Genomic DNA, 41,572 nt, shown 5'->3' with positions numbered 1-41,572 from the left:
TCACAAGCTTGGATGCTCATCTCCTCAATCAGGCGAATGACGAGGCGTATCGCAAAAATGAAATTTTGAGTCGGGCTCTAAAAAGATATCGACTCCAATAAAACCACCTGGCAACAGTTCAGGAAAGGCGTGAAAGATCACAACTGCCATCACGGCGATAGCGCGCAACCCGTCAATATCAGGACGATATTTCAGATGCACTGCCGGACTCTGATTATAATCTGTCGTAGACTTATATGATTTGCGGTTTCTATAACCAAAAACCAGTGAGTTCATAACTGATCCATTATATCATTGAAGACCAATGCGCGAGACGCTTTAGCATTTAACATATATAGCGAGAAGATGATCATTAAAAAAATACACTTTTTATCATAATTTATAATGTACAAGAAATTCACATAGTATAAAAAATCTTAAATATATAATTTATTCATCACTGCCTCAGTTGAGACCAAGCCGGCATATCCATATCTCCGCGGCAGTTGTCACCCAAGACCTCTTTCTCCGCGGCTATTCAGGCAAATCCGGCGGCAATATATTCGCAAATGACACCTATCCGCCTCCAGACACGGGCAGATCTTACGCTGGATTGCCAATCAGTACATGATGTCGACTGTCCGGATACAGGGAATGTTCTCGCAGGAACTGAAGTCCGTGGCAGCGCCTAGAACACAGTGCCGTGACTTCATCTGCTGAAACCGTTCTAATCATCCTCATGACATGAAACATGACATCTGCATCCAGACATGGGATGCCATTGAGTAGTCAATTAAATCCTTCAGCCAGATTGTTTGGTCATTGTGTTTGCTCGAATCCGCTTCCTCAAGAGACGGAACCGTGGCGCGCCGCAGTCACGACCAGACGGCATCCCCCAGACAGTCACGCAATTCATCGATGATTTTCGGCAACCAGTCTTCTGTCATCATTTCAAGCGGGGCCGTGAACGAGATTGCCGTATTGACCTCATAAGGATTGGACGCGCGCACAGGCAGGCCAAGCCCCCCTTCCCCCGGCAGATAATAGGCCATGTTGACAGCATAGCCGCGCCGCCGCGCATCCTCTATCTGCGACAGAACGACGTGTTTATCGACATATTGTACCGAAGGATGGGCAAGATAGCGCTGTGCATTGGTTTCAAGCAGCGCAAGACATTCCGCTTCCGGCATGATCGACATGAGGGCGACACTGCCCGCCGCAACCCCCATCGGAACACGCCCGCCAACGCCCATGGTAAATTGCCGATCGGGAAAGCGGGTAACCATCTCGGCGCAAACCGCATCAATCCCGGCCTGCACCATCATGTAAACTGTGTGGCCGCTGCGCCGCGCAAATTCCGTCATGCCGGGCCTGAATTTTGCAATCAGCGGCTCAAGCCGAGCCTGACCTCTGGCCAGGGTCGGAATTGCCGGGCCAAGCCGGTAATAGCCATGCCTGCCTGCTGGCTCGGCAAAACCTTTTATCAGCAGCGAGACCAGACTGCGATGCACGGCAGGCTTTGCTTCGCCAATGCGCTCGGCAATTTCTGCCAATGCAAAGCCCTCAGCACCTGCCTCGCCCAGCACAATGAGGATATCCAGCGCGCGCACTGCATTGCTTGAAGCATGACTGGTCACAGTTCACCTCAAAATTCTAATTATTGGAATGAATATCAAATTTCATTCCAATTAAAGGAATATATTGACTTTTGTCACAATTTTCGTTGTCATTCAACAAAGCGCACGATCCTGAATTGAGGGAGGAGGATTCAGGGATGACTTTGATCCGCCATGGATCATTGGAAAGCGTCTTTGCCATGCTCCCCCATCATGTGTTTGCGGCGAGGAAAAGCATGGTGTCATTTCTTGTCAAACGAATGGGCTTTGCCATCTTCACGCTCTTCAGCGTGTTGACGCTGGTTTTCGTGCTCGTTCGCGTTTTGCCGGGCGATCCGGCGCTCGTCATCCTTGGCGATCAGGCAAGCCCGGCAAGCATTGCAGCACTGAACCAGAAACTCGGCCTCGATAAGCCGATCATCGTGCAATATGCCGATTTCATGCTTGGGGTGCTGCAGGGCAATCTTGGCACATCCATGATCACCGGCCGCCCGATCACCGCCGAGATCATGAACGTCCTGCCCTACACCATGGAACTGACGATTGCCTCGCTTGCCCTTGGCGTCATTCTGGGGGTTCCCGCCGGCGTATGGGCGGCCGTGCGACGCAACAAGCCGGCGGATCTCATTCTGCGTCTGGTCTCGCTGATTGGCCTTTCGCTGCCGGCCTTTGTCGCCGCGATCATTCTGCTGATGATTTTCGCCATCAAGCTACGCTGGTTTCCGGTCATCAGCTCTGGCGGCGGCGACGGGCTCATGGACCGCCTCAGACAAATGGCGCTGCCCACCATTTCCCTTGCCCTGATCATGATGGCCTATATTACGCGCGTTACGCGCTCGGCCATGCTCGAAGTGCTCAATCAGGACTATGTCCGCACGGCCAAGGCAAAGGGCGCCTCTGCAAGCGCCGTCATCTGGCGTCATGCGCTTGGCAACTGCATGATCCCGATCACCACCGTCGTTGGACTCTATCTCGGCATTCTGATCGGCAATTCTGTGCTGACGGAAATCGTCTTCTCCCGTCCGGGCCTCGGCAAGCTCATCCTCACCGCCCTGACCCAACGTGACTACACGCTGCTGCAAGGCATGATTGTCATCTACACTTTCATGGTCGTCGTGGTGAACCTGTTGACCGACCTGACCTATGGCTTCCTCGATCCACGGGTAACATACAAATGACAGTGATCACACGTGATTCAACCACAACACCACGCACGCAAACCCGATGGAGTCTGCTGCGGCGACTGGATCTGTTCACATGGCTTGGCGTGACGATCGTGCTCGCACTCATTCTGTGCGCGATTTTTGCCCCATTGCTTGCACCCTATGATCCAAATGAACAGAACATCCTGCTCTATCTCGCCCCACCCAGTGCGGAACATCTGCTGGGCACCGACCAGTTCGGGCGCGATATCCTGTCCCGGTTGCTTTATGGCGCACGCTACTCGCTGACGATCGGCTTTCTTGCCATTGTCCTGGCGCTGGTTGTCGGCTCGTTCCTTGGCATGATCGCCGGCTATGTCGGACGCAAGACCGATATTGTCGTGATGCAGATCATGGATGTGGTGCTGGCCTTTCCATCGCTCATTCTCGGGCTGGCGCTTGTGGCACTGATGGGCGCCACGCTGACCAATATTGTCATCGCCATTGCCTTTACCGCAATTCCGGCCTTCGCGCGCATTGCTCGCGCTGGTGTCCTGACCCAGCGCAACCGCGAATATGTGCAGGCCTGCCATGCCATGGATTTTTCCAACAGACGCATCCTGTTTGGCCATATCCTGCCGGCCATCCTGCCTGAAATCATGGTCATGGCCTCGCTCTGGATGGCAACGGCCGTGCGCACCGAGGCCTCGCTGGCCTTCATAGGACTTGGCCTTGCCCCGCCCACTCCGACCTGGGGTGGCATGGTGCGCGAAGGTTTCGACAATATTCTCAATTCCTTCCATCTGGCGCTCTATCCAAGCCTGGCCATTCTCATCCTCGTGCTTGCGCTCAACCTGATCGGCGACGGACTGCGCGATGCCATTGATCCAAGACTGAAGGATGCCAGCTAATGACGGTTCAGCCTGCAATCACTGTTCAGGATCTCAGGATTTCCTTTGCGCGAAATCCGGTCGTCCACGGTATCAGCTTCCAGATCATGCCGGGCAAGACACTGGCACTGGTTGGCGAATCCGGCTCTGGCAAGAGTGTTACATCCCTTGCCATCATGCGTCTTCTGCCAGAGCGCATTGCGAAGGCAGAAGGTGTGGTCAAGCTTGGGCAACTGGATCTGCTCAGCCTGCCGGAACAGGAAATGCGCGAGGTTCGCGGCGGCAAGATCAGCATGATCTTTCAGGAGCCTATGACCTCACTCAATCCGGTGCAAACGATCGGAGCGCAGATTGGCGAAGTCCTGAAGATCCACAAGAAACTCAAGGGCAAGGAACTCCGCGAAGGCGTTCTGGAACTGTTGCGCAAGGTGCGCATTCCGGATCCCGAACAGCGCATCGATCAATATCCGCATACATTTTCAGGCGGCATGCGCCAGCGTGTGATGATTGCAATGGCACTGGCCTGCAATCCGGATCTGATCATTGCCGATGAACCCACGACCGCGCTTGATGTGACCGTGCAGGCGCAAACCCTGCAACTGCTGAAGGAATTGCAGCGGGAAACCGGCACTGCCGTTCTGTTCATCACGCATGATATGGGCGTTGTGGCCGAAGTTGCCGATGACGTGCTGGTCATGCGGCATGGACGCGTCATTGAACAGGGATCGGTCAGGGAGATCTTCAGCAACCCCAAGGATGACTATACGCGCAGCCTGATTGCAGCCGCGCCAAGTCTGGTGGGCAAACTCAAGGACAACAAGATTCCGGCGCGTCCCGTCGAGGCCCCCATCATGCCAAGCACGACGACGCCTGTGCTTGAAGTCGATGGCTGACAGTCAGGTTTCCGGTACACGGGGGCCTTTTGGGGCGCACCAAAGGCGTCATCCACGCGGTCGAGAATGTGTCCTTTACCATCGACGCGGGCGAAACGCTGGGGCTGGTGGGTGAATCCGGTTCAGGCAAATCCACCATTGGCAAGGCGATCATCAATCTTGCCCCCGTTCATGACGGCCGGATCGCCATCAATGGCGAAACCATCAATTATCACGACCGCAAAAGCCTTTCGTCGATGAAACGGCAGGTGCAGATGATCTTCCAGGACCCGTTCGGATCGCTGGATGCGCGCCAGACCATTGGCTCGGCGATCATGGAGCCCATGAAAGTGCATGGCCTGGAAACCGGCATTGCTGCGCAGCAGAAGATGGAATGGTTGATGGAGCGCGTCGGCCTTGACCCCAAACGTGCCTCCAGCCTGCCGCATGAATTTTCAGGCGGACAGCGCCAGCGTATCTGCATCGCGCGAGCGCTTGCCATGTCGCCGCGTCTCATCATTGCCGACGAGGCCGTATCGGCGCTGGATGTCGCCATCAAGGGCCAGATCATCGATCTGATGATCGACCTGCAGCAAGAATTCGGCATATCCTATCTGTTCATCAGCCATGACATGGCGGCGGTCGAGCGCATCTGCAACCGCATTGCGGTAATGTATTTTGGCGAGATCGTGGAAATCGGACCGCGTGATGACGTGATCGGCCGGCCCGGCCACGACTATACGCAGCGCCTGCTGTCTGCCATCCCCATCACCCATCCTGACCAGCGCGGTCTCAACCGGCGTCTTCCTGATGATACCGCACCACCGATCAGTCCACTCAAACCTGTTGGCTATATCCCGCAGCCTGCACGCTGGAGCATGGCGGCAGAAGGTCATTTCATTCGCATGGCGAGCTAGCTTGGAGTCATCTGGACATGCATGCCCTCACTAAACTTGCTGAATTTGTCGCCAATCATCCCGAAGGCGCGCTGACACCGGAAACGCGTGCAGCGATTGAACTGCTGTTGCTTGATCTGATGGGGGCTACCGCGGCGGGGCTGCATTCGCAGCTTGCCACGGCGGCACGGCAGGCGGCCATTGAGGCCTATGGCCCCGGCAAGGCTCAGGTCTGGCTCACCGGCACGCAATTGAGTGTTACAGGGGCTGCCATGGCCAACAGTGCGGCAGCAAGCGCGCTTGATATTGATGATGGCCATCGCGGTGCCGCAGGCCATGCTGGTGCGGGTGTCATTCCGGCAGCTCTTGCGGTTGGCCAGGCCATCAATGCAGCGGACAATGACATTCTCGATGCCATTGCGCTTGGCTATGATGTAGCCCTGCGCATTGCCTCCTCACGCCCGACCAGCACGATTGAAAGCTATTCCAGCGGACGCTGGGTGAGCTATGGCGCGGCGGCAGCTTGCGGACGCCTGCTTAAGCTGGACGCGGAAAAGATGGCGCATGCCTTGGCCATTGCCGGTTCCGAAGGCCCGATCATATTCCCGTCGGGAACATCGAAATTTCAGGGCAGCACGGTAAAGGAAGGCATCCCCCCAGCTGTCGTGGCAGGCATTACCGGCGCCTATCGCGCCAAGGCAGGTGCCACCGGGCCGATTGACTTGCTTGATAATGAACAGCGCTATGACCCGACAATTCTCTTTGCCCAGCTTGGGCAAGTGTGGGAATTACAGAAATGCTATCTCAAGCCCTATGCCTGCTGCCGCTATATGCATGCCGCCATTGACGCCATTTTGAAGCTGCGCCGTGACGGCAAGCCGATCCGGAAATTGCGTATCGAAACCTTTCCGCAAGCGCTGCGGCTTGCCAATGAGCGCAAGCCCAAAACGCTCGAAGGCGGCCAATACAGTTTCTATTTCTCCTGCGCACTTGCGGCCCTGCGCGGTGCGCATGCGCTGCAGCCAGTCGATCCGGCCAATCTTGAGGATCCGGAAATTCTTGCGCTCGCCAGCCGGATTGAACTGGAAGCCAGCCCCGATTTCGCCACCGTCTTTCCCGTGCAAACCCCTGCCCGCGTGGTGATCAATCAGGGGGACGGCGATGAAGAGCTCATCATCCATCATCCGCTCGGCGATGTGGCCAATCCCATGAGTTGGGATCAGGTTGTGCAGAAATTCAGAAACATTGCGCGTGTCAGTCTGGATGAAGCCGCAAAAGATCAGATCATCTCAGCAATCCACCGTCTGGAACAAACAGGCTTTTCCAAATTGTTTCAGGCACTTGCCAAATCTTAGGCCAACAAACTGCAATAGAGGGAACGATCATGAAACTTAAAAGCATCATGGCACCGCCACTCCTTTTCGCGCTCATGGCTTTCACCGTGCTGGGAGCGCCTCAGGCTTTTGCCGCCAAGACCGAGCTGAAGCTTGGTGCTGCGGCTGCCGATATTGGCAATCTTGATCCGCATTTTGCCTCAAGCACGTCGGATCGCACGCTTGTTGCGTGGATTTTTGGCGGGCTGGTCAGGTTCGCGCCAGGTTCAACCGATCCGGCATTGATCGAAGGCGATCTTGCCGAAAGCTGGGAGGCATCGGACGACAAGCTGGTCTGGACCTTCAAACTGCGCCCCGGCGTGCAGTGGCACCATGGCTATGGCGAAGTCACGGCCGAGGATGTCGTTTTCAGTCTGGAAAAGGCTGCAGACCCAAATCGCTCGGCTTTTGCCAGCGATTACAAAGCCATCAAGAGCGTTGAGGCACTTGATCCATATACTGTCCGCATCACCCTGCATAATCAGGTTCCAAGCCTGCTGGGCCTGCTTACCAACTATTCCGGTGGTTTCATCATCAGCAAGAAGGCCTATGAAGAGCGCGGTGAAGGCTTCACCCGCAATCCTGTCGGCTTTGGCCCCTTCCAGTTTGAGTCGGTTGAGCCGGGTGTTGCCGTCCATTTCACTGCTCATGACAAATATTTCCGCGGCAAGCCAAAGATCGAAAAGGTCACCTATCGTCTGCTCAATGCACCTGCCGGCCGTGATCTTGCTTTTACCGCCGGTGAAATTGACGTGTCCGCCGGCACGACCGACAAGCGCTGGCTTGAACGCATGAAACAGATGCCGGGCACCGTCGTTGATATTTTTGATCCGGCTGAGCTGACTGTCATCCACATCAATCGCAACCAGAAACCATTTGACGATATCCGGGTCAGGCAGGCGCTTGCCTATGCGATCAATCCAAAAGAGATCGCTGAATTCCGTAGCTCCGACTTCACCCGTGTCGCCAAATCGGTCATCCCGTCCAACAATCTGGGCTTCAATCCCGATCCGGGACTTGTCGAGACCAATATCGAAAAGGCCAAGGAACTGCTTGCTGAAGCAGGCTATCCTGATGGCCTGACCATCAAGATGATCTCCAGCCAGATGCCAAGCTATGCGACCATGGATCAGCTGTTGCAGGCCCAGCTTGCCAAGGCGGGGATCAAGCTTGAGCTTGAGCCGGTTGAGCATGCAACCTGGCATCAGATGATCCGCAAGGATCTGAACCCAATCGTGGATTATGGCGCTGCCCGTTTTCCGGTCGCCGACACCTATCTGACGCAATTCTATCACTCCAACAGCGCGATTGGAGCGCCGGGACAGGTAACGAATTTCAGTCATTGTTCGGTCGCCGACAAGCAGATTGAAGAGGCCCGCACCGAGACCGATCCGCAAAAACAGATTGCACTCTGGCAGGAGGCACAAAAGCTGATTGTTGCTGATGTATGTGCAGTTCCGGTGACGGAAACAGCACAGGTCTGGATCCGCAACGACAAGCTTGATTGGGGCTATGACCTCAAGGGCTCGATGTCGCTGGGACCGCTGCTGACAGAACAAACCCACTTCAAGGATTAACAGAAATGATCGGGATGGTGTGCACGGCGCCATCCCGAAACCATGCGGGCACAACAATGGAAAAGCTGACCTATCCCCATTACACCCATCAATGTGGCTGGAATGCAATGCTGCCAGCCCGCCAGCCGCGGCCTGCACTCAATCAGGACATTTCGGTTGACTATGCGGTTATCGGCGCTGGCTATACAGGACTGGCGATCGCGCGCCGTTTGCGTGAACTTGCCCCTGATGCGACCATTGCAGTGCTTGAGGCGACGACGGTTGGCGAAGGCTCCTCCGCCCGCAATTCCGGTTTTACCGGCGCAGATGTTCTGCCGCGCAATGCCTCGATCGAAATGGCCGACAAGGCGCGCATTCAGTCCGGCTTCTTTACCGAAGCCTTTGAATGGCTGATGCAGATCATTCGGGACAACAAAATCGACTGCGACATGCAGCAGGTTGGCTCGATCCGCGCTGCCGCAACAGAACGCGGTGAAGCATCGCTGCGCAATGTCGCGGAAGTTGCCCGCGTCAATCAGATCGCGCATACCGTCCTGTCGCGTGAAGATATTCATCGCCGTATCGGCAGCGCCTATTATCGCTTTGGCCTGTTTATGAGCGATACATGGCTGCTGCAACCTGCAGCCCTTATCCGTGGCCTTGCCGATGCCCTGCCCAAGGATATTGCACTTTATGAAAACACGCCCGTGCTGAAACTGTGCAAGCGGGATGGCTGGGTGCTTGAGACGGCCAATGGTGTCGTCAAATGCAGGAATGTCGCCTTTGCGACCAACGCCTTCATCCGCAAGTTTGGCTATCTGAAATCACGAATGGCAACCATTTATACCTATGCCGCCATAACCGGGGAGATTCCTGATGACCGGCTTGGAGAGCTCGGGGAATCCCCGGCATGGGGCCTGTTGCCATCACACCGGCTGGGCACAACATTGCGGCGCATTGGCCGCAACCGGCTGATGGTCAGAAGCCTTTATGCGCATGAGGCCGAGCTTGACGCTAAAGAAGCCCATGCCAAGCTCAAGGACAGATTTGAACGACGCTGGCCCAATCTGCGTGGCGTCCAGTTTGAATATATGTGGGCAGGCACAACCGCCTTTACCATGAATGGATCGCCATGGTGGGGCCGCGTGGAGGATGGCCTCTATGCCTCTGGCGGCTGCAATGGCAGCGGCATTACCAAAGGCACAATGCTTGGGCGCCATCTGGCCGAGCTCATGCTTGGCAAGGGCGATCATGCCAGAATGACCTCCGCCATGGGCACGGCAAACTGGATTGCACCGGAACCGTTCCGCACCATCGGCTTCAACATCATCTCAACCATTGAAAGCCGCAAGGCCGGTCTTGAAATGTAAGGCACCGGATCGTCAGGCAACAACCATCGCTTTCATGACTGAAAGCATTGCTTCAGAGCAATTCGGATCTTACGAAAACCGGATTGCTCTGACATGTTGTTTCCTGCAGTTCTGGACGAAACCGGACCTTCCTCAGCCTATAGCTTCACCGTCACCTTGCGGGCAAGCAGTCCCTGTGGCGCCATCAACAGCACAGCAATGACGATCAGGATGGCAAAGGCGTCGCGATAGCCAAGCATGGATTCCGGCAGATAGGCCTGCAGAAAGACTTCGATAAAGCCCAGCAGAAAACCACCGGCGACTGCGCCGGAAAGGCTGCCAAGGCCGCCGATAATGGCTGCGATAAAGGCTTTCAGAACCGGCAGGAAACCCATCAGGGGATCAACACTGCCACGCTGCGCCACCCACAAAATGCCGGCAATGCCGGCAAGCAGGCCCGAAATGGCAAAGGCAGTTGCGACAACGGCATTTGCCTTGATGCCCATCAGGCGGACAATGGCGAAATCTTCAGACGCGGCGCGCATCGCCCGTCCCATGACGGTCGTACGCAGGAAGATCGACAGGGCGATCAGGACAAGAAATGTCACCAGAATGGAAATGAACTGGATAAGACCGATATGCAGGCCACCAATTTCAATCATGCTGGACAGTCTCGCAGGCATGGGCACAGCCTGCGGCCGGGCGGAGACAAAATTCTGGAACAAGACACGCAGAATGGCGCTTACGGCAAAGCTGGTGAGCAGCAGGGTCGTGGCGCTTGCCCCGCGCACAGGCCGGAACGCCACCCGCTCCATCAAGAGCACCAGAACAATGGCGACAACAATGCCAAGGAAAATGGCAAAGCCAAATGGCAGGCCGGCGATCAGGGCAAAACACAGGCCATATCCGGCTGCCGTCATCAGTTCGCCATGGGCGAAATTGATCAGCCCCATGATGGAAAAGACAACAGCAAGACCAAGCGCCAATAATGCATAGGTGCCGCCCAGACTCAAGGCATTGACCAGTTGCTGGAGAAAAATGTCCAAGGTTGGCATTCTAAGACCCTCAGTCAGCGTTACGCACCCAGATAGGCACCCTGAATTTCATCGGAATGACGCAGTTGCGCAGCCGTACCGGACAGGACAACCGCACCATTGGCCAGCACATAACCCGCATCGGCAATTTCCAGCGACAGCGAAACATTCTGCTCGACCAGAAGAATGGTGAGCCCCTGCTCGCGCAGGCGTTCAATCATTTCAAAGATCTGGTCAACAATCTGCGGGGCAAGCCCCAGAGACGGCTCATCCAGCAGCAACAGATCCGGCGAAGACATGAGAGAACGCGCAATGGCCAGCATCTGCTGCTCGCCGCCGGACAGTGAACCGGCCTTCTGGTGCAATCGCTCTTTCAGGATGGGAAAGCGTTCAAGCATTTCCGCGCGCACCTCGGCTGGCGAGCCCCGTCCGGCATGCATGGCCCCACCCAGAAGCAGATTTTCATCCACCGTCAGATTGGGGAAAATGCGCCGCCCTTCCGGCGTCAGCGTCATGCCCTGCCGCACGATCTGTTCAGTCGAAAGCGCGGTTATATCCTGATTGTTGAAAGTGACCGTACCGCCTTTCTTGGCTGCCAGACCGACCAGCGCATTGAGCGTCGAGCTTTTTCCGGCGCCATTGGCACCAAGCAGGGTTACGATCTGCCCCTTGTTGACCTGCAGATCAATGTTCCGCACAGCCTCGACCGGGCCATAGGAAACACGCAGGCCTTTCACCAGCAAAAGCGGGCCATCTTTGACTTTGGATGAATCGATCATCGGGCAAATCCTTGCCACTTCAACAGGATGGAACCCTCCCGCCCAATGGCGGGAGGAAGATCAGAAGATGATCAGGGGGCGGGAATGTCGGCTGCGGCCGGCACACCCTGCGAGACCAGGCTCAACTGGCCATCATTGATTTTTACCAGCGAAACCGAACGCATCGGCATACCCTGCGTACCGGCATAGCTGATCGGGCCGGTCACGCCTTCAACGCCCTCAAGCGCGGCAATGGCGTCACGGATTGCCTTCGGATCGGTGCTGTCGGCCTTTGCCACGGCCGCCTCGATCACCTTGCCAAGGTCATAGCCATTGGCAATGTAAACCGTGTCCGGTGCCTGACCATGTTTTTCCTTGAACTTTGCATTGAAGGCTTCAAGGCTGCTTCCCGGAGTGGCAAAGCCGGCCGTCGTGAACACGACGCCATTGACCAGCTCACCCAGACCAAATGTGGTCGGGGAATCGATAGCGTCGCTGCCAAGGATCGGAATCTTGACGCCCGCGCCGCGCAGCTGGCGGATAAAGGCCGGGAAATCCGGCTCATAGGCAGAGGTCATGATGACATCCGGCGCCGGATTGAGCGCCTTGATCTTGGTGACTTCCGCACCAAAATCCTGCTGACCCATGCTGTAGGTGCCTTCGCCAACGATCTCGCCACCCTTGGCCTTGAAGGTCTCGGCAAAATATTCCGGCAGTTTCAGCGTATAGGCAGAGTCCGGCGATTTCAGAACATAGGCCGTCTTGTAGCCCTGCTCACGGGCGAAATTGGCAAGAACCGCAGCCTGCACATTGTCGGCCGGATAATTGCCAAACATGAAATCGCCAACGGCGAGCGGCATGGTCGGCGTGGTTGCGCAGAAGGAGAAGGTCGGGATCTGGGCCGCCTGGGTGATCTGCCCTGCCGCGATGGATGGATCGGCATCGCAAGGCGTGATCACGATCTTGACGCCCTCATCGACCAGTTCCTGTGCGACAAGTGCTGTCTGTGCCGCATCGGAGCGCGTATCCTTGGCCAGCAATTTGATTGGATACTTGCCGGCAATGCCGCCCTTGGCGTTGATTTCCTCAACCGCCATTTCCAGTCCCTTCAGCGATGGCTGGTCATAGGGCGCAAGACCGCCAGTCTGTGCTGTGGCAAGACCAACCAGCAATTCCTCGGCCTTGACCGGAAGAATGGCAACACTTGCCAGCAGGCTGGCAAAAAGTGAAATCCCGAGTGTCTTTTTCATTCGTGTCCCCTTCGTGTCGTTTATCAGATTGATTGCATGACCGGCTGCGCCGCAATGGATGCCGACGAGTCTGGCGTCTGTTGCCCGGCGATTTTCCGGGCGTTCTTGCGCCCGATATAGGCTTCAATCACATGCGGATCGGCCTGAATTTCAGCAGGCGTGCCCATGGCGATCTGCTGGCCCTTGTTGAGTACCACAACCTGATCGCAAAGCCGCATGATCAGCTTCAGATCATGTTCCACCACCAACAGGCCAAGACCGTATTCATGCCGGATATAGTTGAGCAGCTGCATGAGCTCGTCGGTTTCAACCGGGTTCATGCCGGCGGCTGGCTCATCAAGCAGGAGATAGCGCGGCTGGAGCGCCAATGCGCGGGCAATTTCAAGCCGCCTTTGCGCACCATAAGACAGGTTGCCTGCCAGATGGGCATGCAATTCGGCCAATCCCACTTCCTGCAGATAGCCCATGGCAAGGGCATAGGGATCATCCTGCCTGCGCGCGACCGCATATGCTGCAACCGCCACATTTTCCAGTACGGTCAGGTTCCTGAACAGGCGGATATTCTGATAGGTGCGTCCAAGGCCGATGAATGGCACCTTGTAGCCCGGAACCGAAGTCACATCCACGCCATCAATCAGAACCCGCCCGGAAGAGGCCGGCACCACGCCGGAAATGCAGTTGATGAGTGTTGATTTACCCGCACCATTCGGACCGATCAGACCAAGGATCATACCCGGCTTCAGCTCAAAATCGACCTTTTCCAGCGCGATCAGTCCCTGAAAATGGCGGCCGACCTGCTCAACCTTCAGGACGGAATGCGGATCCGGCTTGCTGGTCACAGGGGCAATCGGTGCTACATGGCCACCAAGCCTGCGCAGGAAGTGCAGCTTTTCATCGAGTTCCCGCATGCCCATGATGCCGTTTTGCAGCTTGTACATGACAAGCAGGATGGCAAGGCCAATGCCGACATCCGTGAGACCGAAAACAGTCGGCAATTGCAAGGTGCCGATGCTGATGCCGCCTTCAAGCTTGCGCAGGATTTCGACGATCAGCATGATCACAGCCGTCCCCAGAACGGCGCCGGAAACGGTTGAAATGCCGCCCAGAATGAGCATGGCAAGCAGCATGAAGGTGAGATTGAAATAAAAGTCCTTGGGCGAGAAGGCACCCAGAAAATGCCCGAACAACGCCCCGGCGCAAGCCGCAAGCATTGCCCCGACAATCCAGGACAGAAAGCGGTGCAGCCTTGCATTCACACCAATGGCTGTTGCCGCAATCTCATCCTCGCGCGAGGCGCGCAGTTTCAGCCCGGCACCGCAGTCCCGGTAAAGACGCGCGACTGCAATAGCCAACAGTGCAAAAGGTAACGCCACATAGATGCTGACACCACGCGGAACACCAAAGAATGTCTGGCTGCCGCGGGTGATGCTGTCAGAGGCAACCAGAACAACATGGACAATGACCAGAAAGCCGAGCGTACAGATGGAGGCAGCCGAACCGGAAAGCCGGGCAAGCGGAATGCCAATGGCAATGGCAACCAGCGCCCCAACCAGGACCGCAATCAGCAAGGCCGGCAGAAAGGCCATGTCCCATCCGGCAAGCCATTCCGGCAGATGTGGCAGAGCCGTTTTCTGGATGGCGGGCTTCATCGTCAGCAGACCCGAGACATAGGCTCCGATTGCCATGAAGCCAACATGGCCAAACGACATGATGCCGGAATTGCCGCTATAGACGCCAAAGCCAATGACCGCGATCAGATTGATCAGAAAAAGCGTGACCAGCCTTTGCCCGCTGCCCTGAAGAAAACCGGCAGACAACAAGGCAATCAGGATCACCGGAAGCGCAACCGTCAAAATCCCCACGACAGTTGACCGCCTGATGCGCACCATCCGTAAACTCCCATTTGCAGCCCTTATGTTCGGGCCATTTCTTTTTTCTCACAATAAGACCAGAATCAGAATTGTCAATCTTGTTTCATTTTATATAGTCTGATAGCCATAATGTAACGAAATGAAAAATAATGGGCCAGGGGATGGAACATGAGCATCAGGGATCGCCTGACTGATGGGACGATCGATTTCACCCGATCCGAGCTGAAGATCGTGCGTCACTTGCTGTCCAATTATCCGGCAGCAGGGCTCAATACGGTTGCCCATCTTGCCATTGCAGCCGGCGTCAGCAACCCCACCGTCGTGCGCCTGATCAACAAGCTTGGCTTTGAGGGCTATCCTGAGTTTCAGCATGCGCTTTTGAGTGAGGTGCAGGAGCGCATGAGTTCTCCACTCTCCATGCTGGATACACGCAAGCCGCAGGTCGGACAGGGCAATTTTTACCAGCAGTTCCTGAATGCCAGCATCCATGGACTGGAAACGGCGCAGACCATGCTGCCACCGCATGATTTTGAGCAGGCGGTTGAGCTGGCAGCGGACATGAATTGCCGCATTCATTGCCTTGGCGGACGCTTCAGCGGTTTTCTGGCCGGTCTGCTCTGGTCGCATATGAAACAGTTGCGACCGGACTCTTACTGGATCAACGGGCCGCAGGCCGATCAGGTTGACCAGCTCGTCGACTTCAGCCGCAAGGACATATTGTTCGTCTATGACTATCGCCGCTACCAGATGGGCACAATCCGTTTTGCCAAACAGGCGGCAAACCAGGGAACGCGCATCGTGCTGTTTACCGATCGCTGGCTGTCGCCGATTGCCGAGTTTGCCACTCTCACCCTGACCGCACCGGTCGACACCATTTCTCCCTATGACACGATGGTTCCGGCCATGGCCCAGACGGAAGCGCTGATTGCCGCCCTGACCGCGCGTCTCGCAGACCAGTCACGCGATCGCATCCGGCAGATCGAAGCCACACGTCTGTCATACGCCATTACCGAAGACGCCATCAACACGGCGGCAAATCCTGTCGACGCAAACAAGGATCATTCCAATTTAGAAGGATAATCATATGACTTCCATTGAAGTACAATTCGGCAAGGATATTCTGCGGCGCGACAGCGCCTATGAAGACAGCATGACATCCGTGCTGTTCGTCGACATGCAACGCATTTGGTGCGAACCCAACCTTGACCCGACCCATCCACAGGATGCCAACAGCTATTATCATCGCCGCCTGCGGGAACTGGTGATCCCCAACCAGATCAAGATTCTGGAAGCGGCGCGAAAGGCCAATTGCAACATTTTGCACACCATCATCCAGAGCCTGACCAAAGACGGTCGCGACCGTTCGCTCGACCACAAGCTGTCCAACATGCATGTGCCGAAAGGCGCGCCGGAAGGTGATGTGATCCCGGAACTGACGCCGGTTGACAATGAGATCATCCTGCCGAAAACATCATCCGGCGTCTTCAACTCAACCAATATTGATTACGTTCTCAAGAACCTCAATACGCGCTATCTGATCATTGCCGGTGTCGTGACGGATCAATGTGTTGATATGGCCGTGCGCGATGCCTCCGATCGCGGCTATCTGGTCACGCTCGTTGATGATGCGTGCGCCACCTATAGCCAGGAACGCCATGATGCCGCCCTGCGCGCCTTTTCCGGCTATTGCTGGATCACCAATACTCAAACTGTCCTGCAACGCCTGAACAGCATGAGCGACTGACAGGAAGACCAAAGATAATATGGGGACAATATGAATCCTGATCAATCCACACTCAATGCTCTGATGGAGCTTGCCAGTATTGTCACGACCGACATTGCCGGCATTACCCGTGGGCGCAGCTTTGCAGCCCATGAAATCGAAGACTATCTGCGCAAGGGCGTGGGCTGGGTGCCAGCCAATCTTGCCCTGACACCATTTGATCTGATCGCCGATCCGAACCCTTGGGGTTCATCCGGCGACCTGCGCCTGATGGCCGATCCGGCCAGCAAAGTGCGCGTGACCTGCCTGCCGGGCGAAATGCCGCTGCATTTCTACCATGCCGATATTACCGATCTGAAGGGTGAAGCCTGGGATTGCTGTGTACGCAGTTTCCTCAAAACGGCACTCAGGGATTTCGAACAGGAAACCGGCCTTCAGGTCATCAGCGCGGTTGAACAGGAATTCCAGATTTTCGGCGCAGACTGGCCACAGGCGCCGTCCTTCGGCCTGCGCACGCAAAGACGCGCTGGCGCTTTTGGCAATCTGCTGATGACGGCGCTACATGAGGCAGGTGCCGAGCCGGAAATGTTCCTGCCGGAATATGGCAAGAACCAGTTTGAAGTAACCTGCCGCCCAGCACCCGCGCTGGCTGCCGCTGACCGCGCCGCAACCATTCGCGCAGTGACCCGCGAAGTCGCCGCCAATTTCGGCTGGCAGGCAAGTTTTGCTCCCAAGACTGAGGCCGATGGCGTCGGCAATGGCGTGCATGTCCATGTCAGCTTCATTGACTCTGATGGCAATCCGGCAACCTTCGATCCAGGCCGCCCCGGTCGCCTGTCAAGGCTTGCCGGTTCTTTTGCCGCAGGCGTGATCAGACATCTTCCGGCACTGGTTGCCTTCACGGCACCATCCGTCCTGTCCTATATGCGCCTTGTGCCGCATCATTGGAGTGCTGCCTTCACCTGCCTTGGCGAGAAAAACCGTGAGGCCAGCCTGCGCATCTGCCCGACTTCCGAATTGCCTGGCAGCAATCCGGCAAAACAGTTCAACATGGAATATCGCGCAGCCGATGCCTGCGCCAGCCCGCATCTTTCTCTTGCCGTCATCATCCGCGCCGGCCTTGAAGGCATCAGACAGGGACTGGAGCAGCCGCCGCTCATCAATGAAGATCCGGCAGGTTTTCCGGAAGAAAAGCTTCAGGAACTTGGCATTCGCCGTCTGCCGGAAAGTCTCGAACAGGCACTCGACAAACTAAAAGCCGACGAGACCGTGATGGGTTGGTTCTCCAGGGATTTCATCGAGTGCTATTTCGGCATGAAAAAGCTTGAAATTGAGCTGGTGAAAGACCTGTCGCCGGAAGAACTCTGCGCGCGTTATCGTGCGATCTATTGAGAGTGCATACCATGAGCATAATTGAGTGTCAGCTTGAGTCTTGTGCCGCGCAGACAAGGACATCATCGCTTCTGGCCATTGATGAACCCGCACCCTATGCGGTGATCAATCCGGATGGCCCATCAGAGATCCTGCTTCTGTGCGAACATGCCTCAAACAGGATCCCGCGCGCACTTGGCAATCTCGGCGTATCGGATGCGGATCTGCAGCGCCATATCGCATGGGATATCGGCGTCAATGCCCTGTCGCAATATTTGAGCCAAAGCCTTGATGCCGCACTTTTCATGACCAACTATTCGCGGCTCGTGATCGACTGCAACCGTCCGCTGCATGTGCCCTCCCTCATTCCGGAGCGCAGCGAAACGACCGACATTCCCGGCAATATTGCCCTTTCCGAAGACGACAGGGCGCTGCGTATCAACACCCTGTTCAGGCCATATGCGCAAGCCGTCGCGCGGCGACTGGATCTCCTGCAGGCACAAGGCAAAAGCCCCTATGTCATTGGCATTCACAGCTTTACACCGGTCTATTTCGGTCAAAGCCGCCCATGGCATGTTGGCATTCTTTATGGCAAGGCGACAGCGTTCGGGAAAAAGCTGATCAGTATTCTGCAGGAAGATGAAGCCCTGGTCGTTGGCGATAATGAGCCATACGATATTCATCCGGATGAGGATTATACTGTTCCTGTCCATGCCGATGCACGCGGCCTGCCCGGTGTTCTGATCGAGATAAGGCACGATCTGATCGACACGCGCGAAAAGATCGATCAATGGGGCAAACGCCTCACCAACACCTTCAAGAAAGCCATCGGGGCATAGCCCAGTTACCTATTCTCCCAGAGCAAACGCCGCCTTGGGAGACAGGTTTCAGGCCCGCCTGTGCATTGAACCAACAGCGAAAAGGCAAGGAACAGCCTTTCGACAATCCGGCATATCTGCCTGAAATCGGCATCGATTTCCTCAAGGCAGGATGTGAAAGTGCTTGCCGGCTTTCCGTCCGGAACTGCAAAAAGATATGTTGCAGTTCCAGGAAAAGCGGGAGCCCGTTTTCCTGGAACTGCTATACCTCGCCTTATTCGCCGTAACCGACAATGCTCTTGATTTCGAGGAAGTCGTGAATGCCGAAATCGGCATATTCACGGCCATTGCCCGACTGCTTGTAGCCGCCGAAGGATGCTTTCGTATCCCAGGCCGGATAGTTGATATAGACCGAGCCTGCGCGCATGCGTGCTGCGATGCGGCGGGCGCGTTCAATATCCTGCGACTGGACATAGGCTGCAAGGCCATAGACCGTGTCATTGGCAATACGCACCGCGTCGTCTTCATCAACATAAGAGATGACCGACAGAACCGGGCCAAAGATTTCTTCGCGCGCGATGGTCATGTCCGGCTTTACATGGCCGAAGACTGTCGGCTTGATATAATAGCCGCGTTCCAGACCTTCCGGACGACCTGGACCGCCGGTGACAAGGGTTGCCCCTTCATCAATGCCGGACTTGATGAGACGCTGGATCTTGTCGAACTGCAGTTCGCTGACGACCGGACCAAGATTGGTTTCCGGATCCTTCGGATCGCCGGTGCGCATCGATTCAGCAACGCGCCTTGCGATTGCCAGCGCTTCTTCATGGCGATCCTGCGGCACCAGCATGCGCGTCGGTGCATCACAGGACTGGCCGGTATTGGAGAAACAGCCGCGAACGCCCTTGGTAACGGCAGTTTCGAAATCGGCATCCGGCAGGATGATATTGGCCGACTTGCCGCCCAGTTCCTGTGCGACGCGCTTGACCGTATCGGCAGCCGTCTTGGCAACGATGATGCCGGCGCGCGTGGAGCCGGTGAAGGAGACCATGTCAACATCCGGGTGGCCGGCCATGACCTGACCGACATCCGGACCGGTGCCATTGACAAGGTTGAAGACGCCCTTCGGCACACCAGCCTCATGCATGACTTCGGCAAAGATGATGCCGGAGATCGGTGCAATTTCCGATGGCTTGAGCACAACCGTGCAGCCAGCCGCAATTGCAGGCGCAACCTTGCAGACGATCTGGTTGAGCGGCCAGTTCCATGGGGTGATCAGCGCGCAAACACCTATTGGTTCCTTGACGATGCGCGTCGTACCACGCTGTTCGCTGAAGGAATAGGTTTCCAGCGCATCGATCGTTGCCTGAAGATGGCCGCGGCCTGCCCAGGCCTGCGCATCACGCGCAAAGGCAAGCGGCGCACCCATTTCATTGGATACAGCCTGCGCAATATCTTCAAACCGCTCATTATAGACTTCAAGGATGCGTTTCAGCAGGGCCAGACGATCCGAATGCGACCACTGCGAGAAGGTTTCGAAAGCAGCCTTTGCTGCGGCAACCGCCTTGTCGACATCAGCCGCCGAACCCACGGAAATGCGGGTGAAGGGTTCTTCCGTCGCAGGATTGATGACGTCGAGGGTCTGCGGCTTTACTGGTGCGACCCATTCGCCGTTGATATAGAAGTGCTCGTGATTGCTCATGGAGCCGTCCTTTCATTGCAAGAAGAGTGTGTCTGCCTGTTGCATCAGGCCATAACGATGCCGCCTTCGATGATCGGCCCGGTCGTCTCAAAACGGTTCAGTGCGAAGGGTTTCATGCGCGGATCTATACGACCATGCACAATTGCTTCTGCCAAAAGTTTACCTGCTGCAGGCGCACCGGCAAACCCATAAGACCAGCCAGCCGAGAACCAGAAATCCTTGAGATCCGGATGTTCGCCGATCAGTGGTGCATAATCGGATGAGGCATGAAGCTGGCCAGCCCAATGCCTGAGTATTCGCACCTCGCCCAGCTGCGGGAACATTTCGAGATAGATCTTCGCCATGGTGCTCATCACTGGCAGATCAGTCGCCAGTGACATGCGCGGGCGTTCCGGCACTTCCGTACCGCCAACCACTTCGCCGCGCGAGGTCTGGTGAAAATAGGCCAGACTGTCGATCAGCGCGATGGCCGGCTTGATCAGCGGGCGGGTTGGCTCCAGCGCCATGGCTTCAATACGCATGCCATAGCCATTGAGTGGCACGCCCGCCATGGCCGCAATGTCCGGATTGTTTGGCCCGGCGCAGGACACAACGCAATCGGCCTCGATACGATGATCATCTACCATGACGGCGGTAATGCGCCTGTCATTGCGCTCAATGCCGGTTATCTTCGTGCGATAACGGACATCGATATTGTTGCGCTTCAAAAAGGCCATAAGCCCCTTCATCGCGGCATGGTGCGGCGCGACACCACCTTCGAACTGGTGCTGGACTGCACGTACACGCGACTTGTTGATGGCCGGCAGCAGATCTTCAATCTCGCTTTTCGACAGCAGCTTGCTTTTGACGCCAAGGCGTTGCTGGACTTTCAGTCCTTCATGCAGCACAGCCTCGCTCTTTTCCGATTCAGCCACCACCGAATAGCCACGCTGGGTGAACATGACATTTTCACCAAGGCGCTTCGACCATGTTTTCCATTCATTGGTGGTCAGAATGAAAAGTTCTGTCCATTCGGTCGAGGCAAAGCCGGGGCGGATCAGCGTGCCATTGCGGCCAGATGCGCCACCCTGCCAATAGCCTGCGTCCAGAACGAGAATATCACGCTGGCCGCGCTCGACCAGATTGAAGGCAACCGACAGACCTTGAATGCCACTGCCAATGATGACGACGGAGGCGCGTTTCGGAAGAGGCTTGTTCATCGGTCAGGATCCACTAATGCAGCAAGTCCGGCTGCTTGAGCAACGGTGATTGATCGGCGTGGCGCGCGGTGCGTCGGGCGCGCATATTGATCCGGGCTGGTGTCGGTGCGTGCGGCAAGCAGGGCAAGCATATGTTCCCAGCACGGGAAGCCCTGACAGGTGCCCATGCCGCAGGAGGTCAGACGCTTGAGCACTTCAGGGTCTGTTTCACCCTCGTCAATATGACAATAAAGCTCGCCCGCCGTGACATCCATACATGGGCAGATCAGCGTATCAGGATGATGGTTCTTCAGCGCATGGATGGGGTCATTGCCCAATGCGGCATCCCCCGTGACAGAGATCCATTCCGGCAGCGGATTGGCAAGCATCTGATAAAGACCTTCAGCCGAAGACTGGAAGCCAAGGCTTGGGTCAACCCTCCATGGGCCGGCATGCACGACCGTATCGCAGGCAATATCGGTTTTCATGCGCACCATCGAAACACGCTTGCGTCCGACGATCTCGGTCAAATCACTGACTGCACCGTGATGGACGACATTGACACCCAGCACCCTCAGACGCTCTGCCACGGCCTTTTCAGCGCCGGTGCCGACAACAACGACGCGTCCACCGGGCTTGACGCCGTGAACGGCTGCCAGCTGAAGGGCAGCCTGCGCATCCATCACGCCGGGAACATGATTGCCCCTGACCATTGGCGGCATGGAGCGGCGCCCCGTTGCCAGAACCGTATGTGCCGGGTCAAAAATGACTGCGCCACGCTTGTTGTCATGCGGCGCTGCAACCAGCAGCCGGCCTTCGCGATAGACGCCAAACAGTTCCATGCCGGTAAACAGGAGAACAGAACTGTCGAGTTCTTCAACCTCAACGCCCATGGCTTTTGCAAAGCGCGCAGTCTCATCGCCCCGCGTGACCAGCGCGACCGTTCCGCCTTCCCGCGCACGGCGATTGGCCTCGGCAATGCCGGCCGGCCCGCCGCCCACGACCAACGTGTCAACCGCAATCCGCTCACCGGGGATCAGCTGCGGATTGAGCGCCTCGTCGGCCGGACTTGCCACACCGGCGAGATTGGCCATGATGCGTTCAGCTATCTTATAGGCAAGGCCGGATTGCGGCATCCATTCGCTATGCTCAAAACCGCCATAAACGGCCTTTGCCGGAAGAAGCTGGGCCATCTTCAGCAGGTCAAAACGCGGCGACGGCCAGGTGTTCTGCATCTCAACGACCATGCCATCGCTGACGGCAATCTGGTCAAGGCGGACATTCGGACGGCCATTGACGCGCGCAAGCACGCCCGTCGGATATGACCCGCTATAGCCCAGCGGACGATGTAATTTGCGCGACCGCGCAAGCGTGGTAATGCCTGCACGAAGAAGTGCTGCCGCAACCGTATCGCCCGGTCGGGCGCTGATTTTCGAACCGTTCCACGTAAAGGTCAGGCTCGATTGGCCATGCTGTTTTGTCATTCTGTCCTCACGCAAGCGTGGATCATTCCGCAATGATCACGATGTCGTCGGTTTTCCAGCCAATGGCGATTTCATCGCCCGGATTCATGGCTGCAAGATTGGCAATATCCCTGCTGCGCAGATTGATCCTGCTGCCATCCGGCAGGCGAACCACGAGTCTATATTCAACACCAAGATAAATCCGGTCTTCGATGATGCCATGCCCACCGTTTTCAAGCTTTCGCTTATCTGCGAATGCATCCATGCGTTCCGGCCGAATGACGACGCAAACCTTGCGGCCGCTTGCAAGCTTGGCCTGACGCGCATCTCCTGCAGGCAAGGTTGCTGTCCAGTTGGCGCCTTCGATCACGGTCTTGCCGTCCTGCATGCGGACAATGCCATGCAGCAGATTGGCTTCGCCGATGAAGTCGGCCACGAATTCCGAGCGCGGCTGGAGATAGAGTTCCTGCGGCGTGCCGATCTGTTCAAGCCGACCATCCTTGAAAATGGCAATGCGGTCGCTCATGACCAACGCCTCTTCCTGATCGTGCGTGACCGAAACAACGGTCGCACCAACCTGGCGAGTGATGTGCATGATCTCGATCTGCATCTGACTGCGCAGCTTCTTGTCGAGGGCTGCCATCGGCTCATCAAGCAGAACAATATCCGGGTTGAAGACCAGCGCGCGGGCAAGGGCGACGCGCTGCTGCTGGCCACCCGACATTTCCTTCGGATAGCGGCGCGCGCAATGTGCCAGACCAACGACTTCCAGCATTTCCATGCTACGCTTTTCGCGCTCGACACGCTTCACGCCGCGCGTTTCCAGCGGATAGCCGATATTTTCCAGCACCGTCATGTGCGGGAACAGGGCATAGTCCTGGAACATCATGCCGATATTGCGCTTTTGCGGCGGCACACCGGTCATGTCCTTGCCATCAATGTAAAGGCGTCCAAAGCTTGGCTGGATGAAACCGGCAATGACCCTGAGCGAGGTTGTCTTGCCCGATCCGGATGGCCCGAGCATGGTCAGAAACTCGCCTTTTTTCAGCTCGAACGAAACATTGTCGAGCGCCTTGACGTTACCATAATGCTTCGAGACCCCATCAAGTTTCATGGCCGTGCCCGAAGGCGTTTTGAGAGCGGCGTTGATCATCGGGACTCCCTGAGTTTGTGCGAAATAAGAACACCGAGCGCTGAGATGATGATGAGAATTGCAGCAACCGCAGCGGTGGCAGGATCAAGATTTGTGCGCACCTGGTTCCAGATCATGATCGGTACCGTACGGGTTTTGATATCGGCGATGAAAAGCGCAATTACCACTTCATCCCATGAAGTGATGAAGGCAAAGACTGTACCGGAAAGAACACCCGGCATGATCAGCGGCAAGGTTACGCGGCGGAAGGTAAACCAGCGACTGGCGCCAAGCCCAAGGCTTGCCGGTGCGAGCGACGGATTGACCATGCGCAAGCTCGCCATGACCGAGACAACCACGAACGGGATTGCCAGAACCGTGTGGGCGAATACGAGGCCAAGACGTGTAGCAACCAGTCCCCAGCCGGAAAAGACAATATACATGCCAACGGCAAGCACGATGACAGGGGTGACCATCGGCGTCAGCAGCAGGCCGATCAGGAAGGTCTTGCCACGGAAGGAAGCCGCATGAAGCGCCAGTGATGCCGCCGTGCCAAGGATCGTGGCAAGAATGGCGGCTGAAGCCGCAACACTCAGGCTGTTGATGAGGGCACTTTGCCAATCAGACGAGCCGAGCACCTTGCCATACCATGCAAGCGTGAAGCCCACAGGCGGAAACTCCAGCGTCGTAGTCGTCGTGAACGACATCGGCACGATGATGATCGTCGGGATCAGCAGGAACAGGGCGGTAAGGCTGATGATCAGCCAGAACAGAATGCATCTCAAACGATCCATCTCAGGCGCCTCCAATTTGTGCGGTACGGCGTGCAAGCAAGGCGCGCCCGGCACCGAACAGGCCAAAGGCAGTTGCGGTCAGGACAATCAGCACGACTGCAAGGGCTGCACCAAGACCGAAATTGAGCCGCTCATTGAACTGGTTGGCGATCATCTGGGCGATCATCATGTCACGCGGGCTGCCAAGCAGGGCGGGCGTAATATAGAAACCCAGGGCCAGCGTGAAGGTCAGGATCGCTGCCGCCATGACGCCTGGCAGTGAAATCGGGAAGTAAACGCGCCGGAAGCCATGGAACCATGAGGCACCGCAGATGGAGGATGCTTCCAGAAGGCGCAGGTCAATCTTCTTCATGACCGTATAAAGCGGCAGAACCGCATAAGGCAGCAGAATATGCACCATGCCGATCGTCACCCCAATTGGCGTGCGGATGAGGCGCACCGGCTTTTCAACAAGACCAAGGCCCATCAGCAGCTGGTTGATGAGGCCGCTGTTCTGCAGCAGCACGATCCAGGAAAAACTGCGCAAAAGCAGGCTCACCCAGAAAGGAATGAGCAGCGCGACTGTCAGGACAAGCAGCGTCGTCCGGCTGCCATGTGCCATCGCATAGGCATAAGGATAGGCAAGCAGAACCGTGCAGACCATGACGATCAGCGACATTTTGAACGTTTCGCCGATCACACGCAGGAAGATGGGCGTCATGAAAATCTGGCGATAATGCTCAATACTGCCATCAGGCAACGAAATGGCGACAAGTTTCAGCAGCGGATAAACAAAGAAGGCCGCCAGAAAAATGATCACCGGAACGAGCAGCCAGACGGCTGAGGACGTCATGATTGTCCGCAGCAAACTCGTTTTAGCTGGATGGCAGCGATCGTCAGTCGTGGTCGCAGTCATGGGGGATCCAACGTGTTCAGGGAGAAAGTCTGCCTGCAAGGCGCGTGCAGGCAGACCTGATTATGGTCTTACTGGAGCAGCCATTCCTGGAAACGGAGGTCTACAGCCGCACCATTCTTGGCCCACCATTCGCTGTCCATGAGAATGCGCGTATCAAGATGGTCGGTTGGCAGAAGCCCCTTGAACTTGCTGTCTTCCGGGATCTTGGCATTCTTGTTGGACGGGCCATAAGGCATGAGCTTTGCAAATTCGACCTGCTGTTCCGGCTCGGTGAAGAACTGGATCGCCTTCATGGCAGCTTCCTTGTTCTTCGTCCCCTTCGGAACAACCCAGTAACCAGCCTGTGACGTCCAGTTGGTCCAGTCGACCTTGATACCCTTGTCGGCAATATTGGCAGCGCGGCCAATCCAGACCAGTCCCATGGCCGCTTCGCCGCTCGCCAGGTTCTGTTCTGCCTGCGAACCGGTTTCCCACCAGATGATGTCCGACTTGATGGTGTCGAGCTTCTTGAGTGCGCGCTCAACGTCGATCGGGTACAGTTCTTCAGGCTTCACACCGTCGGCAATCAGCGCTGCTTCAAAGATGCCCGAAGCGGCATATTTCCACAGCGTGCGGGCACCGGGGAACTTCTCCGTATCAAAGAAATCGGCAAAACCCTTTGGCGGATTGTCGCCAAATTCCTGCTCATTATAGGCAAGCACGGTACCTTCAATATCGGAAGCGACGCGATAGTTTCCGGCAGCACCTTCAATAAACTTCGACCGGTCAACAATGGTATAGTCGATCGGCTCCAGCCATTGCGCGTCAGAGTCCAGGCCGAAGCTGTCATCGGTCAGCATGAGATCCAGCGTTACATTGCCGGTCTCAACCATTGCCTTCAGCTTGGCATTGCTCGTTGAAGAATCCTCAATGATCTTGATGTCCGGATTCCTGGCCATGAATGGCTGGAAATAAGCCTTGGCCTGATCGGCCTGATACTGGCCGCCATAGCTGGAAATGGTCAAAGTGGTTTCTTCGGCATAGGCTGCAGATCCAGTCAAGGCAGCTGCCAGTGCGGCAATGATGATTTTAGATCTCATGAGTTCCCAACCCTTTCTTCTTATGTTGATTGCCTTCAGTCTTTCCAGCCGGTTGTCAGATCGCTGCCTGGACAGCGATTTCGACCAGAATGTTTTCAGCAGCGAGGTTTGCTTCCACAGTTGCGCGTGCAGGAAGCGCATCAGCCGGGATCCAGTCTTCCCAAACTGCATTCATCGCGGCGAAGTCCCTGACAACATGCTTCAGCCAAACCTGCGCAAACAGGATCTTCGACTTGTCAGTTCCAGCAATGGCCAGGAGCTCATCAATTCGCGCCAGAACCTGCGCTGTCTGACCAGCAACATCCTGTGTACGGTCGGACGGCACCTGCCCCGTCACATAGGCAATGCCATTGTGGACGAGTACATGGCTGAGACGTTTTCCATTTGGTTCAAAGCGCTGAATTGTCACTGCATAAGCCTTTCTAGATCTGCAAGTGGGTATTTTTGGCGACTAAAGGACGCAAACCTTTAGCCGCGCTTGAAATTGCGCGAGCCGTATAAAGGAGCTGTGGTGCGAGTTCCTTGCGCACCTGTTCAGGCTGCCATCTGCTCAAGGGAACGGAAATGTTGATGGCTCCCAATGGCTGACCATCGGCGTTGACGATGGCTGCGCCAATCGCAAGATCACCAACATAGGTTTCCTCAAGGACCATGGCATAGCCATCAAGCTGCGCCTTTCGCGTCAGCTCAAGGATCTGCCCAGGATCCGTCACGGTATTTGACGTATAAGCCTCTATGCGCGAACGCGCGATAAAGGCGGCTGCGTCTTCTTCCGGCAAAGACGAGAGATATGCCCGGCCCGCCGAGGTGCAATACATGGGCAGCCTCTGACCAACCGGCACATGGATCGGCATTTCCTTATGGCTGGTGAAACGGCTGACATAGACCATTTCAGTGCCAAAAGGCTCCAGCAGGTTGCAGCTTTCACCAGTTTGCCGATTGAGCTGTTGCAGGAACGGATTTGCATGCTCAATCAGCTCACTGGTCAAAAGATACCCTGTGCCGACCTCCAGGGATTTCACGGTGAGCCTGTAGCGCTTTGAGCCGTGCTCACGCCCCAGAAAGCCCAAAGCCTCAAGGGTGAATGCTGAACGCTGGACCGTACTCTTGTTAAGCCCCGTCACCTCGGCAAGCTCAAGCAGGTTCATTGCCGGCCTTGAAGGATCAAAGGCTGTCAGGACAGAAAGTCCCTTGGCCAGGGCGGTCACGAAAAGGGGGGATTCCTCAAACTGTGTCATCGTCTCTGGTCGCGAATAGTTGAACGGACCCGCTTTCATAGCATCCCCCTTACGTCTGTCACTCCATTGATTGCAGTCAGATGCTCATCCATCCGCGGCTGCATTGCCGAGGAAGCATATGTTTGAGCATTTGATGCGTGATGGAAATGACGCTGCATGGATCAGCCTGCCTTTCGCGTCTGACGCGCATCTGCAGCCTGCAACCAGCGATAGGCCATCCACTGCCCAAGACGAATGAAAGATGAGAACGGATAGCGTTCCGGTTCCCTGGTGAGGAAGGAAACTGCCGGATTATAGGCCTTTCCTGCCGCCATCATGGCAAGCCGGGTGCCAAGATAGGTCGAGAAGGAAACGCCACTGCCCGCATAACCGCCAGCCGCATAGACTTCGCCAGCGCCCGGCACCTTGAAGCAATAAGGCAACGAATTGCGCGAAACCGCGACCCAGCCGCCCCACCAGTGCTCAACCGGAATGCCTGCCAGCGCCGGGAATTTGCGCACCATGGCATTATAGAGATAATCCTTGTGGCGCGGCGCGGAGGCATCCTTTCCGGTAATGGCGCTGCGGCCGCCAAACAGCATGCGGTTATCCGGCAGGCGACGGTAATAGAACAGAAGCTCACGCGTATCGAACATGCAGGCCATCGAAGGCAGACTGGCAGCAATCTGTTCTTCCGTGAGCGGAGCTGTGACGATAACCTGCGAATGAACCGGCAGGACACGTGCAGCCAGCCCCTCATGCATCTTCCACGACGTATAGCCATTGGTTGCGATAATGACTGCCCTGGCGCGCACGACACCATTCGGTGTCTTCAGATAATGAAGCCCGCCATTATTGCTCCAGCCAATCACAGGTGAATTGGTGTGAATGCGCGCACCATGGCTGCGCGCCATACGGTGAATGCCGCGCGCCAGTTCCAGCGGGTTCATCGAAAAACCATCTGGCAGATAGAGCGCACCCTGACTTTCAGGCCCCTCATGCACTCCCTTCAGCCCATTCTTGTCGATGAATTTGGCCGGGTAGTTCAGAACAGTATTATAGAGCTCGGCTTCACGCTGAAGATAGGCAGCATGCTGGGCGAATGTCGCCACCTTGTAGACGCCATCCGGCTGCCTGTCACATTCAATATTGCCTTCCGCGATGAGACTGCGAACCGTCTCAAGCCCCTTCTTCAACTCGCCGAAATAAGCCTGTGCCTGCTCACGACCATAGGTCTTGACCAGTTTTACCCAGGGCACACGGCCGCCGGAAATACGGGCAAAACTGCCATTGCGTCCACTGCATCCCCAGGCCGAAGACCGCGCCTCAAGCACGGTCGCCTTGATTCCATAGTCACGCGCCAGACTGTGAGCCGCCGAAAGGCCGGTATAACCACCACCAATAATGGCAACATCCGCATCAACTTCACCGGTCAAAGCACCATCATCAGCCGGCGCCGCACCGCTGATCTTCAGCCAGTATGAATCCGGGTTTGAGTGCCCAAGATCGGGATATGGGTGAACAAGTGGATCGTACATGATTTCCTGCTATCGCTATGCGATATTTATATATCGATTACAATAGTAGATGATATGAATATCAATTTGTCAATATTGCAAATCCAATTTTCCAAGCGGAAGATGGCGCCATGCGCCAATCAATGTCGTGAAAGCCTCAGAGGGGAAAACGGTGCAAAGGTGCGGAAATCTAGCCGCGACTGCAATTGGCAGCCACTCAACGGCATCCAGCACCAAAAGCCAGCAAACACTCCAAACGGACCATCCAGGACAGGCCCGCATGCACATGCAGAATTCCTGCCGGAAAAACGCCTTAAACATCAGCGATATGTTGTTCCCAGTGCGTAAGCCCCTTTCTTCGCTGTTGCTTCTGGACGCTGTTTCAATTTAAATATCTAATTCAAGAATTCTATCCCAAATGGTTGCAAGTAGTGAGACAACATGACTGAGCAGGCAATTTCCAGACAGCGCAACGAACTAGACGATATTTATGGCTCGGTCGATTTGGCAACTTCCCTGCCAAAATCACATTTTCCCAAACATGAACGCGATCCCCGCAGTGTCTTTGCCGCGGTGCGTGATGAGCTGATGCTGGACGGCAATTCACGCCAGAACCTTGCTACCTTCTGTCAGACCTGGGTGGATGACGAAATCCGTGAGCTGATGGATCTGTCGATCGACAAGAACATGATCGACAAGGATGAATATCCGCAGACGGCTGAGATTGAATCGCGCTGCGTCAAGATGGTTGCCGACCTGTGGAATGCGCCGGATCCGGAAAACACCATCGGCTGCTCCACCACCGGCTCGTCGGAAGCGGCGATGCTTGGCGGTCTGGCGCTGAAATGGCAGTGGCGCAAGAAACGTGCTGCCGAAGGCAAGCCGACCGACAAACCAAACATGATCTGCGGTCCGGTACAGATCTGCTGGCACAAATTCGCCCGTTATTTTGATGTCGAACTGCGTGAAATTCCGCTTGAGGGCGACCGTCTGATCATGAGCCCGGAAGAAGTGCTCAAGCGCGTTGACGAAAACACCATCGGCGTCGTGCCGACCATGGGCGTCACCTTCACCTGCCAGTATGAGCCGGTCAAGGCAGTCAGCGATGCGCTCGACAAGCTGCAGGCCGAAACCGGCCTCGACATTCCGATCCATGTCGATGGCGCAAGCGGCGGTTTTCTTGCGCCATTCTGTGCCCCGGACATTGCGTGGGACTTCCGCCTGCCGCGCGTCAAATCCATCAATTCATCCGGTCACAAATTCGGCCTCGCACCGCTGGGGGCTGGCTGGGTTGTCTGGCGCGAAGCCTCGGACCTGCCGGAAGAGCTGGTGTTCAACGTCAATTATCTCGGCGGCAACATGCCGACCTTCGCGCTCAATTTCTCGCGTCCGGGCGGCCAGATCATTTCGCAATACTATAATTTCCTGCGCCTTGGCCGCGATGGCTATGCCAAGATCCACAATGCCTGCTACCAGACCGCACAATATCTGGCGCATGAGATTGGCAAGCTTGGACCGTTTGAAATCATTTTTGACGGTGACAGCCAGAAGGGCATTCCGGCACTGGCATGGAAACTGAAGGACAAGGATGCGCTGGGCGGCAGCACGCTTTATGACGTAGCCGACCGTCTGCGTACCCGGGGTTGGCAAGTTCCGGCCTATTCCATGCCTGCCAACCGCGAGGATCTGGTGGTTCAGCGCATTCTGGTACGTCATGGCGTCAGCCGCGATCTGGCCTCGCTTCTGGTCGAGGACATGAAACGCACGCTTGACTATTTTACCAAGCATCCGGGCAGCATCAATCTTTCCGAGGAAGAGGCTGGCGGCTTCAATCACGGATGAACAAGCCATTTTGTAGCATCAGTGCCAATATCTGAAGCCGTGCAGGATGCGGCTTCAGATACAGATTTGAAATATCCTTTCTAAGGGGAAATACCGTGTCCTTGCTTTCGACCGTCCTTCCGTATGTTGCTGATCAGCTCACGCAATTTGCATCCGGCGATATGTGGCTTGCCTGCACGGCGCTGCTCTTTCGTGATTCCAGTGGCGGCGCCTATACCGGCCGCACGATGGAACTGTCCATGGAGTTGCCCTATGTCGTGGCCTCCATTCCAAAGGGACATACATTCACCTCGGTGGTTGAAGGCCATGTTCCGCTGACCTTCCAGTCCAAATACAATGTCTTCGGCATTGCGGTTCCGGCCGGCAGCATTGCCGACCTCAAGATCGTTGAAGGCATGAATGATCAGGGGCTATCCTTCAGCCTGCTGGCCTATGCCGGCGCATCCGGCCCGGCGGACAATGCCGCCAAGACCAAGGCCATGCTGGCGGTCATCGACCTTGGCGCGTGGGTGCTGGCGCAATTTGCCAATGCTGCGGAAGTCAAGGCAGCCCTGGCGGAAAATATCGCGATCCTCACCACGCTCGTGCCACTGCACGGTGCCAAGACGCCGTTCCATTTCATCGTCCACGACCGTTCGGGCAAATCGATCGTCATCGAATATTCCCACGAAAAGCAGAATGTCTATGACAATCCGGTTGGCGTGATGACCAACGGACCGGAATTCCCGTGGCATCTGACCAATCTGGCCAATTACACCTTCCTCAACAATATGGATCAGTCCACCGGCAAATTCGGTGATCTGGAAGTGACACAGCCCGATTCCGGCATTGCGACGGCGGGCCTGCCGGCTTCCAACACTTCAGTCGGCCGTTTCGTGCGTGCTGCCTATTATGCAACCTTTGCCGAAAAACCTGCGCCTGAAAAAGCCATCCGCGCCCTTGGCCATGTGATGAACAATTTTGACCGTCCGCGCGGCATTACAATTGATCCGCCACAGTCAGGTGGCCTTGATATTGAAGGCTTTTCGGCGACGGAAGGCCAGGCCTACAAGACCGAATATACGTCCTGGACGGCTCTGGGCGATCTCGGCAAGAATGAGTTCTATGTGCGCACCTATGATGCGATCAACTTCATCAGGTTTGATCTCAACCGCCTGTTCGCACAATCGGCCCTCAAGATTGCGCCACTGGCAAAAATTTCCCAGCTTGAAACGCTTGATGCAACGGATGCATTGTTGCAGGCAAGCTAAGCGCTAGAGCAGTTCCAGGGAAAGTGGGAACCGGTTTTCCGTCTGGGGGCTGCGAAAAAACAATCGTTAGGGCAATTCAGAGTTTCGATGAAAATCTGAATTGCTCTGGCTGATGCGGTAGAGACAGTGCTGGCGCATCCACTTTCCGGCGTCACACACGCCTTTCAATGTCAGTGAGGAAATTGTGTCTGGACCGTCATTTTCATTATTCGGAGCCTATTTTCCGTCTTGGATGCTGTGTCTTGGCATTGCCATCGTCCTGACGATCATTATCCGCATCCTGTTCATCCGGATCGGGCTTGATGACCTGCTGACATTCCGGCTGACAACCTATACCGCGATCACAATCGCCATCGCCTGCGGCCTGGCATATTATGTTTACGGGCGATAAGCATGGAAACCAATCCATACGCCAAACGAAAGATCTCTGTTATCGGCCTGTCCCTGACGGTTGCTGTCGTTGTGCTGGCAGGCGTCATGGCATGGATCTATCTGAGGCAGGCCCACAATAATCCGCTGTCTGAAGAAGCCGTCATCGGTGCGCGTATCGTCAATATTGCCGCCACGGTCGCAGGCAAGATCACCGAAATCAATGTCGAGGAAAATCAGGCGGTCAAGAAGGGCGACATCCTGTTCAAGCTTGATCCGGAACCCTTGCGCCTCATCGTGGAACAGACTGCAGCCGATCTTGGCATAGCAACAGCAGCACTCGACGCACAAAAGCGCACAGTCAAGGCAGAAACGCAGAATGCCCTGATTGCCGACCAGCAGGTTGCCCGTGCGCGTACCAATCTTGAACTTGCCGAGGCGACGCTGAAACGTCTGGAGGCGCTGAGCCCCAAGGGCTATGTCACTCGCCAGCAGGTTGATGATGCAAGAACCCTGCGCGATGATGCGAAAATCAGCCTTGATCAGGCCATCAAACAGGCCGAAGCCGCCAATGCGCTTGTCAGCAGCCTTGAGGGCGGCGAGGCCTTGGTGCGTGCCCGGCAGGCGGCTCTGGCGCTGGCCAAGCATAATCTTGATGGCACGGTCGTGCGTGCGCCGCATGATGGCTATATTGTTGGCGTCAACAATGCGACAGGCCAGATCATAGCCCCCGGCCAGTCCGTCTTCACCCTGATTGATTCATCCAACTGGTATGCCTCGGCCACGTTCCCGGAAACCGAGCTTGGCCAGATCAAAGTCGGCGCCTGCGCGCATGTGCGCATTCTGGCCGACAGTTCCGTCCTGGTCAAAGGCCGTGTGGAAAGCATTGGTCGCGGCGTGACATCCGAAGAACTGATCAATATTCCGCGCAATCTGCCCTATGTGCCGAAATCCCTGAACTGGGTTCGGATTGCGCAGCGTTTTCCGGTACGCGTCAAGCTGATCGATCCTCCCGAGGATCTGACCCGCGTTGGCGCATCAGCAGTCGTGACTGTGATTAATGGCGAAAAATGTTGAACTGACACTCTGGAGCTCGCTGCGCGAAACTTTCGCGGATCTCGCCCCCTTCCCCGGACGACTGGCGACATCCTGGCGTGTGGCCGCCGTTTGCGCGCTGGTTGCCGGTATTGCCATGATGTTCAACATCCCGGAATCGGCCATCAGCTGCTATCTCGTCATCTTCCTGATGAAAGCGGATGGCGCAGAAAATACGGTCGTGGGAACAGCGGCCATTTTTGCGATTTCACTGCTTGTCGTCCTGATGATCCCGATCGTGCAATGGACGGTGGAATCAGCGCTGTTGCGCATTCTGGTGATGATTCTTGTCTCGGTGGTGTTCATCTTCATTGGTGCTGCCACCAAACTTGGCGAAGGTGGCAGCATTGTAGCACTCATCATCGCCTTTCTGCTGACATTGGTGAATGAAGTGCCGATCAATGGCGTCATTTCATTCGGGCTGCGCTTTGCCTGGGAAATGGCCATATTACCCATGTTTGTAATTGCCGGTTTTTGCCTGTTCTTTGGCCGCTGGAGCGTGACGCTGTTGCGTGAGGAAATGCAGGAGCGGCTGATGCTTGCACGAGACATCCTGCTGCGGGAAAGGGCGAAGGACGATCCTGCCCTGTTGGAACGCCTTGAAAACGGTAATGATGATGCAAACCAGCGGGCAATGCTGACCAGGGTGCTGCATCAGACATCCGCCTCCAAAGCAGACAAGATAAGCCGCGATATTCCGGCTTCTTATCAGCTGCTCTATGCTGTCTCTGCCTTGCCCGATGATGTGCCGGAAGCCAATCGCCAGCATTATGCAAAAGCGGTAGAGGCCATGCTTGCAGCACTCAAGCATGATGAGCCATTTCCTGCCTGCACGCCAGCGCCTGAACCGGCTCAATCGGGTCAGGAAATTTGCCTGAACGAGGCGCTCCACAATCTGACAGGTATTGCCAAAACCGATTATGTCAAAAGCGCGGCTGATCGTTTTCTGGCCGCTGATGCCTTTACCAATCCGGTTTATCAGCGTTTTGCGCTCAAGACGACACTTGCCGCCATTCTCAGTTATATGTTCTATGCTTCCATCAACTGGCAGGGCATTCATACGGCAATGGTCACCTGCTATGTTGCTTCAATGGGAACGGCAGGCGACACGATCCACAAGCTTGCCTTGCGCATTGGCGGCTGTCTGGTTGGCGCGGCGATTGGCATTGCCTCTCTCATCTATCTGATGCCCTATATGGTCAATGTCGCAAGCCTGATGCTGCTGGTCTTTGTGGTTGCGCTCTTTGCCGCCTGGGTGGCCGCAGGGACTGAAAAAATCTCCTATGCCGGGGTGCAGATCGGGCTTGCCTTTACCCTGACCGTGCTACAGGGCTTCGGCCCCTCAACCGAGCTTTCTCCTGCCTGGGACAGAATTGTCGGTATCCTTGTTGGCAATTTTGCCGTTTATCTGGTCTCAACCCTGATATGGCCTACTCCGGTCGTGACGACCATCTGTCAGCATCTTGCAGAAGCAGCCGAAAAAATTGCCGAAATGGTGCGTGCCGAACCTGCAGAACGCTCAAGACTGATCGCCAGAGCCGCAGAAGTGGAACACCTGCTTGGGGAGGTGCGCTATTGCCTTTATTTGCTGCCGTTTGAACCAAAGGCGCTGCGCCCACCGGAAAATATGGTAAAAGCCTTTCAATCCATCTCCCGCCAGCTTGCCAGCTTGAGCAAGGACGTCTACTTCTCATCCGAGAAGTTAGACAACCTGAATATGCGGCTGCTGAGCGTGTCGCAGCATATCCAGTCGTTTGCCTTGGCGGGAAACAATGTGCCTGCAAACCAGACGGATACAGCCCATCGGGATGCGAATGCAGGAGACATGGAAATCGTGAAGCGTCTTGGCAGACTGGAAACTCTCGTTGCGGGTAGTCGCGCATGACGTCACGTAATCGGTTGCTAGATAAAGCGGTGATTGGCATTCTGGCGCTCAGCCTTGCGGGCTGCGCGACAGAAGCCCTGAAGCAGGCGCCAGCAGCCCCTGATCAGCCCTGGAAACCAGCTTCCAGAAAGAATGGCCCGGCCCATAAGGCAGATGACCGTGATTTCAGCGTTCCTGCCAATCCGGAACTGGCGCTTGTTTCCAATCCGGTCAGCATCAATACGCAAAAGACCTATGGCCTTGCAGATCTGATCGATCTTGCCCAGCGCAGCAACCCCTCAACCCGCAATGCCTGGGAAAAGGCGCGGCAGGCGGCCCTTGCCGTCGGCATGACCGAGGCCACCATGGTGCCGATCATCACCGCCAATGTGATTGGCGGCGTCCAGAAGACGACAACGCCGGTTGACGTGCCATTGCTGGGTGAGCGCAATATCAACACCACGCTGAAAGGGGTAACCCCTGCCCTTGCGCTGCAGTGGCTAGTGTTTGACTTTGGCCAGCGCGCAGCCTTGCGCGATGCGGCAAAACAGGTCTCCTTTGCTGCCAATGTCGGCTTCAATGCCATGCATCAAAAGCTGATTTTCGATGTCACCCGCACCTATTACGAATATTGTGCCGCTGTCTCCGGCACTCGCATTGCCGAGCAGACCTTGCGCAACAGCAAGGCCGTGCTTGCCGCCGTCGAAGCCAAGCTGAAAGAAGGCACGACAACCACCGTTGAACTGGCGCTGGCAAAACAGCAGGTGGCACAGGCAGAGCTTCGTCTGGTCAAGGCCACCGGACAGCAGCAGACCGCCTATCAGGCACTTCTCACCGCAATGGGCGTCAATGCAACGCTGAACATCAAGGTGGATGGATCGCTCAACCGGCCGCTGCCGGTCAAATTCGACGGCGTTACACAATCCATGCTTGAAACAGCACTGGCGCAGCGCCCTGACGTGATTGCAAGCTATGCCGCGCTTAAGGCAAGCAAATTCGCCACCAAGGCAGCCGAGGCTGAGTTCATGCCAAAAGTGTTTGTGGCAGGCACCTTGGCTTCCACTTCCAACAGTTTCAATGCCGGAAGCCTGCCGACCATCGGCAATCAGACTTCCGGTATGGGCATTCTGGTTGGCGCTACCGTGCCGCTTTATGATGGTGGCCTGCGTGCAGCCCAGCTCAGGAACGCACAGTCCACCGAGCGGGCGGCAGCCGAAACCTTCCGTCAGGTACAGCTTGATGCTGTCGCTGAAATCGTTCTGGCTGCCAACGCACTCAAGACGGCCCTTGCGGCCAACAAGGCTGCAGGCGTTCTGGTGCAGACTTCTGCCACCGCATTTGATGCGGCGCTGGAGGCCTATAGGAACGGGCTTGGCACGATCACAACCGTCAACGAAACAAACAATGCACTGCTGGACGCAAGGCTGGCACATACGGATGCACAGGCCGCAGCCCTGATCGGCGCGGCCAATCTGGCCTTCTTTACCGGCGCATTGACTTCAAGCAGCAAATTACCTGGACTTTAGAGGTTGCGGGCATGGCATTCATATATTGGCTAAACAGCACACTTGCGGTCGTATTTGCCATCCTTGCCTTGACCTTGTGGATTCTGATGCGGCGCGAACAGAAATGGTCACACAGTATCATTGCGCATCTGACCTATATCGCCGCAATGCTGGCCCTGATCTTTGTTCTGCGTCAGACGGCCCAGCATATCGTCAGCGATTACAAGCTGACCGACATTGACCCTGACTGGATCGACACCACATCTGCATTCCTGATGGTGTGGGTGACGACACTGCAGATCTTCCAGCTCATCAACCGCATCACCCATAGCGGCATCAATCGCGGCAATGACCCGACTTCCGCCCGCATGATTGCCCGCGTCCTGAAGCTTGTGATCATCGTCATAATCGTGATCCTGTTTGGTGAGCATTTTGGCATCGGCCTGTCCGGTCTGCTTGCCTTTGGCGGTATTGGCGGCATCGCCATTGGTGTTGCCGGCAAGGATGTCTTGAGCAACCTGTTTTCAGGCGTCATGCTGTATTTTGACAGGCCATTCAATATTGGAGACTGGATACGCTCACCCGATAGGGAAATCGAAGGAACCGTAGTCGAAATCGGCTGGCGCCTGACCAAGATCAAGACCTTCGACAACCGGCCGCTTTATGTGCCCAACGCTGTCTTCTCGACCATCAGCCTCGAGAATCCAGGCCGCATGAGCAACCGCCGCATATCGACGACGATCGGGCTTCGCTATGAGGATGCCGACAAGATCGCTGCGGTCATTCATGACATACGCAGCATGCTGAAAGCAGATGACCGCATTGACCATAAGCAGGACCTGCTGATCTATTTCAACGAATTTGCAGATTCGTCGCTGAACATCATGATCTACTGCTTCACCAAGACAACACGCTGGGCCGAGTGGTTGTCTATCCAGCAGGATATCTATCTCAAGATCATCACTATCGTGCATGCACATGGCGCTGATTTCGCCTATCCGACGCAGACACTGTATATGCAGAAGCCTGAACCCGAAGCGCAAGCGTGAGCACATTCCAGCGAACATGGCCCTTCATCAATGAAAGCATTCTGAAGCGGCATGGCAAGCGCATCATCGTGCTTGCCCGCATGCACCGCAAAGGGCTAATGCCGCAGATCTTCCCCAGGCAGGCAGACATTCCGTTCTGGCAACAGCAGACCTATAATGGCTATATCGGCATTGCCTTTGCGGTGGGCTCCTTCCTGTTCGGAATGGGCAGTGTTCTGCAATATCTTGCCCTAGGCTGGCAGGGGCTCGGCAATATTGCCAATCTCACCTTTTTCGCAGGCTCCATACCCTTTACCATTGCAGCAAGCCTGCAACATTTCCAATCCGCCAATATGCCAGATTTTCGCAGCCTGGCCGGCAAGAAACAGGACAACAAGCCCTTTGCCTTTATCGGCTGGCATCCACGCAGTGCTGGCTGGATGAGTACATTTACGCAATGGATCGGCACCATAGCCTTCAATATCAGCACATTCTCCGCCATCAAGGCACCGGACAACAAGCTTCTCGATACGCTTGAAGTCTGGGCGCCCAACCTTGAAGGCTCAATCCTATTTCTTGTCTCCGGCTATCTCGCTTATATCGAGGCTGGCAACTATTACTTCAGCTGGAAACCAAAAGACCTGTCATGGCAGGTCGTGTTCGTCAACTTGCTGGGCTGCATCGCCTTCATGATATCCGCAGTGGCGCCAACAAGCATGAACACACATGATCCTGTTTCAGCAGCCTTCTATTCCAACACCTATACGTTGCTGGGCGCCGTGTGTTTCTTTATCAGCGCCCTGTTGCTGGTGAAGGAAAGCAAGGAAGCCTCAGCCGGAGACTAGTTGTTTGGTCCCGGCATGTGATGGTGCGGTTTAACGACAAAGGCTTCCGGCTTTGATTTTCAGAGTTCCCGAATGGCTTCATAGGGTATCTTGAACCCAAGGCTTTGAGTTGTTTGGCAAAGTTATATGCAGTTAGCCAATCCCGCATATGCCGGCGCATTTCCTTGATCGAGCTGTAGTAAAAGGATTTGACGGTCGCTTCCTTGATCGTCCGCACCATCCACCCCACCTGACCGTTGCGCCACGGATGATATGGTTTTGTCAGCCGGCGCTCGATGTCGGTTTCAAGGCGACCCGCCCGAAGATGTACGGGAAAGTTAGGCTTGCACCTTGCTCCCGCTGAACAAATTACACGCCATTATCAGTCAGGACTGTATGGATCCTGTAGGGCATGTTCTAATCAATGATTTGAGGAACCCAGCCGCCGCCAATTTCGTGGCCTTACGATATATCCGGGCGAACACCAGCTTGCTGGTCCGATCAACCGCGACAAAGAGAAAGCCCTTGGCGCCTTCATGGCGGGCTCGGCAATGTCAATGTGGAAATAGCCAATCTCGTAGTCTTTAAACTGCTTGGGCTTTTCCCGGTCGCCTTTCGACAGACGGATATGCCATGGCATTGCCGGCACCAGTGCAGCGAAGAACAGGTCAAATGCGGAATGACATTCTTGAGCGCAATATAGACATCGTCCGACGGTAACCGTGCCTGGACCCACAGCGCCACGATCGCGGCCTCTTCAACAGGCGTCAAAACCGTATTGCGGCGGCTCTTTCGGACCCATCGGCATATCTTCGGCGGAACGCCTCTTGCGCCAGTTCAGGACCGTTTTCTCGTTGATCCCGAACGCGCGGCGGCTGTGCGGCCGAAGCTTTCGATCGCTGTAGTGCTGCTCGAATGGTGTACGTGGTCTTGGCGTTGCCGTGGAGAATTTGGCCCATGGCTCCATCCGTTGTGTCGGTGACAATTCTACACCATCACATGCCGGAGCAAACACCTAAAGCAGATCAGCACCATGCAGATAAATCAAATCGGCTCCATGCCAACTCGAATAATCAAGCTGGTATACGCGCCAGCATTGCACGCATCATTGCATTTTCCTCGCGTAATTTTTCAATCAACATCCGTTTCAGGCGGATATTCATCGCCTCCAGGGCATCCAGCTCATCTAAATCCCCCTCATCAACCAATGATGCATCCACTATGCGCGTCTGCACTTTATCGTCCTCTTTTTGGCCCGATTTGACCATAACGTGACGATTGTGACGCGGTTTTGAGCGACGAGGCCTTTCAGTATCCTGCGCCTTGGCCAAGACTGAATTTTCAGACGACTGGCTGGGACTGCTGTGCACTGAAGGGATAAGATTATTGATGGAAGGCAATATTTTGGGTTGACGAGCAGATTGCGATGGAACCGAAGGCACAGTGCCTGTCTCTATGACAACTGGTTTCGTACTGAACTCTTCAGCCGGTTGCTGCATTACTTCATGCACAATTGTCTGCAGGTCAAGCTTGTCCCAGAGAGGACGGTTAGGCTTGCGTGAGCGACGTCCTTTATATTCTACAACCAGTGGACGGCGTTGATGTTTCATATTCCTGTCCTACTATGAATAAATTACAGTTTAAACAGTCTGAGTGGAAAGAGCAAATTGATTTGAAATCGCCTACCATGCCTCAATACATACTATAGAGACGGAGTTATATCATGTTGTACGCAACAACATATAAATCAAAACAGATGGCACTTTTCAACCCAGACGTTATGAATATATAAATAATCTGTCTTTAGTATCTCTGACTGGAACAGGTGATCGTACCTGACATGACATCAGCATTCGTACTGCTCTTTTGAAAGGACACAACCATGACTGATGAAGGGACAATCCACAACGAAGATACAAGTGTAAAAGTATCCGAGCATGAACAAGGCGTAGGGAAGAAGAAGACCAAGTCCTCCAGAAGCGCCCGCACTGCTGAAACGAGCTTTACTCAAAACAAACAGGTTTCCAGAAAAATTCGCAAATACAGTCCGGAAGAACGCGCTGCCATCATGGCTCAGGTAGCCAAGGTGACCGCTTCCGGCAAGATCTCGATCAAGACAGCTTTGGAAAAGATTGGTATCAGCGAACAGACCTATTATAATTGGAAAAAAGCAGAGGCGCCCAAAGCTGCAGCCAAGACAAAATCCTCCCCCGCCATCGACCTGCAGGAACTGATCGCCTTAGAGCAACTCACATTTTGATGGAATCGAAAGGGATTCCCCTTTCGATTAAAATATGATTCAAACTACTGGCTAGTTGGG

General features: G+C 55.5%; 35 protein-coding genes and 2 pseudogenes. 19 read left to right on the top strand and 18 right to left on the bottom strand.

What is annotated here, in order from left to right:
* Nucleotides 1-24: 24 nt before the first annotated feature.
* Both ACFO1V_RS12175 and ACFO1V_RS12170 read right to left on the bottom strand, forming a co-directional pair.
* Nucleotides 25-276: an acyltransferase family protein gene (locus tag ACFO1V_RS12175; protein ID WP_374833347.1), complete on the bottom strand. Its 252-nt coding sequence runs from the start codon at nucleotides 274-276 to the stop codon at nucleotides 25-27.
* 578 nt (nucleotides 277-854) lie between these two features.
* The gene (locus ACFO1V_RS12170) at nucleotides 855-1,616 is read right to left on the bottom strand and encodes an IclR family transcriptional regulator (protein ID WP_374833345.1); all 762 of its coding nucleotides are present in this window, start codon (nucleotides 1,614-1,616) and stop codon (nucleotides 855-857) included.
* Nucleotides 1,617-1,831: 215 nt separating this feature from the next.
* Here ACFO1V_RS12170 and ACFO1V_RS12165 point away from each other — a divergent pair, with 215 nt between their 5' ends.
* The 6 genes and pseudogenes from ACFO1V_RS12165 (at nucleotide 1,832) to ACFO1V_RS12140 (ending at nucleotide 9,694) form a co-directional block, all read left to right on the top strand.
* Nucleotides 1,832-2,773 carry an ABC transporter permease gene (locus tag ACFO1V_RS12165; RefSeq protein WP_374833343.1) on the top strand — a complete coding sequence of 314 codons (942 nt, stop codon included), beginning with the start codon at nucleotides 1,832-1,834 and terminating at the stop codon, nucleotides 2,771-2,773.
* On the top strand, nucleotides 2,770-3,648 hold the full coding sequence (locus tag ACFO1V_RS12160) for an ABC transporter permease (protein ID WP_374833341.1): 879 nt from the start codon (nucleotides 2,770-2,772) through the stop codon (nucleotides 3,646-3,648). The genes ACFO1V_RS12165 and ACFO1V_RS12160 overlap by 4 nt, the downstream gene beginning before the upstream one ends.
* A pseudogene (locus tag ACFO1V_RS12155) lies at nucleotides 3,648-5,416 on the top strand (ABC transporter ATP-binding protein). Before ACFO1V_RS12160 ends, ACFO1V_RS12155 begins: the two are co-directional and overlap by 1 nt.
* 17 nt (nucleotides 5,417-5,433) lie before the next feature.
* Nucleotides 5,434-6,750, top strand: coding sequence for an MmgE/PrpD family protein (locus ACFO1V_RS12150; protein ID WP_374833339.1), 1,317 nt, complete (start codon nucleotides 5,434-5,436; stop codon nucleotides 6,748-6,750).
* 29 nt (nucleotides 6,751-6,779) lie between these two features.
* Complete coding sequence (locus ACFO1V_RS12145; RefSeq protein WP_374833337.1) at nucleotides 6,780-8,345, top strand: ABC transporter substrate-binding protein; 1,566 nt, start codon at nucleotides 6,780-6,782, stop codon at nucleotides 8,343-8,345.
* A 56-nt stretch (nucleotides 8,346-8,401) separates the two neighbouring features.
* Complete coding sequence (locus ACFO1V_RS12140; RefSeq protein WP_374833335.1) at nucleotides 8,402-9,694, top strand: NAD(P)/FAD-dependent oxidoreductase; 1,293 nt, start codon at nucleotides 8,402-8,404, stop codon at nucleotides 9,692-9,694.
* 137 nt (nucleotides 9,695-9,831) lie between these two features.
* On the opposite strand, the gene ACFO1V_RS12135 is transcribed toward ACFO1V_RS12140, so the two are convergent.
* The 4 genes from ACFO1V_RS12135 to ACFO1V_RS12120 all read right to left on the bottom strand — a co-directional run bounded on the left by ACFO1V_RS12135 (nucleotide 9,832) and on the right by ACFO1V_RS12120 (nucleotide 14,604).
* Complete coding sequence (locus ACFO1V_RS12135) at nucleotides 9,832-10,728, bottom strand: branched-chain amino acid ABC transporter permease (protein WP_374833333.1); 897 nt, start codon at nucleotides 10,726-10,728, stop codon at nucleotides 9,832-9,834.
* 20 nt (nucleotides 10,729-10,748) lie between these two features.
* Nucleotides 10,749-11,486 (bottom strand): ABC transporter ATP-binding protein, encoded by a 738-nt coding sequence (locus ACFO1V_RS12130; RefSeq protein WP_374833331.1) that lies wholly within the window; start codon nucleotides 11,484-11,486, stop codon nucleotides 10,749-10,751.
* Nucleotides 11,487-11,557: 71 nt separating this feature from the next.
* On the bottom strand, nucleotides 11,558-12,715 hold the full coding sequence (locus ACFO1V_RS12125) for an ABC transporter substrate-binding protein (RefSeq protein ID WP_374833329.1): 1,158 nt from the start codon (nucleotides 12,713-12,715) through the stop codon (nucleotides 11,558-11,560).
* 23 nt (nucleotides 12,716-12,738) lie between these two features.
* Nucleotides 12,739-14,604: a branched-chain amino acid ABC transporter ATP-binding protein/permease gene (locus ACFO1V_RS12120; RefSeq protein WP_374833327.1), complete on the bottom strand. Its 1,866-nt coding sequence runs from the start codon at nucleotides 14,602-14,604 to the stop codon at nucleotides 12,739-12,741.
* Between the two features lie 150 nt (nucleotides 14,605-14,754).
* Here ACFO1V_RS12120 and ACFO1V_RS12115 point away from each other — a divergent pair, with 150 nt between their 5' ends.
* From ACFO1V_RS12115 to ACFO1V_RS12100, 4 genes are read left to right on the top strand one after another with little or no spacing between them, the layout of a single operon-like run.
* Nucleotides 14,755-15,666 carry a MurR/RpiR family transcriptional regulator gene (locus ACFO1V_RS12115; RefSeq protein WP_374833325.1) on the top strand — a complete coding sequence of 304 codons (912 nt, stop codon included), beginning with the start codon at nucleotides 14,755-14,757 and terminating at the stop codon, nucleotides 15,664-15,666.
* Between the two features lie 4 nt (nucleotides 15,667-15,670).
* A complete protein-coding gene (locus tag ACFO1V_RS12110) occupies nucleotides 15,671-16,330 on the top strand; it encodes a cysteine hydrolase family protein (protein WP_374833323.1) in 660 nt (219 codons plus the stop codon).
* A 30-nt stretch (nucleotides 16,331-16,360) separates the two neighbouring features.
* A complete protein-coding gene (locus ACFO1V_RS12105) occupies nucleotides 16,361-17,701 on the top strand; it encodes a type I glutamate--ammonia ligase (protein WP_374833321.1) in 1,341 nt (446 codons plus the stop codon).
* Nucleotides 17,702-17,712: 11 nt separating this feature from the next.
* The gene (locus ACFO1V_RS12100) at nucleotides 17,713-18,519 is read left to right on the top strand and encodes an N-formylglutamate amidohydrolase (protein ID WP_374833319.1); all 807 of its coding nucleotides are present in this window, start codon (nucleotides 17,713-17,715) and stop codon (nucleotides 18,517-18,519) included.
* Nucleotides 18,520-18,772: 253 nt separating this feature from the next.
* On the opposite strand, the gene ACFO1V_RS12095 is transcribed toward ACFO1V_RS12100, so the two are convergent.
* The 10 genes from ACFO1V_RS12095 to ACFO1V_RS12050 form a co-directional block, all read right to left on the bottom strand.
* Nucleotides 18,773-20,200: an aldehyde dehydrogenase family protein gene (locus tag ACFO1V_RS12095; RefSeq protein WP_374833317.1), complete on the bottom strand. Its 1,428-nt coding sequence runs from the start codon at nucleotides 20,198-20,200 to the stop codon at nucleotides 18,773-18,775.
* 44 nt (nucleotides 20,201-20,244) lie between these two features.
* Complete coding sequence (locus ACFO1V_RS12090) at nucleotides 20,245-21,399, bottom strand: NAD(P)/FAD-dependent oxidoreductase (RefSeq protein ID WP_374833315.1); 1,155 nt, start codon at nucleotides 21,397-21,399, stop codon at nucleotides 20,245-20,247.
* Nucleotides 21,396-22,862 carry a 2Fe-2S iron-sulfur cluster-binding protein gene (locus ACFO1V_RS12085; RefSeq protein WP_374833313.1) on the bottom strand — a complete coding sequence of 489 codons (1,467 nt, stop codon included), beginning with the start codon at nucleotides 22,860-22,862 and terminating at the stop codon, nucleotides 21,396-21,398. The genes ACFO1V_RS12090 and ACFO1V_RS12085 overlap by 4 nt, the downstream gene beginning before the upstream one ends.
* Nucleotides 22,863-22,884: 22 nt before the next feature.
* A complete protein-coding gene (locus ACFO1V_RS12080; RefSeq protein WP_374833311.1) occupies nucleotides 22,885-23,994 on the bottom strand; it encodes an ABC transporter ATP-binding protein in 1,110 nt (369 codons plus the stop codon).
* Nucleotides 23,991-24,767 (bottom strand): ABC transporter permease, encoded by a 777-nt coding sequence (locus tag ACFO1V_RS12075; protein ID WP_374833309.1) that lies wholly within the window; start codon nucleotides 24,765-24,767, stop codon nucleotides 23,991-23,993. Before ACFO1V_RS12075 ends, ACFO1V_RS12080 begins: the two co-directional genes overlap by 4 nt.
* A 1-nt stretch (nucleotide 24,768) precedes the next feature.
* Complete coding sequence (locus ACFO1V_RS12070; protein ID WP_374833307.1) at nucleotides 24,769-25,599, bottom strand: ABC transporter permease; 831 nt, start codon at nucleotides 25,597-25,599, stop codon at nucleotides 24,769-24,771.
* Nucleotides 25,600-25,730: 131 nt separating this feature from the next.
* On the bottom strand, nucleotides 25,731-26,741 hold the full coding sequence (locus ACFO1V_RS12065) for an ABC transporter substrate-binding protein (RefSeq protein WP_374833305.1): 1,011 nt from the start codon (nucleotides 26,739-26,741) through the stop codon (nucleotides 25,731-25,733).
* Nucleotides 26,742-26,796: 55 nt separating this feature from the next.
* Nucleotides 26,797-27,150: a RidA family protein gene (locus tag ACFO1V_RS12060; protein ID WP_374833303.1), complete on the bottom strand. Its 354-nt coding sequence runs from the start codon at nucleotides 27,148-27,150 to the stop codon at nucleotides 26,797-26,799.
* A gap of 13 nt (nucleotides 27,151-27,163) precedes the next feature.
* Nucleotides 27,164-28,018, bottom strand: coding sequence for an IclR family transcriptional regulator (locus ACFO1V_RS12055; protein ID WP_374833301.1), 855 nt, complete (start codon nucleotides 28,016-28,018; stop codon nucleotides 27,164-27,166).
* A gap of 122 nt (nucleotides 28,019-28,140) precedes the next feature.
* On the bottom strand, nucleotides 28,141-29,496 hold the full coding sequence (locus tag ACFO1V_RS12050; RefSeq protein WP_374833299.1) for an NAD(P)/FAD-dependent oxidoreductase: 1,356 nt from the start codon (nucleotides 29,494-29,496) through the stop codon (nucleotides 28,141-28,143).
* A gap of 420 nt (nucleotides 29,497-29,916) precedes the next feature.
* On the opposite strand from ACFO1V_RS12050, the gene ACFO1V_RS12045 reads away from it, so the two are divergent.
* From ACFO1V_RS12045 to ACFO1V_RS12010, 8 genes are all read left to right on the top strand, one after another.
* Nucleotides 29,917-31,317 (top strand): glutamate decarboxylase, encoded by a 1,401-nt coding sequence (locus ACFO1V_RS12045; protein ID WP_374833297.1) that lies wholly within the window; start codon nucleotides 29,917-29,919, stop codon nucleotides 31,315-31,317.
* Between the two features lie 95 nt (nucleotides 31,318-31,412).
* Nucleotides 31,413-32,567 carry a linear amide C-N hydrolase gene (locus ACFO1V_RS12040; protein ID WP_374833295.1) on the top strand — a complete coding sequence of 385 codons (1,155 nt, stop codon included), beginning with the start codon at nucleotides 31,413-31,415 and terminating at the stop codon, nucleotides 32,565-32,567.
* A gap of 184 nt (nucleotides 32,568-32,751) precedes the next feature.
* The gene (locus tag ACFO1V_RS12035) at nucleotides 32,752-32,958 is read left to right on the top strand and encodes a YtcA family lipoprotein (protein WP_374833293.1); all 207 of its coding nucleotides are present in this window, start codon (nucleotides 32,752-32,754) and stop codon (nucleotides 32,956-32,958) included.
* A 2-nt stretch (nucleotides 32,959-32,960) separates the two neighbouring features.
* The gene (mdtN, locus tag ACFO1V_RS12030; protein WP_374833291.1) at nucleotides 32,961-34,013 is read left to right on the top strand and encodes a multidrug transporter subunit MdtN; all 1,053 of its coding nucleotides are present in this window, start codon (nucleotides 32,961-32,963) and stop codon (nucleotides 34,011-34,013) included.
* On the top strand, nucleotides 33,997-35,916 hold the full coding sequence (locus tag ACFO1V_RS12025) for an FUSC family protein (RefSeq protein WP_374833289.1): 1,920 nt from the start codon (nucleotides 33,997-33,999) through the stop codon (nucleotides 35,914-35,916). The genes mdtN and ACFO1V_RS12025 overlap by 17 nt, the downstream gene beginning before the upstream one ends.
* Nucleotides 35,913-37,421 carry a TolC family protein gene (locus tag ACFO1V_RS12020; RefSeq protein ID WP_374833287.1) on the top strand — a complete coding sequence of 503 codons (1,509 nt, stop codon included), beginning with the start codon at nucleotides 35,913-35,915 and terminating at the stop codon, nucleotides 37,419-37,421. Before ACFO1V_RS12025 ends, ACFO1V_RS12020 begins: the two co-directional genes overlap by 4 nt.
* Nucleotides 37,422-37,432: 11 nt before the next feature.
* On the top strand, nucleotides 37,433-38,449 hold the full coding sequence (locus ACFO1V_RS12015; protein WP_374833285.1) for a mechanosensitive ion channel family protein: 1,017 nt from the start codon (nucleotides 37,433-37,435) through the stop codon (nucleotides 38,447-38,449).
* Complete coding sequence (locus ACFO1V_RS12010; protein WP_374833283.1) at nucleotides 38,446-39,273, top strand: hypothetical protein; 828 nt, start codon at nucleotides 38,446-38,448, stop codon at nucleotides 39,271-39,273. Before ACFO1V_RS12015 ends, ACFO1V_RS12010 begins: the two co-directional genes overlap by 4 nt.
* On the opposite strand, the pseudogene ACFO1V_RS12005 reads toward ACFO1V_RS12010, so the two are convergent.
* Nucleotides 39,270-40,211 (bottom strand): annotated as a pseudogene (locus ACFO1V_RS12005) (integrase core domain-containing protein). The gene ACFO1V_RS12010 and the pseudogene ACFO1V_RS12005 overlap by 4 nt on opposite strands.
* A gap of 114 nt (nucleotides 40,212-40,325) precedes the next feature.
* Complete coding sequence (locus tag ACFO1V_RS12000) at nucleotides 40,326-40,862, bottom strand: hypothetical protein (RefSeq protein ID WP_374833281.1); 537 nt, start codon at nucleotides 40,860-40,862, stop codon at nucleotides 40,326-40,328.
* A gap of 272 nt (nucleotides 40,863-41,134) precedes the next feature.
* Here ACFO1V_RS12000 and ACFO1V_RS11995 point away from each other — a divergent pair, with 272 nt between their 5' ends.
* The gene (locus tag ACFO1V_RS11995; RefSeq protein ID WP_374833279.1) at nucleotides 41,135-41,512 is read left to right on the top strand and encodes a transposase; all 378 of its coding nucleotides are present in this window, start codon (nucleotides 41,135-41,137) and stop codon (nucleotides 41,510-41,512) included.
* The last annotated feature ends 60 nt before the right edge of the window (nucleotides 41,513-41,572 follow it).

The sequence above is a fragment of the Daeguia caeni genome, assembly GCF_042653845.1.
Classification (GTDB): domain Bacteria; phylum Pseudomonadota; class Alphaproteobacteria; order Rhizobiales; family Rhizobiaceae; genus Brucella; species Brucella caeni.
The sequence above is the reverse complement of the archived record's forward strand: the minus strand, read 5'-3'. Positions and strand labels throughout refer to the sequence as shown.

What these genes read in the sequence shown, in the direction of transcription:
- ACFO1V_RS12175 (WP_374833347.1), bottom strand. Translation starts at nt 276, where the DNA reads ATGAACTCACTGGTTTTTGGTTATAGAAACCGCAAATCATATAAGTCT.
- ACFO1V_RS12165 (WP_374833343.1), top strand. Translation starts at nt 1,832, where the DNA reads ATGGTGTCATTTCTTGTCAAACGAATGGGCTTTGCCATCTTCACGCTC.
- ACFO1V_RS12160 (WP_374833341.1), top strand. Translation starts at nt 2,770, where the DNA reads ATGACAGTGATCACACGTGATTCAACCACAACACCACGCACGCAAACC.
- ACFO1V_RS12150 (WP_374833339.1), top strand. Translation starts at nt 5,434, where the DNA reads ATGCATGCCCTCACTAAACTTGCTGAATTTGTCGCCAATCATCCCGAA.
- ACFO1V_RS12145 (WP_374833337.1), top strand. Translation starts at nt 6,780, where the DNA reads ATGAAACTTAAAAGCATCATGGCACCGCCACTCCTTTTCGCGCTCATG.
- ACFO1V_RS12140 (WP_374833335.1), top strand. Translation starts at nt 8,402, where the DNA reads ATGGAAAAGCTGACCTATCCCCATTACACCCATCAATGTGGCTGGAAT.
- ACFO1V_RS12135 (WP_374833333.1), bottom strand. Translation starts at nt 10,728, where the DNA reads ATGCCAACCTTGGACATTTTTCTCCAGCAACTGGTCAATGCCTTGAGT.
- ACFO1V_RS12130 (WP_374833331.1), bottom strand. Translation starts at nt 11,486, where the DNA reads ATGATCGATTCATCCAAAGTCAAAGATGGCCCGCTTTTGCTGGTGAAA.
- ACFO1V_RS12125 (WP_374833329.1), bottom strand. Translation starts at nt 12,715, where the DNA reads ATGAAAAAGACACTCGGGATTTCACTTTTTGCCAGCCTGCTGGCAAGT.
- ACFO1V_RS12120 (WP_374833327.1), bottom strand. Translation starts at nt 14,604, where the DNA reads ATGGTGCGCATCAGGCGGTCAACTGTCGTGGGGATTTTGACGGTTGCG.
- ACFO1V_RS12115 (WP_374833325.1), top strand. Translation starts at nt 14,755, where the DNA reads ATGAGCATCAGGGATCGCCTGACTGATGGGACGATCGATTTCACCCGA.
- ACFO1V_RS12110 (WP_374833323.1), top strand. Translation starts at nt 15,671, where the DNA reads ATGACTTCCATTGAAGTACAATTCGGCAAGGATATTCTGCGGCGCGAC.
- ACFO1V_RS12105 (WP_374833321.1), top strand. Translation starts at nt 16,361, where the DNA reads ATGAATCCTGATCAATCCACACTCAATGCTCTGATGGAGCTTGCCAGT.
- ACFO1V_RS12100 (WP_374833319.1), top strand. Translation starts at nt 17,713, where the DNA reads ATGAGCATAATTGAGTGTCAGCTTGAGTCTTGTGCCGCGCAGACAAGG.
- ACFO1V_RS12095 (WP_374833317.1), bottom strand. Translation starts at nt 20,200, where the DNA reads ATGAGCAATCACGAGCACTTCTATATCAACGGCGAATGGGTCGCACCA.
- ACFO1V_RS12090 (WP_374833315.1), bottom strand. Translation starts at nt 21,399, where the DNA reads ATGAACAAGCCTCTTCCGAAACGCGCCTCCGTCGTCATCATTGGCAGT.
- ACFO1V_RS12085 (WP_374833313.1), bottom strand. Translation starts at nt 22,862, where the DNA reads ATGACAAAACAGCATGGCCAATCGAGCCTGACCTTTACGTGGAACGGT.
- ACFO1V_RS12080 (WP_374833311.1), bottom strand. Translation starts at nt 23,994, where the DNA reads ATGATCAACGCCGCTCTCAAAACGCCTTCGGGCACGGCCATGAAACTT.
- ACFO1V_RS12075 (WP_374833309.1), bottom strand. Translation starts at nt 24,767, where the DNA reads ATGGATCGTTTGAGATGCATTCTGTTCTGGCTGATCATCAGCCTTACC.
- ACFO1V_RS12070 (WP_374833307.1), bottom strand. Translation starts at nt 25,599, where the DNA reads ATGACGTCCTCAGCCGTCTGGCTGCTCGTTCCGGTGATCATTTTTCTG.
- ACFO1V_RS12065 (WP_374833305.1), bottom strand. Translation starts at nt 26,741, where the DNA reads ATGAGATCTAAAATCATCATTGCCGCACTGGCAGCTGCCTTGACTGGA.
- ACFO1V_RS12055 (WP_374833301.1), bottom strand. Translation starts at nt 28,018, where the DNA reads ATGAAAGCGGGTCCGTTCAACTATTCGCGACCAGAGACGATGACACAG.
- ACFO1V_RS12050 (WP_374833299.1), bottom strand. Translation starts at nt 29,496, where the DNA reads ATGTACGATCCACTTGTTCACCCATATCCCGATCTTGGGCACTCAAAC.
- ACFO1V_RS12045 (WP_374833297.1), top strand. Translation starts at nt 29,917, where the DNA reads ATGACTGAGCAGGCAATTTCCAGACAGCGCAACGAACTAGACGATATT.
- mdtN (WP_374833291.1), top strand. Translation starts at nt 32,961, where the DNA reads ATGGAAACCAATCCATACGCCAAACGAAAGATCTCTGTTATCGGCCTG.
- ACFO1V_RS12025 (WP_374833289.1), top strand. Translation starts at nt 33,997, where the DNA reads ATGGCGAAAAATGTTGAACTGACACTCTGGAGCTCGCTGCGCGAAACT.
- ACFO1V_RS12020 (WP_374833287.1), top strand. Translation starts at nt 35,913, where the DNA reads ATGACGTCACGTAATCGGTTGCTAGATAAAGCGGTGATTGGCATTCTG.
- ACFO1V_RS12015 (WP_374833285.1), top strand. Translation starts at nt 37,433, where the DNA reads ATGGCATTCATATATTGGCTAAACAGCACACTTGCGGTCGTATTTGCC.
- ACFO1V_RS12000 (WP_374833281.1), bottom strand. Translation starts at nt 40,862, where the DNA reads ATGAAACATCAACGCCGTCCACTGGTTGTAGAATATAAAGGACGTCGC.
- ACFO1V_RS11995 (WP_374833279.1), top strand. Translation starts at nt 41,135, where the DNA reads ATGACTGATGAAGGGACAATCCACAACGAAGATACAAGTGTAAAAGTA.